The following is a 57671-nucleotide window of genomic DNA, read 5'->3' as shown; positions in this document are numbered from 1 at the left end:
CGCCGTTTTTTCGGTTTGCAGCGAACGCCTTACTTATTAGTAGTAGGCGTTTTCTTTCTGCGTGTGGTCGGTGACGTCACGGACACCCTTGAGCTCGGGAATGCGTTCGAGCAGTGTGCGCTCGATGCCTTCGCGCAGGGTGACATCGGCCTGGCCGCAACCCTGGCAGCCGCCGCCGAATTTCAGCACGGCGATACCGTCTTCAACCACCTCGATCAGGCTGACCTGACCACCGTGGCTGGCCAGCCCCGGGTTGATTTCGGTTTGCAGGTAATAGTTGATGCGCTCGTTGATCGGGCTGTCAGCGTTGACCATCGGTACTTTGGCGTTTGGCGCCTTGATGGTCAACTGGCCACCCATGCGATCGGTGGCGTAATCAACCACGGCATCGTCGAGGAAGGCTTCGCTGAAGGCATCGATATAAGCGGTGAAGCTTTTGAGCCCCAGCGCGGTATCTTCCGGTTTTTCCTCGCCCGGCTTGCAGTAGGCAATGCAGGTTTCGGCGTACTGGGTGCCCGGCTGGGTGATAAAGACGCGGATGCCAATCCCCGGGGTGTTCTGCTTGGACAGCAGATCAGCCAGATAATCGTGGGCGGCGTCGGTAATGGTTATGGCGGTCATGGAAACTCCTCGCAGGCTTGGGCGCAGTTTACGCCAATCATCGCGCCGGACAAAGTCCTAGTATTTAGGTCGGGAAAGAACCGGTGGCCCCGAGGACTACCGGTCAACCGGTTACAGATTCTCATAGCGATTCATGTCCAGCACCCCCGCCTCCACCGGTTCGGTCTCGTGGATGTGCTGGCTCAGGTCATGGAAGTACTGCCAGAACTGCGGATGACTGCGACGAATCCCCCAACGCTCGACGATTTTCTCGAGCCCGTCAGCGTCCCTGGCCTGCTCCATCCGTGCCACAAAATCAGGTACCTGCCCGGCCGGAATGTTGAAGATGAAGTTCGGATAGCTGCTCAGTATCCCCGGATAAATCGTCAGGGTATCCAGCCCCGGCTGATAACGCAGCGATTCGCCAAGCATGAACGCCACGTTGCTGTGGGCGCGATTGCGCAGCAGGCTATAGACCTCGCGTTTGCCGCTTTGAGTCTCGATACGCAGCACCACGGCTTCCGGTAGCTGGTCGACCACCCTGAGCCCGGCGGCCGGGCGCGAAGCCAGACGGCTCAAGGTCTGTTCCGCTTCCTGCAGCGCCGGATCGATGTTCGGCCGAGAGCAATAGGCCCCGCCACAGCGGTTTATCGGATCAGGCCTGGCGTTCAGATCGCCGTAGCGAACCAGCAACTGGTTGACAAAGTCCCGCTTCGGATCCTGTTCGTCCAGATTCAATGCCGTGGGCTGGTCGTTGTCGATGGACTCGTAGTCCAGCCACATCTTGAACTTGCCGCTGTTCTGATACCAATCGTCGAGGTAGCCATTCCGGGAATCAGCCGGCATCAGGCGCAGGAAGTTCTGCTCGGCGCCGTTGCGAATCAGGTCGAAGTACAGGCGAGTCTGCGCCTGGTGGGAGACGTTGCCGAACACATCGAAGTTGACCGCCAACTGGTAGTAGGTGCGCTCCAGCAACGGATAATCGAACAGCCACAGGGTTTGCGGCACGTCACCGATCAGGCCTTTGCTCACCGAGGCGCTGTCGAAGTGCCGAAAAATGCTCAGCAGCGCGTTGTCATTGCCGGCCCACAGGGTCGACCAGCTCGGTGCCGGCGTATCGGCGTAGCTGTCCCGGCGCAAGGCCTCGTATGCGTTGCGTTTGTCGCGATAGCCGTGCCACAGGCTCAGGACGCTGCCGACGTCGTCGTTCTGCCCCGGCATCGCGAGCAAGGGCGTGGCCTGGCCACGGTAATTGGGGTCGGTAATGTACAGGTCATGCTCCGGCGCCTGGAACAGGGCCCAGAAGTGATCGCGAATGACGTCGGTGGCGATCTGCCCACGGCAGACCGGACCGCGGATAAAGGTCCGCACAAAGTATTCGGCGTTATCGAGCATGAACTGATAACGCGCCTGCGCCGGAATCGCCTGGAAGGTCTCGAATGGATTGGCCCTGCGTTCCGGCCCGTAGCCCGGCAAGGCACTGACCTGCCAGTTACCGCTATAGAACAGGGTCTTGATCCGCGCCATTTTCGCTGCGCTCAAGGGGTAGGTGATGTGAGTCTTGTGGACGATCACCCCTTGCACTGGCCATAGGCGGTAATAGACCTGAGTCCCCGGGTCTTCATTTGGGCGGCGGCTGGCGATCAGCTCGATCGGCTGCCCCGGCGGCGTACGCGAGCGCACCCATTGGAAGAAATGCCCCGGCTCGCCGTCCTTGAAGTAAATATGCGCGAGGAACCAGTGCTCGAACAGCCAGCGGCCGACCAGGCTTTCCCTGCTGCCTGGGGCATTGAGCAGGCGTTCCCACTGCACGATCTGCAACGCCTCCCTGGCGCTGGGGGCCAGGTCTTGCTCGTCGATCAGTGCCCCGGACGCCAGCCAGCGTTGCAGGGTCTGATACTGCTGATCGGTCAGACCGGTGACGGCCAGGGGCATGCCTTCTTTCGGGTGGGCGCTGGCATAGCCGTCGAACTCGCCCGGCTGCGGGCAGATGTTTTCCCGGTTCAAGCCCAGAACAATCTCGGTGGGCAGCTTGGCGTTGGGCTGCAAGGGTGCCTGGTGTCCCAGTTCGAGCATGCGCGACAGCAATGCCGCCTGATTGCCTTGAGCATCGAGGACCGAATAGAAGCCTTTGTGCTGCCAGGCCGCCTTGCCGAAAGCATCGTAGAACAGCCGAGTCGGTGCTGAAGCCCGGCTGCGTTCACCGTCATAGACCGGGATTTTGCTTGCGCCCCGCGCCGCGCCCTCCCCACTGCCCAGGTTGAGCTGACAGGCGGCGTCATTGCAGGCATGGCAGGCCACGCACTTTTCGGTGAAGATCGGTTGAATGTCGCGGCTGTAGGAAATCGCCGACGCCGGACCTTGCGCTGTGACGGCACCACTTAACAGCAGCAGAACACTGCTGATGACCACGCGATACGGCATATCCCTGTCCCGACGATAGAAACGACGCGGCGATTCTACCGGTCCGGCCCTGCCACCAACATGAGCGATATTCATGCAAAACCCTGCCATGCTCTAAAAGCGCACAGGTTTGCTATCATCGCGCCTCTTTGTATTGGCCTTACCAGGTAGTCCTATGTCCGATCGCAGCGCTCGCCTTCAAGCCCTTCATCAAGCTCTCAAAGAGCGCATCCTGATTCTCGATGGCGGTATGGGCACGATGATCCAGAGCTACAAGCTCGAGGAGCAGGACTACCGTGGCAAACGCTTCGCCGACTGGCCGAGCGACGTCAAAGGCAACAACGACCTGTTGATTCTCAGCCGCCCGGACGTGATCGGGGCGATCGAGAAGGCGTATCTGGATGCCGGGGCCGACATTCTCGAAACCAACACCTTTAACGCCACTCAGGTATCCCAGGCCGATTACGGCATGGAAGCACTGGTCTACGAACTCAACGTAGAAGGCGCACGCCTGGCGCGCAAGGTGGCCGACGCCAAGACCCTGGAAACCCCGGACAAGCCGCGCTTCGTCGCCGGGGTGCTCGGTCCTACAAGTCGGACCTGCTCGCTGTCGCCAGACGTGAACAACCCTGGCTACCGCAACGTGACCTTCGACGAGCTGGTAGAGAACTACAGCGAAGCCACCAAAGGCCTGATCGAAGGCGGCGCCGACCTGATCCTGATCGAAACCATCTTCGACACCTTGAATGCCAAGGCGGCGATCTTCGCCGTGCAAGGCGTGTTCGAAGAGTTGGGGATCGAACTGCCGATCATGATTTCCGGGACCATCACCGACGCCTCCGGCCGCACCCTCTCCGGCCAGACCACCGAAGCTTTCTGGAACTCCATCAGCCACGCCAAGCCGATTTCCGTCGGTCTGAACTGCGCCCTGGGTGCCAGCGAACTGCGACCGTATCTGGAAGAGCTGTCGGACAAGGCCAACACCTATGTGTCCGCGCACCCGAACGCCGGTCTGCCGAACGAGTTCGGTGAATACGATGAACTGCCGGCCGAGACCGCCAAGGTCATCGAAGAGTTCGCCCAAAGCGGCTTCCTGAATATCGTCGGCGGCTGCTGCGGTACCACCCCCGCGCACATCGAGGCCATCGCCAAGGCCGTGGCCAACTACGCGCCGCGGCCGATTCCGGACATTCCGAAGGCATGCCGCCTGTCGGGCCTGGAGCCGTTCACCATCAATCGCGACTCGTTGTTCGTCAACGTCGGCGAGCGGACCAACATCACCGGTTCCGCGCGCTTCGCCCGGCTGATCCGCGACGACAACTACACCGAAGCCCTGGAAGTCGCCCTGCAGCAGGTCGAGGCCGGCGCGCAGGTGATCGACATCAACATGGACGAGGGCATGCTCGATTCGAAGAAGGCCATGGTGACCTTCCTCAATTTGATCGCCGGCGAACCGGACATCTCCCGTGTGCCGATCATGATCGACTCCTCGAAGTGGGAAGTGATCGAAGCCGGCCTCAAGTGCATCCAGGGCAAGGGCATCGTCAACTCCATCAGCATGAAGGAAGGCGTCGAGCAGTTCATCCAGCACGCCAAACTGTGCAAGCGCTACGGCGCCGCAGTGGTGGTGATGGCCTTCGACGAGTCCGGTCAGGCCGATACCGAAGCGCGCAAGAAGGAAATCTGCAAACGCTCCTACGACATTCTGGTCAACGAAGTCGGCTTCCCACCGGAAGACATCATCTTCGACCCGAACATCTTCGCCATCGCCACCGGCATCGAAGAGCACAACAACTACGCCGTCGATTTCATCAATGCCTGCGCCTATATCCGTGACCACCTGCCCCATGCGCTGACCAGCGGTGGCGTGTCCAACGTGTCGTTCTCGTTCCGTGGCAACAACCCGGTGCGTGAAGCGATCCACTCGGTGTTCCTGCTGTATGCGATCCGCAACGGCCTGAGCATGGGTATCGTCAACGCCGGTCAATTGGAGATCTACGACCAGATCCCGGCCGAACTGCGCGACGCCGTCGAGGACGTGGTGCTCAACCGCACCCCGAACGGCACCGATGCGCTGCTGGCGATCGCCGACAAGTACAAGGGTGATGGCAGCGTCAAGGAAGCCGAAACCGGCGAGTGGCGCAACTGGGAGGTCAACAAACGTCTGGAGCATGCGCTGGTCAAAGGCATTACCACGCACATTGTTGAAGACACCGAAGAATCCCGGCTGTCGTTCGCCCGTCCGATCGAGGTGATCGAAGGCCCGCTGATGTCCGGCATGAACATCGTCGGCGACCTGTTCGGCGCGGGCAAAATGTTCCTGCCGCAGGTGGTGAAATCCGCCCGCGTGATGAAGCAGGCCGTGGCCCACCTGATCCCCTTCATCGAGCTGGAAAAAGGCGACAAACCGGAAGCCAAGGGCAAGATCCTCATGGCCACGGTCAAGGGCGACGTGCACGACATCGGCAAGAACATCGTCGGCGTGGTGCTGGGCTGTAACGGCTACGACATCGTCGACCTCGGCGTGATGGTGCCGGCCGAGAAAATCCTCCAGGTCGCCAAGGAACAGAAGTGCGACATCATCGGCCTCTCCGGCCTGATCACCCCGTCCCTCGATGAAATGGTCCACGTCGCCCGGGAAATGCAGCGTCAGGATTTCCATCTGCCGCTGATGATCGGCGGCGCGACCACCTCCAAGGCCCACACGGCGGTGAAGATCGAACCCAAGTACAGCAACGATGCGGTGATCTACGTCACCGACGCCTCGCGCGCCGTGGGCGTGGCGACTCAGCTGCTGTCCAGGGAACTGAAACCGGCCTTCGTCGAGAAGACCCGCCTGGAATATATCGAAGTCCGCGAGCGCACCGCCAACCGCAGCGCCCGCACCGAACGCCTGAGTTACCCGGTGGCGATCGCCAAGAAGCCACAGTTCGACTGGAGCAGCTACCAGCCGGTGAAGCCGACGTTCACTGGCGCCAAGGTCCTGGACAACATCGACCTCAAGGTGCTGGCCGAATACATCGACTGGACGCCGTTCTTCATCTCCTGGGACCTGGCCGGCAAATACCCGCGCATCCTCACCGATGAAGTGGTCGGTGAAGCCGCCACCTCGCTGTTCGCCGACGCCCAGGAAATGCTCGCCAAGCTGATCGACGAAAAACTCATCAGCGCCCGCGCGGTGTTCGGCTTCTGGCCAGCCAACCAGGTGCAGGACGATGACCTGGAAGTCTATGGTGACGATGGCAAGCCAATCGCTAAATTGCATCACCTGCGTCAGCAGATCATCAAGACCGACGGCAAGCCGAACTTCTCCCTGGCCGACTTCGTTGCGCCGAAAGACAGTGGTATCACCGACTATGTCGGAGGCTTTATCACCACCGCCGGGATCGGCGCCGAAGAAGTGGCCAAGGCTTATCAGGACGCTGGCGACGATTACAACTCGATCATGGTCAAGGCCCTCGCCGACCGTCTGGCCGAAGCCTGCGCCGAGTGGCTGCACCAGCAGGTGCGGAAAAACTACTGGGGTTACGCCAAGGACGAACAGCTCGACAACGAAGCGCTGATCAAAGAGCAATACACCGGCATCCGCCCTGCCCCCGGCTATCCGGCGTGCCCGGATCACACCGAGAAAGGCACCTTGTTCCAGCTGCTGGACCCAGAGGCCAGCGAACTCAAGGCCGGCCGCAGCGGCGTGTTCCTCACCGAACACTACGCGATGTTCCCGGCGGCGGCGGTCAGCGGCTGGTACTTCGCCCACCCGCAAGCGCAGTACTTCGCCGTGGGCAAGATCGACAAGGACCAGGTGCAGAGCTACACCGCCCGCAAAGGCCAGGACCTGAGCGTTACCGAGCGTTGGTTGTCGCCTAATCTGGGTTACGACAACTAAGGTCAAGATCAAAAGATCGCAGCCTGCGGCAGCTCCTACAGGGATTTGCGGATACACATCGCAGGTGTATGCGGTCGGGGGATTTGCGTATACACGCAACATCGCGCATGTACGCGGTCGGGGATTCGCGTATACACGCAACATCGCGCATGTACGCGGTCGGGGATTCGCGTATACACGCAACATCGCGCATGTACGCGGTCGGGGATTCGCGTATACACGCAACATCGCGCATGTACGCGGTCGGGGATTTGTGTACACCCGCAACATCGCGGGTGTATGCGGTCGGCGCGTAGGAGCTGCCGCAGGCTGCGATCTTTTTGCTATCCCCCGCGCGCCACAAATTAGCTATGCTCTGTACACACAACCTGTGAAGAGGGCTTTATGGACGACCCTGCCAACAACAAACCACCGACCCTGTGGCAGATGCTCCACAGCGTCGTGGCCGCTGCATTTGGTGTGCAGAGCGGGAAAAACCGCGCGCGGGATTTCTCCCACGGCAAACCCAGTCATTTCGTGGTGCTGGGCATTCTGTTCACGGCAGTCTTTGCGCTGGCCTTGTTTGGCATTGTGAAACTGGTCCTGCATTTGGCTGGCGTCTGAAGCGCGGGTCAGTGCACCAGCAGTCGCAGGCTGAACGGATAGCGGTATGAGGGCGAGTGGCCTTGCGCCGAAAGCGCGCGGAAGTCGACGTTGTAATCCTTGGCTTGTTTGAACCCCAACAAACGCTGCGCCTGCTGCCGATCGATCAATTGCAACAAGGGTACTTGTCGATCCCGCCCACCATTGCCGGCGATATCGATCCCCTGGGCGTGGTCATGCAACAGCACCATGGCCCAGCCGCCAATGGTGAAATGCCCGGCGACCAGCACACTCAGACGGCCATCGATACGCGCCTGCAACGCTTCTGGCGAACTGTTCAGGGCACTGAACAGCACTTCCCGGCCCGGCCGCCCGCCCGCCTCCTCCAGCGCGGTCATTGCCCCCAGCGCCATCTGGTCGTTCGCCGACCATATCAAGGCAGTCCGCGGATAGCGCTTGAGCAGTTGCCTGGCCTGCTCATAAGCTCGCCCACGGTTCCACTCGCCATACACCAACTGACGCAAGCGGACTTCAGGATGCTCGGCAAGGGCCCGCCGCAGGCCCTGTTCACGCAGTTGCGCAGCCGGGGTGATTTTCGCTCCGGAGAACGCCAGCAGATCGATGGTCTGGCCCGCAGCAACGGGTCTGTGCTGGCGGACAAGTTCCTTGAGCATCAAGTAACCGGCCTGATCATCATTGGCGACCATGCTGCCAATCCAGTCGGGGTATTTGTTCTCGCGCTCATTCAACAGTTTGAGCTGGTCGGGGGTCAGGGCGTTGTTGACGATAAACAGCTTCACCCCACTGCCCTGCGCCAGGCGCAGAATTTCCGGAGCGACGTATTGTTCGTTGACGAACACCAGGTAATCCGGGCGCTTTGGCCCTTGCAGGGCTTCACGGGCCTGCTTGAGATTGATCTCGGGCTGGCGCTCGGCATAGAGAATCCGCAGGTCCATGCCCAGGTCCCGGGCGGCTGCCTGCATGAATTGCGAATAATTGACCCAGAAAGTTTCCGTGCTGGCCCCGGGATTCAGGAACAGCACCGACGCGGCATGCGCACTCGGCCCGATAAACCCGCCAAGCACCAGAAATACACCGCAGAGAAACTTTAACATGGTCAATCCGAGCCCCGGAAATTAGCCGCGCATTATAGCTAGCTAAATGCCAGCAACCCCCCGCTTGATTACCGTTTTGTCCGACAATTGTCGGCTCAGGGCCCGGACAGGACTACTTATTGATGGCTGACCCAGTACACAGCGGTCGAGACCACCAGGATGATCAGAAACAAAATGGCCCACGCATCGACACTGCTGTCGCTTTTCGTTGCTTTGGTCGGGTTGTTCATTGCATCGCCTCTTGTCGGTTTTATCGGTGATTGCACGAAGACTCGAGCACAGTAAAGTCCAGTATTGCCCGCACCACAAATGTGGGTTTTACCGGCACGGTGTTCATTAGTCGTTTTAGTTCTTTGCATATACTCAAACATCACTTTTGCGCATAACCGCAAACTGGTATCGTGCCTCCGCTCCGTTGGGAGTGCGCGGCCGTGCGCGCGGATTTGCTGTGGCAAAGCAGCCTGAGAACAGGACCTATATGTACGTATACGACGAATACGATCAGCGGATCATCGAGGACCGCGTCAAGCAGTTCCGTGATCAGACCCGACGCTATCTGGCAGGTGAGCTGAGCGAAGAAGAATTCCGCCCCCTGCGCCTGCAAAATGGCCTTTATATCCAGCGTTTCGCCCCGATGCTGCGGGTTGCGGTGCCTTATGGCCAACTGACTTCGCGCCAGACGCGGATGATGGCCAAGGTCGCCCGCGACTACGACAAGGGCTATGCCCACATCAGTACCCGGCAGAACGTGCAGTTCAACTGGCCAGCGCTGGAAGACATCCCGGACATCCTGGCTGAACTGGCAACCGTGCAGATGCACGCCATTCAGACCAGCGGCAACTGCCTGCGCAACGTCACCACCGACCAGTTCGCCGGTGTCGCTGCCGACGAATTGATCGACCCGCGCCCCTGGTGCGAGATCGTTCGCCAATGGACGACTTTCCACCCGGAATTCGCCTACCTGCCGCGCAAGTTCAAGATCGCCATCAACGGTTCCACCGCGGATCGCGCAGCCATTGAAGTCCATGACATCGGCCTGGAGCCGGTGCATAACGCCGCTGGCGAGCTGGGCTTCCGGGTGCTGGTGGGCGGCGGTTTGGGCCGGACTCCGGTGGTCGGCGCCTTCATCCATGAGTTCCTGCCATGGCAGGACCTGTTGAGCTACCTCGACGCCATTTTGCGGGTGTACAACCGCTATGGCCGTCGCGACAACAAGTACAAGGCGCGGATCAAGATCCTGGTCAAGGCGCTCACTCCTGAAGTGTTCGCCGAGAAAGTCGACGCGGAAATGGTTCACCTTCGCGGTGGCCAGAGCACCTTGACCGACGCTGAAGTTCAGCGTGTCGCCAAGCATTTCGTCGATCCGCAGTACAAAGTCCTGGCCGACCAGGCTGCGGAGCTGGCCGAACTCGACAAGCAACACCCAGGTTTTGCCCGCTGGCGTACTCGCAATACCCTGGCGCACAAAAAGCCGGGCTATGTGGCCGTGACCCTGTCGCTGAAGCCGACCGGGGTGGCCCCGGGCGATGTGACCGACAAGCAACTCGACGGGATTGCCGACCTGGCCGACCGTTACAGCTTCGGCCAGCTGCGCACCTCCCACGAACAGAACATCATTCTCGCCGACGTCGAGCAGAGCCAGCTGTTTACTCTGTGGGGCGAGCTGCGCGAGCAAGGTTTCGCCACGCCGAACATCGGCCTGCTGACCGACATCATCTGCTGCCCGGGCGGTGACTTCTGCTCCCTGGCCAATGCCAAGTCGATCCCGATTGCCGAGTCGATCCAGCGTCGTTTCGAGGACATGGACTACCTGTTCGACATCGGCGAGCTGGACCTGAACATCTCCGGTTGCATGAATGCCTGCGGTCACCACCACGTGGGCCACATCGGCATTCTCGGAGTCGACAAGAAAGGCGAAGAGTTCTACCAGGTCTCCCTCGGTGGCAGCGGCAGCCGCGATGCCAGCCTGGGCAAGATCCTCGGTCCTTCCTTCGCCCAGGATGCAATGCCCGACGTGATCGAGAAGCTGATCGACGTGTACCTGGAACAGCGTACCGAAGACGAGCGCTTCATCGACACCTACCAACGTATCGGCATTGACCTCTTCAAGGAGCGCGTCTATGCAGCGAATAATTAAGAACAACGAGGTCATCGACGAAACCTGGCACTTGCTGCCCAAGGACGCGACCTTCGACGGTATCTCCAACTGCGACGACCTGATCGTCCCGCTGGCCTTGTGGCGTGATCACGCTCACGCCCTCAAGGCCCGCGATGGTGGCCTGGGTGTGTGGCTGGATGCCGATGAACAAGCCGAAGAGATCGGCGACGACATCGAATTCTTCCAGGTGATTGCCTTGAATTTCCCCGCCTTCACCGACGGGCGCAACTACTCCAACGCGCGCCTGCTGCGTGATCGTTATGGCTTCAAGGGTGAACTGCGGGCCATCGGCGACGTGCTGCGTGACCAGCTGTTCTATCTGCACCGTTGCGGCTTCGATGCCTACGCCCTGCGTGCAGACAAAGACCCGTACGAAGCCCTGGAAAGTCTCAGGGACTTTTCGGTGACCTATCAGGCCGCCGCTGACGAACCGCTGCCGCTGTTTCGTCGACGTTAAATGATCAAAAGCCTTGAACCCGGCCCCGGGCTCAAGGCTTGCTGCACCCATCAGTCCTGTTGCAGATCATCTATCGGAATGGGCCTGCCCATCTGTACCCAGTCTTTGTACAGCCTGACTCTGTTTTCCAGACGCGTGAAGCTCGCAAACGGATTTTCAGCATCCAGAGCCGATAACGCTACATCCCTGCTTAACAAGCCCCACAGCTCCTGCGAGGCATCCGCCTCCTCCAGCAAACGCCAGATCCGCGCCTGAAGCACCGGGTAGCTCACCTGGAAATCGGCGGTACGGCTCAGGCCCTCGAACACTCGTAAAAAACGTGTGGACCCTGGCCTCGCTTCCAGACGCTGCCACACCAGGCGCTTGAGTATCACGTGCTTTAGCGCAAGCCTTTGCAACCAGACGCCGGGCTGATTCAAATCCGCGACTGGCGCGCTCAACCAGAGGTTGATACCGGTTTGTTCTCGATGGGCAATAATGCGCCGCAGACTGTCCTCATCCGTCAGCGGATTCCCCCACAACTGAACATGGTCTCTGTCCACCGCCTGGGTCAGAACGGCCGCAGGTATCCGGGTGATCCGGTTATTGCTCAGGTCCAGGGACTCCAGATACGGTTGGTCGAGGATGCCTACCGGACAGGTCGTGATGCCCGAACCACTCAAGTTCAGCCTGCGCAACTCAGTCATCCCCAGGATCAGCGGAGGAGCACCCAGCGGGTTATCGCTCAAGTCCAATACTTGCAGGCGAACCAGGCCAGACAGCTGGCCTGCGGCTCGCTCGGTCAACACCAACCTGGTCGATTTGAGGTTCAGTGTGGTGAGATCGACCATACGAGCAATGGCTTGCGGCAAAACGCCTTGCCACACGCCCTGTTCATTCAACAGGCGCAGGTCGACACCTTCCATGTTCAGCGTTCGAAGATGGGGAAAACATTCCAGGAAATCGTTCAGTCCTTCAGGGCGGGTCAGCTGGAAGTTTTTCATGGACAGCTCAACGACCTCAGTGAACTTTGCGCCCAGTGCGGGCAGACAATGGAAGTCCTCGAAGTCCAGATCCAGTTTGTAACCAAGCAACTGCTCGCCCGCATAAACACAACTGCTTTCATGCCCCCGCCTTTGCCAGAATGCTGTCAACTCGGATGCCAGCTCCATCCTTGCCTGCCGTTCATAATGCATCGCCTCTTCGAGGCGCTCGATATTTTCTTCCTCGATTTGCGCAGCATCCATCCCCTGCGCCTCCTCGTCCTGCGCGGACAAAAGATCAACGTCCATGTCGTCAATATCCAGCGTTACCTGATCGATCCAGCCGCTCAGATCGATACTTAGCTGCTCGAACTGCGTGTGCAACCGGATCAGTTCTGTATGAGCTGCGGCGCCCATGCCTTGCAGAAACTCATCAGCCTGCGCGCGGGTGAACTCGGGGTATATCGACTGGACCTGAAGTATCACCACCTCGTGTGAAAACGCCTCACCCTGCGACGTAACCGGATAACCGCCGCCTCGAAGCCCTCCAGCGTCAAAAGACAGTCCCGAGTCCATCCTCCGAAGCCCAATGATGAGTTCGGAGCGCCGCAATGCTCGCTCACTGATTTTCAGCTTCAGGTCCCGCACTTCATCAAGCGGCTGCAACTGCAACGCTGAGCGCTCTGTTTCAGACAAGGTAGCGAGAACCGCATGATAGAAATCGTCTGTATCTTGCCGAACGAGCCCCTGAGCGTCATACCCCCGATATCGGTTGCCCACCTTGATCAGACTCCTGCGAACAGCTGCATCGATTGGACCGACGTGGTCCAGGACTCTACCGCCAGCGGTACTCTCGAGTACTTCGATCCGAACCGCCCTGGGCCATCCGGGCAATGCTTTTAGAGAGTGCAAGGCCAGTATGTCGGTCTCGGGATTTTCCATCGATTGAAGGTAAAGCCCTTCATACGCACGATTGAGCCGTACGTGTTGCTCATATTGGGTCGCTTTGCCATCCAGCTGCCGGAGCAGGCGCCTGGTTTCAACCGCTGTTGGCGAAACCTGAATATCCACTCCTGACCGGTCGAGCATTTGCTCTATGGCGCTTTTAGGCAAGCCTGGATATTCACGCTGAAACAGCCGAACCCATTCATGCGCGGAGGTCTGAAGCGCGTCATAACGACCCTGGAAGCGCTCAGCCCGAGAAATGGCGGCCTCTTGTCCGAGGCGCATCTGCGGGTCAAGCCCCCGGAGATCCTGATCAATCCTGAAGCGGCTGATCGTATCGGCCAGCAAGGGAGTGGGTGGGCGTCCGGCCTGCATCAAACGCAACATGTCGTCATCGACCGCACTGACTTTGCCTATTTGCTCCAGCACCTCATCGCTGAATGACGCAACGGAGGGGCCGATTCCTCGCATCAACTCCAGGCGCGTCCTGACGCTTGACGGCTGTTGTGTGGCAGGCGCCACTTCACTGGATGCGTCATCCTTGAATAAGGGTTCTTCAGTTGTGGGCCGGATGCCAGGCTCCGTCGGCTTTTCTCTTGAACGGGTCACATCCTCTACGAGCGCTTCGCCAGTACCTTCGCCTCTAAGTGCAGCGCCAGCGCCCAATAGCGGGAGCGCATTGAGCAAACCAAACACGCTACGTGTCACGCCTTCCGATCGATCGTCCGGACTCTTGCCGTTTACCGCCTGGTCCAGGCCATATCCGGCGTCGATGATCCCGGCCAACGCCAGCAAGCCTTCACCACCGGGCACAAACAAGGCCAAGGGACCGAACTTGTTGACCCACTGCACAATGGGTTCGATCACTGCGCTCAGGTTATCCCGATTGACCTGGGCATCATCGCGAATAGTCTCGATACTCGCTTTCGCCGCCTGTTTCATTGTCATGACCAGTTGCGCGAAGGGATCGGTGTCTCTGGATGCAAGCTTGAAATCGATATATTCGGCAGGATCCCAGTAACCATCGTTATTGAATAAACCATGACCCTTTTTCAGATGGTGTTGGCGGGGGTAATCCACCATCCCATCCAATGCAGTCAGCACACCCGCATGGAGTGGGCCGTCTTTTCGATCGTTTTCGGCAAAATGGGCGGCCAGCGCCTGTTTCTTGTCTGGATCCTTGCCTTGCTGCACAATCCAGTCGTGCAGCGCCTTGGCATCGGCAAAGTAATGTAAAGGCGAAGAATTGCCCGGAATGTACAACAGAATCCGTGAGCTGGAACGGTGACGGAAGCTCCAGATATCCCTGGCGGTATAGCGATAGAGCACCAGCCGGGCGACTTCGACCAGGTGGGGGGCGCGTGTCGGAGCGCGTAACTGCTCGATGGTCAGGTGCTCCCACTGCTGCTCGGGCGCCAACCCTGCCGCTCGCAGTGCCACTTCAAGACCGTCCTGGGTGAGGCTGTTCTCCTGCCGTTGCAAAAAAGCCGTCATGACAAACGCCGCTTTGACCGATGTCCGCAGCGCATAGGCTCCAGGCGCAACGATCACTTCGTCCGACGGCCAGGCCCGTTGAACGTAATCACTGAACTGGTCCTTGAACTCGAGTTCCCATACCCACTTTTTGAAATCGGCAGGCCTCAGCGCAATTTGCGTGAGCGGGCCATAGGTTTGCGGATCCGTCAGACGGTAGATGCCTTCATAGGTTTTATGGTTACCACTGCCAGGATAAGCAAACTCATCGACCTTATCGACTATCCGCACCTGCGGGCCGATGTCGGGGGGCGTGTAGAAACCGAAAGCCGTTTCCCCGAAGCGCCCATCGCCCACAGTCTGATAATTTGATAGCAACACTTGTGTCAGGTTTTGCGAGCTCGCTACCCGTCCCTGCTGGACTCCGTTTTGCACCGGGTGGCCGTTGTAGTTGTAATCGAGCGTTACCAGCTGTGCAGTCTGGGGCGCGATGTCTTTACCCCATTTTTCCTGGATAAGCTGCGCACCAAACTGACCAGGCGACAGGGGCAGCGCCGACTCAACGGTGGCCTGCAGATCTGCGCGCATCGGTGCAACGGGCAGTGGGTGTTTGTCAGAATCGAGGTTGTTCTTAGAGTCAATCATTGTGCAATTCCTTTGCAGTTGATTCAGGAGTGCCCAGATTAAACAGGCACAGCTGAAACAAATGCCGGAAATATCGTCAAGGATCCTAGGGAGACTCCGAACAAACCTGCCGAACCTCACCAAGCTGGCCGACGCCAAACCTCAGGTACAAAAAAGCCCGGAAATCCGGAGCCTCCAGATTTCAGGGCCTGTTCACGCCTTGTTCAGTATGATCAATTGAACTCTGGCACGCGCACCCCCAGACTGAAACCCCAATCCAGAAGTTTCGCCTCGCCATAATGATTCAAAGCATCCAGAGCAGCATCAACAGTATCAAAACGCACGTCACGAATTTCTATCGGAGCTCCGCTCTTGAACGACACACCACTGTCGATAACCGACAGTGAAAATGCACGCCCACCGGAACTGGAAGAATCATACTGAACCTGAAAACCATAAAGATCATCAAGCATAAACATATCGGTTTTGCTTAACTGTTCTTCCAGGGATCCGGGCAAGGGCAGTCCGGGAAACTTGACACGGTCCATCCGCCCGGGAACTTGCGACATACCTCGAAACATCAATGCCTGAACCAGGTCTTCAAGGCGTTTGAATCGCGCTGCATGAATGCCTGCCCAGTCTTCTCGATCGACATAAAGCGCGCCCTCTTCGGTTTTTATGGGCGTTTGAAGAATCTCTCCATCTACGGAGCGATGCAAGATCATCACATAGCTGAATTTTTCTTTTTCCCACAAGGTTCTTGAAGCTGAAACTTTGGCCCTATTTGAAACATACATTCTGCAATTTCCTTATTGCGTTTAGGTAAAACAAACTTAATTCAAACCACGCGCCAGAAATAGAAACAAAATAGCGCAGACGCCGTAGGAAATATCGACCGAAATTGCAGTACGTAAACTATCGAAAAACAAATGGCCGCGGGGACCCGCCAATACACTTGCATTCATGCTCGATGAATAACATGACGAATCGCAAGTCAGACTTCGAGTAAAGCCCCGAATCAAAAATCAACGCTTGAACCCAGGGCTCGATGATGACACCGGAACAACAAGGCCCTGTCACTGAAGATCAGTGACAGGGCCTTGTGCGGACAGACTTACCAGAAACGTTGCTGAGTCAACCGGCTCCACCAACTCAACAGCACACGATCGATCGAGCCACTCGCCGCCAGCCCGACCCGCTCTTGCAGGCTTTTACGCTCGGCGTAGTGCAGGTGGTAAAGCTCGGCACCCTTGGCCCGTTCGGCGAGGTATTCGTCGCTGGTTTTCAGTTCATCAACCAGTTGCTTGTCCAATGCCGCGATACCCAGCCAGACTTCACCAGTGGCCACTTCGTCGATGGCCAGTTGCGGGCGGTAGCGCGAGACGAAGTTCTTGAACAATTGATGAGTGATGTCCAGCTCTTCCTGGAATTTCTCCCGGCCCTTCTCGGTGTTCTCGCCAAACACGGTCAGGGTTCGCTTGTATTCGCCGGCGGTCAGCACCTCAAAGTCGATGTCGTGCTTTTTCAGCAAGCGATTGACGTTGGGTAATTGCGCCACCACGCCGATCGAGCCGAGGATGGCAAACGGCGCGCTGATGATCTTCTCGCCAATGCAAGCCATCATGTAGCCGCCACTGGCTGCCACCTTGTCGATGCAGATCGTCAGCGGTACTCCGGCTTGACGGATCCGCGCCAGTTGCGAAGAAGCCAGGCCGTAGCTGTGAACCATGCCGCCGCCGCTCTCCAGACGCAAAACCACTTCATCCTTGGGCGTCGCCAGGCTCAGCAGCGCGGTGATTTCGTGGCGCAGGTTTTCAGTGGCGGAGGCTCTGATGTCGCCATCGAAATCCAGCACGAATACCCGAGGCTTGGTCTCAGCCTGCTTCTTCTGCTTTTTCTCGAGCTTGCCCTGGGATTTGCGCAAGGCCTTGAGTTGATCCTTGCTGAGCAGGGCCTGCTCCAGACGCTCGCGCAGCTCTTTATAGAAATCATTGAGTTTGCTGACGTGCAACTGGCCTGCACCTTTGCGCCGGCCTTTGCTGCGCAATGCCGCGAAACTGGCCAGGACCACCAGGATAGCGATGACGAGGGTGATGGTTTTAGCCAAAAAACTTGCGTACTCGGCAAGAAACTCCACAGGGACTCCTTAAATACTGTGCGCCGCTGAACAACGGTCGCGGGATACCTCAAGCATACTCATGCGCCCGCCTCGCGGCCAGCCGTGAAACCTGCTGTTACCGGCCTCTAACGAACATTTCAAACAAGCGTATGTTTTTTTATTGACAGCCCACCGCCATCCTCATAACCTCGCAAAACTTACAACGCACCGGGATGACGCGCACGTGGGCAGCATCTACTTGATTCGACATGGCCAAGCCTCCTTTGGTGCAGACGACTATGACGTCCTGTCGCCGATCGGTGTGCGCCAAGCACAAGTGCTCGGCAGCCACCTGGCGGAACTGGGCCTGAGCTTCGATCGCTGCCTGTCTGGCGACTTGCGCCGGCAACAGCACACCGCCACCTGCGCGCTTGAGCAGTTCGGTGCCATCGGCATGCCGGTACCCTTGCTGGAAGTCGATTCGGCCTTCAACGAATTCGATGCCGACGCCATTATTCGCGCCCTGCTTCCCGGCCTGTTGCCGGACGAACCCGAAGCGCTGAACATCCTGCGCAATGCCACACAACATCGCGCAGAGTTCCAGCGCATCTTCGCCTTGATCATCGAGCGCTGGCTCAGTGGCACCTATGACACACCGGGGCTGGAAAGCTGGCTGGGGTTCGTCGGTCGTGTCCAGGCCGGTTTGCAGCGTATTCTCGAGCAAGCGGACAACACCCAGAAAATCGCCGTGTTCACTTCCGGCGGGACCATCACCGCCCTGCTCCATCTGATTACCCAAATGCCTGCCGCACAGGCCTTTGAACTGAACTGGCAAATCGTCAACACCTCGCTCAACCTGCTCAAGTTCCGCGGTCGCGAGGTCGCTCTGGCTTCCTTCAACAGTCATGTGCATCTGCAACTGCTGAAGACCCCGGAACTCATCACCTTCCGTTGAGCGCCGGCTAATTGTGACCCTTGTTGTAACAACCCCATAAAAAGGATCGAACCATGACCTCCGTAGCTGATGCCGTACAAGCAATGAAAGCCAAGTTCAACCCAGCCGCTGCTGCGGGCCTGGACCTGGTATTCGGTTTTCGCATCGACGAAGAAAAGAACTTCTCGCTGGTCGTTAAAGACGGTACGTGCGAGCTGAAAGAAGGCGTTAACCCTGACGCTGGCGTGACCCTGGTCATGGACGGCGAAACCCTGGAAGGCATCGTCGACGGCTCGACCGACGGCATGCAGGCGTTCATGGGCGGCAAACTGCGCGCTGAAGGCGACATGATGCTGGCGATGAAGCTGAGCGAGCTGTTCCCGGCCTAAGCACGCCGCTCCCGATTCTCGGGAGCAGGTCTGGCTGCAAGCGAATCCCGCCTTTATGGCGGGATTTGTGTTTTCTGCCTCAACGCTGACCAAAAATTATTGGCTGTCCACAGGCCCGGTCAGTCAAGAAATTTGTGGCTTCGCACATTCCCCCGTAGCAGCTGGCGAAGCCTGCGGCAGCTGCTACGGTTCGCATAACGTCTTAACTGATCGGCATTTGCCCACAGGCCCCCACTTGCGGCACCAGGCGGATATCGACACGACGGTTGGCCGCTCGCCCGGACTCGGTGTCATTGCTGGCGATCGGCTGACTGGCTGCGATGCCCTGGACAGCAAAGCAACTGTCGGGGATGTCGCTCATGCGCTGCATCCAGTCACGCACCGCCAAGGCGCGGGCGCGGGACAGCTGGAGGTTGTGATCGGCGTTGCCCGTGGCATCGGTATGCCCGGCGATGACGATCAGCCAGCCTGGCTGGGCCTTGATGTCGACCAAGGCATTGACCAGCACCTTGGTCGAGCCAGGCTTGAGCTCGGCGCTGCCTGCATCGAACAATGACAGACTGTCCAGACGCACCGGATCGGGCAGTAAACCATCACTGTCCGGAACTGCCAGCCAGTCCCTCCACCCAAACCAGCCGGCCAAGGCGATAGCAGCCGCCACTGCGAACAACCACAGGGCGATACGACGCCTCTTGGTTTTTGGGTGAGCGGCCGACACTTCGGGTTCATGGAGGGCCGGCAGAATGACCACAGGCATCACGAATGCCGGTTCAAGCATCCTCGTCGATTGCCGCACTGCCTCGCCCGAAGAGAGGTTTCGCTCCAAGCGTTGCATCAGGCTGCCGACCTGCTGGCGCAGAGCCTGCAGCGTGACCAGAGGGACCTGCACCTGGCCATCCAACCGCTTGTTCAAACGCGCAAGCTCGGTGTCCAGATGGACAAGCGCTGGCAGACTCTGTGCGTTGAGCTCGAGGCTGCGCAGCAACGGCTGCAGCTGACCGAACAACCAGGCCAGGATATCCAGGCGCACTGACGCCACTGTTGGCCACAAGCTCGGCCATTCGCAGACCAGCGTCTCTATCAGCGCCACCCCCTGCGCCATGCCATCCAGACCATGGCGTTGGCTGCGAGCCAGCGCGAAAGAGCTCACGGTTTGCAATTCCGCCCCATTCTTCTGGAATAGCGTCAGGCACAATTGCTCCACCTTGGCCCAGTCCACGTCCGGACACGCCGGATGGCTCAGTTTGGCCAGCTCATCACGCAACGCCATAAACTCGCCGAAGCCGCGTGGATCACCGCCTACTCGAATACGCATTTCAAACAACGCCGTCATCCAGCATCCTTTCCGTTAGAGGTTTCACGACTTCGACAGGTAGTTCTGCCGCTTCAGGTGGCGCACCAACACCTTGCCCTCGGGCGCCAGGGTCGTGCCGAAGGTCACCCGTTCGCCCCCTTTGAGTTGCAGGTCGAGGGCGTATTCCAGATGACCCGGCTGAGCCTGCGGCAGCAGTTCGATGCTCACCGTCGCCAGACGCGGCTCGTACTTGAGCAGGGTCTGGGCCATGGTGCCCATCAGCCCATGCGCCGTGGCGGGTAGTCCCTGCAGGATCAGGCCCATATCCGGCAGACCGTAGTCCGGCAGATGACTGAGCGTGCCAGCCCGGCTGTTGAGGATGCGCTGCAGGTTGTCCAGCACCGACAGGGTGTACTGGTCCTCTTCGCCGACTCGATACAGGTCCAGCTCGCCGGCGAAATTCTGCAGGAGCATTTCGTAGAGCGAAGGATTGAGCTCGGGCATTCCTCACTCCTTCGCCAACGGTCGCAGGGTCAGCCGGTCGTCCCCCAACTCGATCACCCGCGCCCGATCCGGCTCCAGGTCATCGCGGGCCAGGGTCAGGCGCCACGTATTCATCCGCGTATCCGGCTCGCGGAACAAGGCGACCACCGCGACGAACTGCGCGCCCCGGTCCATGGGCACGTTCAACTGCGCGCCCTCACCCGGTTTCACCACCAGTGCCCGCTCGTCCAGCAGATCGGCTCTGAGCACATTGTCGCCGTTGCTCAACACGCTGTCGTAGGTCGCTTTCTCCAGCGCCTTGCTATCGCGCAGCTGGTACACCCGCACCAGTGTCGGCACTGACAACGCGCTCATATCCGCCGCATCGGTGTTCATCGCCGCTCGACCGCTAAAGTCCAGGTGCAGGGTTTTTACCTGCTTGTAGAAAATCGCCCCAGCCGTGGAGGTGGTGCCATCTGTCACGGTCTGGGTCAGCCCGCAACCGCCGAGCAGTGCACCGGATGCTGCCAGCATCAATGCTTTAAAAAAGGTATGCGACATACTGTATCTCCCTGTCCCGGGGGTTGTTCTGCAGGCCTTGGTAGCGGCCCAGGTTGATGATGATCGTGTCGTATTCCGCGACTTGCCAGGCATCGCCCCCCAAGCCCAGTACAGCGGTCATGCCCAGCCGTATTGGCGCTCGCCCCAGCACCGGCTCCGGCAGGCTGCGCACCGGTAGCGACAACTGCAGCCTGGCGGTGCAACGCCAGCCCAGGTACACCCGCAACAGCACCAGCAGGTCGTTGTGCAACTGGCCATCCGGCAACCAGCCTCGGGCCTCGTCGGTGTCCTCGGTGAACAACGCCAGGTGCAACTGACTGTTGGCGTCGTGCCCGACACTGCCCAGCGGCGTGCCTTGGGACAAGCTCACCGGATGGTTCGAGGACAGACTGGCCGGCCGCGCCAAGGGGATTTTCTGCGGCCAGTGTGGCGTCACCCGTGTGTGAGTGTTGGGTGCCAACAGTTTGACCAGCGCGATGACGCCTTCAGCGTTACGGGTCGGCAAACGCATCACGCCGAGCAGCGCCAGGAAGCGCGATATTGGTGTGGCAATCTGCTTTTCGGTGCCGGGAATCCCCAGGCCGATCAGCCCCAGCAGGCACTGCGAGGTCGCATCGGTACCGCCAGCCTCAAACGTGGCCGGGTACGAGTACTTGCGCCAGATACGGTAAAACTGGGTGAAGATCCGGTGGTTGAACATGTCGAGGAAGGCTTCCAGTGCCTCATGCCCCTCCCGACGCTGGGCGATATCGTCCAGAAAAGCCGTCGGCAACGGCGAGTCGACACCGTACAGACCGAGCAGGCGGGTGCGCACCGTGGCCGGGGCTCCGGGTCAGCATCAAAGGTTTCGATAGCCTTCAGTTCGCCGCCAGGAAATCCCATCCCAGGGTCGGGCCGAAAGCGCACCGGGTCATCCGCCGGGTGCGTGGTGCTGCCAAGTGGCGGGTGATTCGGCAAGGCCTGTTCCAGCAACTGGCAGAAGCGATACAGATTGGCCTCAGCCACCCGCCCCTCCAGCGCCTCCAGTAAACCGCCGGCTTTCAGCCGGGAATACGCTGACTGTGGTTCTCGTTCCATCGCAGGCACTTTCCAGTAGGTTGCAGGATCAGCGTGAGCTGGTTGTATAAGTGAATGTCGGCGTACAGGCCAAAGAAGCGATTGAGCATCTCGCCGAACAGGCTGATGTCGCCTTCGCCGCAAAAGCCATTGGCATCCAGGGTGACTTCGATATCCACCCCGCGTAGCAGGAAGCCTTTCTCGAAGCGCTGGATCAAGTGGTGGCTAACCTCGACGATCGCTGCAAGGCGGCGTCGGTTCAGCTCGCTGCCCGTCCAGTCGTACAGCGCCAGGGTGCCTCGCAGCACCTCGGCGCTATCGAGCATCGGCAGGAAGTTCGACCCCAGGTGGCTGAGCACTCGCCAGTGAAAACGATCGCGGTTCGGCGGGTAGCACGGCAAGGTCGGTGCGCACAGGTTGCGCACCCGCAAGCCCGTCTGGGTGGATTGCACCAGGGTATCGAGCAAGGTGCTTTGCAGCGCCTTGCGCGGCAGCTGCCCATTGGTGCCGGTCAGATGCAGCGACAGGCTTTCGCTCTGGTGCAACTGATCCTTGTCGAAGCCCTCGCCTCCCAGGATCAGCCAGGTGTCATGCAAACCATTTGCGCCACGCTTCAAGCGCGTATGGAAGTAACGTTCGGGCGCATCAACGCGCAGCATGCCGCCCTTGTGGCGAAAGCTGGTGAACGGCACATATTCCTGGCGCTCGGCGTTCCTTGAGGCGGTGACTCGATCCACCGAATAAATCTCGGTATGACCGTCCTGCAAACGCATGGGTCGCAGCAGGTAGTCGGTTTGCAAGGGCGCCAGGGTCAGTGGGTCGGCCTCCAACGAGAACAGATTGATTACCGCAACGGCATGCAGGCGAAGGTGCTCTGCGCTCAGATTGAACTCGTGAGGCCACGGCTCGCTAAGCACCGCTTCGAGTTCGAACCAGGGCACACCTGGGGCGATGCTCAGGTGTTCCAGCCCACAGAGGGTCACGAACATGAATTTCTCGCGGAAGGTGAAATACTCCAGCAGCAACTGATAACCGCTGAAGGCGCTGTCGCCCTTGGGCCACAGGCGATCCTCATCGGCGAAACCCTTGGGCGCAAAATGGCCGTCCAGCGCATGGCGGTCCGTCTGCCCCGGCAGGCGCACGTACAACGCCTGAGTGTTCAGGGTCAGCGCCTGGTGCAATGCACTGGCCAGCGGGGCGTCGGCATTGAGGTACAGCGGCAGGCGGCTCAGGTTGATCTCACTCCAGTCCGTCAAATTACCGCAGGCAAAGCGCAGACGCAGCACCGAACGACCATCCGGCTCGTGGTCAAGTCGCAGAGACTCCAGGGCGAGTGGCTGCAGCAGCAGATCCTCGGTGGTGCTGTAGCGGCACCGGGTGCGCTGCGGCCCGATGGGCTGCGACAGCACTTCGAAGCCCTTGCCGATCGGCTCGCGGTGCTTCATCTGCTTGAGATCAGGCACCAGCTCGATGACCGAGAGCGAAGGAATAGTGCGCAGATAATGCGGCCACAACAGACTGACCAGGCCTTCGGTCAGTTCCGGCAGGTCATCGTCGAGCTTCTCGCGCAGTCGTCCCATCAAAAAGGCAAAGCCCTCGAACAGGCGTTCCACATAAGGGTCGCGCGCTCCCGGCTTGTCCAGGTTCAGCTGTGCCGCCCGGTCCGGGAAAGCTTCTGCGAATTCCTTGCCAGCCTCGCGCAGATAGCGCATCTCGGCGTCGAAGTAATGCAGTGTCAGATTGTCGATGCTCAATGAAAGAATCCTGATGAATGAGGTTTAACCGCAGAGCACTGCGGCGCGTACCGGGTCAATCGCTACCAGCGCCGCCAGCAGCGCCTCCATCTGTCGAGCCAGGGTCAGCTTGTCCGCACCGTTGCGTTGCGCTTTCAAGCGCAACAGCTTGAGCAGGCGTGCCTTGACCTCGAAATTCAACTCGGGCTCCCAATCCGTAAGCGCCTGGCGCTGGGCAGTGGCATCCAGTTCGCCCAGCAGGTGGATGGCCAGATCGCTCTTGCCGTATTGCTCGGCCACCCGCGCCATCAGCAGGCGCAGCAGCCAGCGCTGCCGCCCGGTCTGCACGCCAGGCCGCGCGGCCAGCCAGGCCAGCGCGGGTTCCACGCCATCGCTGTCGGCCTGCGCCAGGGCTTCGTCTTCCAGAGACAGGATCTCGGCATCCGCGGTTGCCGGTGCAACCGCCTGAGCAGGCTGCCACTGCTGGGGGCGATTGCCGCTGACGTGCTGGGTGATCCACTCGCGGGTGGTCTCGTCGGCGAAGGCTGTACCGTCGTTCCAGCACAGCACTTCCAGGCCCGGCAGACGCTCGAGGAACATGCCCAGATCACGCTTGACGATATCGGCCCAGCTTTCCTGTGGCGCGGGCTGTTTGCTCAGTGCCTGGTACAGGTACCAGTGCAGGTCCAGCCAGAAATGGTTCACCCCCTCGGCGTACACCCGCTCGACCTGATCGAGCAATTCATTCCAGCTCTGTTGCAGATACAGCCGCTTGAGTTGTGCCCGATAGTCGCCACGCGGCGGTGCCAGGCGAGTATTGCCGTTGGCGTCCTGGGGCGGGGCCTGGTGCACGGTGTCCCAGCGCAGGCTCTTCATCAACCGATGGGCCGCCAGCCAGCCCTGGGGCTGCTCGCGCAAGTAACCCGCCAGGGCCCGGCCGCTGTCCAGCAAATCGCGTCCGGATTTGATCGCCGTGGTGTTCGGTGCACCCGTTTGAGCGTTCAACTCGTGACTGGCACTGTTCTGCGGCACCAGCGCATCCACCCCGCCGGACTGCGCCAGCCGGGCGGACAACGCGGCATACAGTGCGCCCAGGGCTGGACGCTGGTCCTGCGGCCAGGCGCCAAGGCCACGCTCCAGCCAGGCCAGTGCCGCCACCGTGCGCTCAGCCTCGCTCTTCACCACCTCCGGATACAGCGACAGGCTGTCCAGCACCTTGTTGCTGGCCAGCCACTCCAGGGCCATCTTGCGGCTGTTGGGCCGCGCCGGCAGCACCTCGGCGGCGTAACCCTCCACCAGGGCAGCCAGCAGGTTTAGTCCGTCGGCCAGCCCCGCCTCACCGTCCTTGTGCAAGCGCGCCCACAGGTAGTAGGTGGCCACGCGCAGATCCTTGCAGGTCTGGGTCAGCAGCTTCTGCGCCAGTTGCACCACCCGTTCGGTGTCCGCTCCGGACAGTTTGTTGACCTCTTCGCGCATGCGCTGGAAGTCGTCGTCATAACCGGGGTCTTCCCCTACGGGCGAGTCCGCGCTGATGGGCTGCAACCAGGGCTGCCAGCGCTCAGCCTGTTCACGGGTAAGGGACAGCGCATCGCGCTTACCCAGGCAACTAGCGATCAAACTGTGCAGGCTCATTGAAAGCTCCCATTCTGCGCATAGGGCCCCGCCGCGCCGCCCTTGCCGAGAAATATCTGCGACGGCAACGTGAAGCCGCGCAGCTTGAGCAGGGCCATCGGCCCCGCGCCCAGTTCGGTACGCAGGTGCCAGGTCAGGCCCAGGCCATCGGGGGCCTTGAGGACCATGCGGTAGCGGCTGTCGCCGTCGTCCAGCGGGGTGATCCGGGCTTTTTCCAACAGCCGGATCAGGCCCCAGGTGCCCTGGAAGTCACCGAACAGGCGCTCGCCGGTGTGCACGCTGGTCCAGCTCAGGCTGGCGCCCGGATGGTCGCTGCGCCCCGGCCAGTTGAAGCGCTGCCAGCTTTCCTTCTGGTTGAAGTAGTGATGCTTCTCGCCATTGAGGATGAAGCTGGTTTGCACCACGTCGCGCACGGCTTTGCCCCGCAGTTCGAAACCCAGGCCCAGGCCGCCGTCGGTGTAGAGCACGTCGGCCAGGTGGCTGAGCTGGTTGATCGCCGCGAGGAACTGCGGGTTGAATTGCAAGCCCTGGCTATGCCGTGGATCGGCCACCCAGCGGCTGCCTTCCTTGCGCAACACCCCGCCCAGTTGGCGCTGCAGAAACTGCTCGATGCGCCCGGAGTCGGCGCGGATCATCTGCCCAAGCATTGGCAGGGAGGCGTCGCTGGCGGTGGCGGCAAACGGGTAGCGGCCGGCAAAGGCGCGGTGCCAGTCGCTGACAATCGCCCGCTGCCATTGGCTGTTGAGGCCGGCCGCCGAGGGTTGCAAAACCCGCTGCCAGGCCTGCTCCAGCGGCTGCACGAACAGCGTCTGGCCGACCCCGGCCCACTCCGCGCCGAGGCTGGCGGCAATCAGGCTGCCGTAGGACTGGGTGTCGGTCAGGTCGACGCTCTGGCCCTGGAACACCGTCTGCGCCAGGGCCTGAGTCATGGCCTGCGGGTCGGGGGCGTGGCTCACTTGCTGCAGTTTCAGGCGCACCCGCGTCACCCGGGTGAGAAACGCCTGCAGGCTCAGGGCGTCGTTGCCGGTCTGGCCCTCGGGATCCTTCTTGCCCAGCAGGGTCAGCAACGGGCCGAAGGTGGCGTCCAGTGGGCTGCTCGGTCGCTGCAGCTGCTGGTCGATCACCGGCACCGGGTCCTGGGCAATCAGCTTTTGCGCGGACTGCATCAACGAGTCGGCCAACGCCTGGTGGCGGGTGCCGGCCTGGCCCTGGTAGGCCAAGGTGTTCATCAGGGCGATCAGCGGCGACTGACGCACGTCACTCATCAGCGTCAGTTGGTCGATCACCTCGCTCAGGCTGGCGGCCTGCTGCCAGCGCAGGCGGTTGAGGAAGCCCAGCCAGGCGCTGCTGTAGTCCTGGAAGTAGCGCTCGGTGAGACGCTGCCGGAGCAGCTCCGGGCTCAGCTCGGCGGCGATATCGGCGGGTTGGTCGCTGAGCACCCAGTCGATTTCCTCGCGGCGCGCCTGGGCGATGGCGTCGATGGCCTGGCGCACCTGGCCCTCCCAGGCCTGGCGGGTGAACACGCCCGGGACGCTGGCCTGGCTGGCAAACAACGCCCCGGCATCGGTCTCGCCGACCAGCTGTGGCAGGCTCAACGCCGGGTAGTGATGAGCCGCCGCGTCGAGCACCTGCTGGTACAGGCTGGCTTCGGCGTTGCGCTGGCCCAACTGGCCGAGCAGCACCTGGCGGGCCTGCGCCACCAACTTCGGATCGGCCTCGATGCGCCAGGCCGGATGCGCCGCCAGCTGCTCGGCGTAGAACTGCCACAGGGTCGGCGCCAGGCCTTGCCAGAGGCCCGGCGAGACACCGGCGCGCGTCGGCTCGGCCTCGTTCAGGACCTTGACCAGAAAGCTCGCGTCGGCTTTTTCCGGACGCGCCAGCATCAGGTAGGCCTTGAGCTGGTCGTAGGCCAGCCGGGCCCGCTGGGCGCGTTCGGGACTGTCCGGCGGCAGCTGGACCAGGGCGCTGAGCTGCTGCTGCAGGTTGGCCGCGGCCGGGTCACGCAGCAGCCGCTGGTTGGCCTCGACGTAGCGCGGCCACAGGGCCTCGAGCAGGACGGGGTTCTGGTTCAGGCCGAAGCGCTGGTACCAGGGCACGCCGTGTTCGGCGCGGTAATCCAGGCGCGCCAGTTCGCGCACCAGGTCGTTCAGCGCCAGCAGGTGCGCGTCGCCGCCCCCCGACTGCTCGAGGGCCACCAGCGAGCTCTGCACCTGGGCGATCTGAGCGCGGTTAGTGGCGAACGACAGCAGCAGGCCGGCGCCCCACAGCGCGGCCAGGCTCAGTACCAGCGCGTAACCGACCCGCGGCGCGCTCCAGCCAAAACGGCGAGCACTGGGGGCCCGGTCGTCGAGCACACCATGCCAAACCGGGTCCGCCAGCCAATCATGTTTCAACAGTGCTGGCGCTCGCTTCAGCGGCAGGCTGAACCACAGCCCGCGCAATGGCACGCCACGGGTGAACTCGCCGAGCCAGGGCGCGAGCGCCTGACGCCAGCGGGCGATGCCCTCGGCCTGCAGATCGCGGGACAGGCGTAGCAGAAAGTCATGGCCCATCACCTCGTTCATCTGCGCCAGGCCTTGCTGGCGCAACGGCTGCAGCAAGCGCTCCAGACAGGTGTCCAACTCGACGGCGGTGAAACCTGAGGGCAACTGGCAACCGACCGGCTGGGAATGGCGTTTGTCCTGCGACCATTCACTGTCGCAGACCTGCCACAGGTGCAATGGCAATTGCCAGCCCAGCGTCCCGGCCCGGTCCCGCAGGCGGCGCACCCCGGTGCCCATCTGGGCCGCATCGGCACTCTGGCTGTTGTTCAACGCCCAGACCACCCCGTCCAGGCCGCGCCAACGGCTCAGTCGGCGCCATTGGCCGAGGTCGGCCTGATCGGCTTCGCCCTGCAGGCTGCCGCCCCACAGCAGCACGGTGTCCTGACCTTCCAGCCACGGCTGCTGCTCGGTCAGGCCCGGGGCAATGGCTTCGATCTGCGTTGGCTCGCCGACGACCAGCAGCAGGCGGACTTTGCGGCGCCAGAAGAGGCCGTAGCGCTCGCGCAAGTACGATTTAACGGCGTCGTTCGGCTGCGCCCGAGTGTCAAAAGATGCAGTGGCAGTGGGTTGCGCAGGCTGGACAACATCATCCGCGTCGAGCCGGTGATAGGCCGAATGCCCTAGCTGACGTCCCAGCAGGTGGTACCCTCCCAGGATCACCACGACGACCAAGGTCGTAGCCGATATCACCCAAAGCCAGATCATTTGCCGGTCACTGCCGGCCGCAAGACCCAGCGATTCAGGGGAGTGCCAAACCAGTACACCCAAGACCACACCGGTCAGCAACAGCAGGCCAACCCACACACCCATCCCTACAGAGCGTCGAAACTGCATTCGAGATTCCTATTTCGAAAGTGGTGACACAGGCATCAACACCGTGCCCCAGAGTCCGGCTGTGGCAGCGCCACCACCACTGAAAATGAATTGCGGCCCGGCGCCGCGCTCAATCGTCTGCGCCGCGGCAGCGATGGCCAGCCAAGGTGATGCTTTACCCGGATGCCCAAGCAACGCATCAAGGTTGCACAAACCCTGCGGCTGCTTGACCGGCATGGGGACGTCAACCAACACGGTCGCAATGGCGGCATGACGTTGTGGGTCGATACCCACCCGCCAGGCCTTCTCGATTGACTTCGCTTGAAGCGGCACCCAGTCGAGGGCTTGACGCGTGGCGTAGAGCAGATCCGCGTCGGTGGGCTTGCGCTCCTGCTCAGGACGGTGGAGGTAGGCGATCGGCGCCAAGCTGGTTTGCGTCAGACGATTGCCAAACAACAAGCCGACGGCGACTTCTGCCGTGCCCTCGAGCTTTTCCGGTGCAAGCTGCACTGCCAGCACCAACAGCAAGGCCTGATCGCCGATGTGCTGGTCGAGCCACTGATCCACCGCGGCCAGTCCACTGCCCTCGACGGGTACCGTCGATCGGCGGATGCCGGACTCTCGCCATATCTTTCGCCACGCAGGGCGCCACTGGTCCTCTGGTAACCTGCTGTCGACCTCCAGTAACAGGGCCAAAGGTTTATCGTCAGACAATTGCGCCAGGATCGGTGCCAGGTCAGCGAGCCTCTGCTCCAATACACTCAACAGTACCGCTTCCAGGTCTTCACCGGAGTCTTCAATTAAGCGGCTGTGACTCACCGTTGCACCGTCCATCCTGGCCGGTTGCGTCTTCAGCGCCTCGGTCCCGCTCAGCAAAGCTTCGAGTTGGGCGGTTGGCTCGTCCGCTAAATCTTGCAGGGCGGTGTACAAACTCACCCCCAACACTTGCTGCGACCGTCGTCCCTGACGAATCTTGCGGATCATGTCGTCTTCGCGGGCTTCATCCCAGCCATCGGCAGCAGACTGTTCGCCGATGTGAAACAGCACTCGCACGAAACCCAGCACACACCAGCCCAGGATCGGTAGGCCTAAGGCCAAGCCCCAGAAATCAACAGGCCTCTGGCGCAATGGCTCATCGCCGAACAATAACGTCCCTCCCACACCCAGCAATAAACACAGCAACAGCAACACGAGCCAAAGCCAGATGCGAGGTCGGGCAGGACGCAGCGCGAGAGCAGGTACTTTATCCAGTCTGACCGGCATGACTAACTCGCCCTCGCTTCAGACCATGAGGAAATCAATGCACCACCGCAGGCGCAGAGCTGACCGTCAAATGCAATCGGAATACCGTTGTTTTTAAATATTGGATGCCCTTCTGCGATAACCGTACGGTCATGGCCAGGAATCGAGCACAGCACAGGGTCCCCCTCACGAGCCACTGGGATACTTGCAAATTTCACTACAACCGAACCTGTGAAAACGGCGCGGCCGCTAGTTGTTATGTCACCAATACGAATGATGCCTTTCATGGTTATCCCTACCCTAAAAACCGAACCCCATGCTTAATCGCACAGACTCTTGCCATTACATATTCCAAACATAGAAGTCGCTACACAAATTAACCGCACCCGATACAAACTCCACAGAACCAACACCCTATAAACATTAATTAGCAACTAACGCTTTTCAAACCCACCCCCATTAACACCACATTAAATCTTCACGACCGAATACAACAAGAAACCAAAGGGGCAATTGCCATCCCCCCATGATTTCATACATTAACATCCATCGCACAATTCGAGTTCACTGTACTTCATCCACCCTTCAGTTGAGACGACCTCCGAAAACCTGATTTCAACCCAATCTTCACCATTGTCGTCTTTAAAAAAGTCGAGCAGCGCAACCTTGTCTCCTCGAATTAAGTATTTATTTGTTCGCCTCGAAATTTCTGGCAAACTAAAAATATCTGCTCGAAGAGAAGAAACCTTAGCAGTCAATGGTACTCTACGTTCAAAATCAATATCATCGGAAACCAGAAGCCGAGTAAACGAGCCATCCAAGTTATACATTTTCCGCTTAATCTCTCCGCACCCTACACAACTATCTGAAACTTCAACTTCCACTTCTCCATTTCTAATGCGATAGACATTTTCCGTCCAGACCGCACCATCCCTATAGGAACTAACAATATAGCCACGACGAACTTTAAAATTACACAAAAGCCCATCACCGAAGTCTAATTCAGCTAGGGAGCGATCAGCAATCTTGTAATGCAACACCTTCGAGCAAGCATTTACACCTCCCCCATCTAGACGAAAAACCACTTCCCCTATACCGTCATCATTTAAATCCTCAATGTAAACATCGTCATATACGCCTTCAACCTCCTTCAGAAAATCACTAGGCAGTAATAATGGGTACGTTTCCCCTTGAAAAAAAACAGACATTGCAAGAGGTGCACGACGATCTATCTGTAATTTTGGTAGCGACGACTCAGCGCTAACACCAAACGAAAAAAAACATAAAACAAATAGTAAGCCAGCTGCCGACACCAATCTAAATACATTCATTTACGTAAGCCCCCACTCTTTTCGTATTGCTTCGTATATTTTTATTCGCTCATGCAGTCCATTGTCACCCCCATTTACCGCTAACGTCACGAGATTGACATTGTTAGGTTCATTATCTATCAAAACGTTAATATCACCCTGCGCATTATATTTTCTGCTCACCGCCCCGCTGCGCCGCCAATACCAACACGAAACATCTATGGCATTAAACATACTCTCAGCAACTAAATTTGGAGCGCGCACAAAGTCAATTCCCGCATAGCTCGAGTAAGATGCATAATTATTTTTCCAAGTAAGCTGAATCAAACCCCTCCCTTTATATTTTGGACCATCACCGATCTCCGTATTCCCACTCGCTACAGCATTAACATGCCTACCAGGGTTGTACTGCTCCCCGGACGCAAACTCGATAGTTGTTTCAAAGGCAGCAGACTCGTGAAAACACTGAGAAACGAAATGTGCCTGCTGGTGTGGAGTTGTTATTTGGTATCTTTCAAGAGCATCATTCAAATGAGCAACAAACTCATACTTATCATATTTATATATTAATGGATAGTTTTCCTGAAAATCATCAACAAAGGTGCGCCCGCCCCCTCGCCCCGTAAACCAATTTCCAGTTTTCCCCGTAACCTTTTCTAAAAGCTCTACAGTAATTTTCCGATCACTAGTTTCGAACCACCCCTTCAACCCCACGGGATGAAAGTGATATGCCTTCCCCCACGATGGCAATCCCACCCCTTCCGCGACCGCCCCCCACCAACTCAGTTGCTCGATCCGCTGTTTCTCCGCCAACCAGTTCAAGTGTGGAGTCGACCCGCTATGGCCGAGCAACTCATCCAGCGCGTCCCACTTCTGCGCCTGGTGAAACCACTCACTTTCTTTGCGGATGATCAACTGCGAGATCGCTTGCGCGTGGGCCGGCAGGTGGAGGACTGCTTGCAGTTCTTCGGCGGTCATCTTGCCGTCGCGGTTGCGGTCGATGATGTCGTACAGCCGGCTCTTCATCGGCCCTTGGTCGTCTTTGTCGGCCAGGGGACGATAACGTTCGCGTTGCGCTTCACTGAAGTGGTCGACAGCACTGAGAAACGAGGCCATGGCGTGTTTGGGCGTGCTGTAGTCGAAAATAACGTCATAGCCCTCCCACGACCACGGACTGAGCCAAGGCGTGACGCCTACTTCTTCGCGCACCCAGCCGTCGAGCAGCTTGTTGTCCACGTCGTGCAGCAGCCCATCCAGGCGATACCAGTTGCAGGCTTTGCGGCTCTCGCTCGCGGTCACCTGGATTTTTCTGTCGGCCGGCAGACCATCAAGCAAACTTTTGGGGACTAACAAGTCGGCAGCACTGAGTGGGCTGGCGGCACTCAATATTTTCAGTTGTGCGGCAGTGGCATTTTCTGGATGAGTCACCACAGCGGTGCCTTGGGCGAGCTTCAGCCAGTTTTTGTCTTTATCCGGCAGGTGTAGGGCCCAGGCGCGACTGGCTTCGATGAATAAATCGATGTCATCGCCACTGAACACTTCCAGATGCAGCTTCTCTTCTGGCTGGTCCGCGCCGCCGTCCTGGTACCTACCAAGGTGACCGATCAGCGCTCCGGCCTTGATCGCGACGGGCGTTTCGAGCACCACCACCCGATCCGCTGCCAGCGGTTTCTGCGCGCCTTGCAGCGATTTGAAATGCACGTACTGGTTGACGCGTTCCAGCTTGCGGTACTCGCCTTCACCACTGACCGTGACGTGCGTGCCATCCGGCAGTTCCATGAGAACCTCGCTGGTAAAGCTCGGTTCGGCGTAGACATTGAGCGAGCCCCAGCGTGTCGCGACGTGATATTCGTCCCCGGCACTCTGTCTCAGCTGAGTGATGGAAACATAGCCGCGCAGCGATCCATCGGTGTTGATCAGCTTGGCCGGGCCAAGGGTGTTCTCCAGCTTGCGGTAATCACCCTCGCCGCTGACGGTCACCTCCGCCCCCCGTGGCAGGAGGTCGAGCACCTTGCCCCGCCAGGCGGCCTGGTTGCGCACGTTCAGGCCACGCTGCTCAAGATTTCCGGGGCGTACGTCATTCGCCGACTCCTTGACGCGTCGGGTCGGCGCCTCGGGCCAGAACGCCGGGCGAGCGATGGCGGAGTTCTCCTGGTACACCGCCCAGTCCTGCAGGTGCATGTACAGGCTGTAGAAGGTCAGGCTGGGCGGCGTATCCGGGCTGCCTTCGATTTTGGGTGGCTGCAACCGATGTCGAACCAGCACGAAATTGCGCGAGAAGGGTTTCTCGACGGTCAGCTTGTTGACGAAGTAGGCCGTGGTCGGCGAATGCGTGTCGATGCGATAAGCCACCACTTCACCGTCGGCCAGGCACTGCACGCTGGATTGATCCAGGCCGTCGGCGGTGCCACTGTCGAAATGCACGCCACCGTGCCACAGGCCGTTGCGTCCCAGGGGGTAGTAACCCGCCGTCGCCTTGGCCAGGTGGGTCAACTGCAGCAGCGGGTTGCGCGGGTCCTTGAACGGATGGCTCCAGTTTTTCAGCGGTGGCAGGGCGTCGGTACTGGGTTCTGGAGACAATGGGACGGGATGGGTGTCGGGCGTCGGCAAGACCGGCGCAGCCGGCCGATCAACCCGCGAGTCCCTGCGGTTGTCGTGAAATCCAAAAAAACGGGAAAGCAAACTGGCCATGTGAAATGTCGCTCCTTGTTGTGCAAAAAGATGTCAGCCGGAGAAATCCGTACGCCCCGGGGACTCGCTTGCATGCTCGGTCAAGCGAGCTAGCGGCGGCATTTGAAGCACCTGACTCGCTGGGCCTCGGGCCTCGAAATGCGCCGCCTTGACGGTGTAGTCACCCGCCGTGCCCGATTCGATGCAGCACGCATCCAGGGTGATGTAGCTGCCACCGGCGTTGAGGGTGATTTTCTTCTTGGCGGTGATGCGGATCTCGTCTTCGGTGCTGGTGATGTCCAGCTCATGGCGAGCCATCAGCTCGATTTTGTCGTTCTGCGCTTGCACGCTCACCGGTCCCTGGTTGGCGATCAGCTTGATACCCAGCTTGCGCACGAACAGGCTCAGCCCCTGCCCCACGCCGATGAACAGGCGTTTGACCACGCTGATGTCGGCCTCGCCTCCGGCGTTGAGCATCAGGTTGTTTTGCGCCGCCAACTGCAGGTGCTTGCCGCTGGTCAGGGCGATGCCCTGGGGCGCGCTGAGCAGCAGCACCGATGACTTGAGCTGCGCCAGGTCTTGCTTGAGCAGGTTCAGTTGCGCCTGCACATCGGCCGGGTCGGTCTGGCTGGCCTGGGCGTCGACGGAGAGGTTTTGCAGTTGGTCGCCGGCCTGTTGCAAGCGCTCCATCGCGGCGCTCATGTCGAGCACCGGGCCCTGCGCCTTGGCCTGCCCCTCGGCACTGATGAACAGGCCTTTCCCTGCACGAATGGCGCCCCAGTCATCGGTCCGCAGTTCAAACCCTTCCCCGCGCTTCTGCTTCTCGGCATCGACCACATGCCCCAGATTCAACTGACTCTTGCCGCCATACTCGGTACTGAGCTTGATGTGCTCCTGCCCGCGCGTATCGTCCATTCGCAGTTTGTTGTTGGCCGGGGTGCGCAGCACGTTGCGCTTGTAGTTTTGCAGGGTGACGGGATCGGGGTGGCGGTTGTCGTGCAGGGCATGGGCGATGTAGGGGCGGTCCGGGTCGCCCTGTTCGAAGGCCACCGCCACTTCGGTGCCGGCGAGCAGGGGCAGGTGCAGGCCGTGGGTGTCGCCGGCGTAGGGCCGGGCCAGGCGCAGCCAGGCGCTTTCCTGGCCGATGGGCCATTGATCGCGGTCGAACAGGAAGTTCACTTTGTAGCGCCCTTGCAGGTCGATATGAGCGTAGGGGTCGTTTTGCCGCGAGCTGGTGACGCGGGCCGGCACCGTGCCGGCGATTTGCGGCTTGGCCGGCAACGGCGGGCGGAAGCAGACGTTTTCCGCGTAGGGCATCGCCTCGAAACGGGCTTCGAAGCTGGCATCGCGCGCGGCGTGGGTGCTCAGCCGGGTGATCACCGCGCCGGGGGCGAAGGCCTGCGGCGCGCCGCCGGAGATCTTCAGCACCTGGCCGGGGGCCAGGCTGGCGCTGCTGCTGACGCCGCTGAGGTGGGTCTGGGCATTGAGGTAGCGCTCGTGGCGCAGGCGTGCGTAGAAGTAGCCGCTTTCGCTGGGCAGGTCTTCGTAGTGTTGGTAGCGGTCGCCGAGCACGCGGTAGGGCTCGGCGTAGTGGTAGGCCTCGCCGTAGGTGGTTTTTGCGCCCCGGCTGTGGTCGATGTCGCCGTCGAGGTGGGCGCTGGCGTCAAGGTCGTGATAGGCGCGGATGTTGACGTGCTGTTCCACCACCTGGTGGTGGGTCTGCAGGTGCCATACGCCGTCCTGGCCGCTGCTGTTCAGCCCGCCGGGCGGGCGGTATGGCAGCTCGACGTCGAACTGATAGGCGCGCTGGTCGTCGTGGAACTCGACGACGTCGATGCGCAGGCGTTCGTCGCTGGTGAAGCGGTACCAGATGCCGACCTCGGCCAATAGCCGGTCGATGAAGGCCAGGTCGCTTTCGCCGTACTGCATGACCTGTTCGCGCTTAGGGTATTCGCGGTGCAGGTCGAAGAAAAAATCCTGCCCGCGGAAGTCGTGGCGGCTGCGCAAGATCTGCTCGACGATCTCCGGCACCGACTGGTGCTGGTAGAGGCGAAACTGTTGGCCACGGCCGAGCAGCGCCAGGCGCGGCTGCAGGGTGATTGCGTAGCGGGCTTCGTCGTGGGAGCCGGACAGGCGCTGGAAGCCGGTTATCACCCCGTGCAGCGTGCGCAGCGGTTTGACCGGGGGCGCGCTCAGGCCGAGGAACGGCAGTTTTTGCGGCGCGCCATGCAGGCTGAAACTGGCCTCCTGGTTGAGCAACTGGTCGGCGGCCAGGTCCTGCTGGGGGCAGGTGAATTCCACGCCGTAGCTGAACGGCTGGCTCAGGCGTTCTTCGCCGTGGAAGGCCAGGACGTCGAGCCGTGCCTCGACATTGCGGACGCGGAGTTGGTGGCGGCTGTGGTCGAAGAAGGTGCGCAGTGGGCTGGTCATGTCAGGCCTCCATGGCGACGGGTTGTGCCGCGTCCGGTGCGTCGGTGAAGTGCAGCGTGATGCCTTCATCGTCGCTGTAGCCCAGGGTCACGCCGTGGGTTTTCTGCCGGGCCGCCTGGCGTTGCAGCAGCTGTTGGCTGAGCACCGGCAGGATCTGCTGGTTGAGCAGGCTGTCGATGTTGCGCGCGCCGGAGTCGGGCAGCAGGCAGGCGGCAACCAGGGCATCGTTGAGGGGGTCTTCGATCTGGCAGTCCAGGCCGTAGTGGCGCTGCAGGCGCCTGGCGACCTGGGCGAGTTTGAGGGCGACGATGCGCTTGAGTGCGTCGGCTTGCAGTGGGCGGTAGATCAGGGTCTGAAAGCGTGCCAGCAAGGCCGGCTGGAAGTGCTCGCGCAGGATCGGCCGCAGCAGTTCCTGCAGGGCGTTGTCAGGCGTGTCGGGCTGCTCCTGCAGACAGGCTTGCAGTGGGTCGCTGCCGAGGTTGGAGGTCATGAGAATGACGGTGTTGCGAAAGTCGATTTCGCGCCCTTCGCCATCGCGCATGAAGCCGCGATCGAAGACCTGGTAAAACAGATTGAGTACGTCGCGATGGGCTTTCTCGACTTCGTCGAGCAGTACAACGCTGTAGGGCCGTTGCCGCACCGCTTCGGTGAGCACACCCCCTTGGCCGTAGCCGACGTAGCCAGGGGGCGAGCCTTTGAGTTGGCTGACGGTGTGGGCTTCCTGGTACTCGGAGAGGTTGAGGGTGATCAGCGACTTCTCGCCACCGAACAGGCTGTCGGCCAGCGCCAGGGCGGTTTCGGTCTTGCCGACGCCACTGGTGCCCACCAGCAGGAAGACGCCCAGTGGCGCTTTTTCTTCGGTCAGGCCGGTCTTGGCCGCCCGCAGACGCTGGGCCAGAGCGCTCAGGGCAGGGTCCTGACCAATGACACGCTCAGCCAATTGCTGTTCCAGCGCCAGCAGGTTGGCGTGTTCGTCCTTGAGCAGGCTGCCCAGCGGCACTCCGGTCCAGTCGGCGATCACTTCGGCCACGCTGCGGGCGGTGACGTCGAGGCAAAGCAACGGTTGGTTGCCTTGGGCCGTGGTCAGTTGTCGTTGCAGCTCCGCGCAGGCGTCCATCCGGGGTGGTTCCGCCTGGCGTGCGGCGAGCAGTTGCTGTGTCAGCTCGAGTTGGTAGCGGTATTGCTGCTCCAGCTCGATCTGCTGGCGGTGCAGCTCGGCCTGTTGCGCAGCGATCAGCGTCAGACGCTCACTGGCGCTGCTGCCGCTGAGTTGCCGATCCTCTTCCAGAGCCTGGCGCTCCAGCTCCAGAGCGGCCTGACGGGCCTTGAGTCGGACCAGCGCCTGCGGTTCGCAGTCGAGGCTCATGCGCACTCGCGCGCTGGCGGTGTCGAGCAGGTCGACGGCTTTGTCCGGCAGTTGGCGGCCGGTCAGGTAGCGCCGCGACAGGCTGACCGCGGCCTGTACCGCCGCATCCTGGATGTGCACGCCATGGTGGCTGGCGTAGCGTGCCTTGAGGCCACGCAACATGAGGCTGGCATTGGCGTCGTCCGGCTCGTCGACCTTGACCCTCTGGAAGCGCCGCTCCAGGGCGGCGTCGCGCTCGAAGTACTGTTTGTATTCGCTCCAGGTGGTGGCGGCGATGGTGCGCAACTCTCCACGGGCCAAGGCGGGCTTGAGCAGATTCGCCGCGTCGGCACCGCCGGCCTGGTTGCCGGCGCCGATCAGGGTATGGGCTTCGTCGATAAATAGCAGCACCGGGTTTTCTGACTGCTGCACGGCCTCGATGACGTTTTTCAGGCGTTGTTCGAATTCGCCTTTGACGCCGGCGCCCGCTTGCAACAGACCCAGGTCGAGGGTGCGCACACTGACCGCCTTGAGGCTGTCCGGGACATTGCCCTGGGCGATGCGCAAGGCCAGGCCTTCGACCAGGGCGGTCTTGCCCACCCCGGGTTCGCCGACCAGGATCGGGTTGTTCTTGCGGCGGCGACTGAGGATGTCGATAACCTGACGGATTTCATCGTCGCGGCCGAACACCGGGTCGATCCGCCCGTCCCGGGCCTTGGCGGTGAGGTCCTGGGTGAATTTGTCCAGCACGGCCTGCAAGGCATCGTGCCTGGCGGCGCTGGATGGGGTAGTAGCGAGCAGGTTTGGCGACGCTTCTATTTGGCCCAGGGCAGTTTCTTGCTGCACCTGTGGACGCTCTTCGGAATGTTGATCAAGTAATGGAAGCACATGCTGCAACTGAGTATCGCTGAGGCTGAGCAGCGGCCAGGCAGCCTCGCAAGCCAGCAGGCCGGGAGTCTCCAGCAGCGCACCGAGCAGGTGTACTGAACGCAGGTAATCATTGTTCTCGTCGTCCAGCGATGCACGAAGCCAAGCGTTCTTGATCAGTAGCTGCAACTTGCCACACAACTGCGGCTTGCTCTGCACACTGCGCGGCAGGCTGTCCAGATGGTCGAGCAACCCGCGCCAGAGCGCGTCCATATCCCATTCGTAGCGGCGCGCGATGAGGGTCAAATCACCCTCGCCTTGCTCCAGCAGCTTGAGCAACCAGTGCTCGATGCTGATCTGCCCATGGGCACGACTTTGGCACAGCGAAGCCGCCGCACTCAGCGCCTGGACGCAGTAGGGATTGAGGCGACGAAGCAAACGGGTGGAAGGGTGTGCCATGGGGGTGCGTCCTTGTTCTGGATTCTCGGCGCGTAGTCGGTTGTGCAAGCGGCGGGTCGATGTGTCTGGTTGAACGCCCGCGAACGGACGCTCAACCCGGCACACCGGGACCAGCAGACAGAGGCCCGTCTGCTGGCTCTCTCACGTCAAGCGCTCTGGCGTTCGTTCCATGAATCGGAGTGGGTGATGTTGCCGTCCTTGTAGGTCCAGGTGACCTTCTCGTAGCGCAGTTCAACTTGCTCGAGGTGGTTGTGCTTCTCCTTGGTCGGGTCCTTGACGTCGTGCATTTTCGACGCGACTTTCACCACTTTGACGTTTTCCAGCGTGGTGACGAAGTACTCGACTTCCTGGCCTGCGTGGTCGATGCGGTACCACTTGAATTCGGCGAACTTGAGGGTCTGCCCGGTGGCCGCCGCCTTGTACAGATAGGGGCTGGAGGCATCGATTTCCTTGATGAACTGGAATGGCGTGTGAATACGGGTGCCTGTCAGCTTGCCAGTGTTGTTGTCGGTGGGGATGTACAGGCTATGGTCCTGGGCTAGCACCTCGATGCTACCCTCGCGTCCTTGCACATCCACCGAACCTGCGATCTCCTGGCCGGCGTCATCTACTGCCAGCCACAGGTAAATCGGAATTGCCATGTGAAGCTCCTTTTCTCAAAAATGAATGCCGCTGATTGCGACAGGGGGTTGTCTGTCCGGCCCCGCAGTGGGGAGCACACAGGCCCCCACTTCCGGCACCAGACGGATATCGACGCGACGGTTGGCCGTGCGCCCGGCCTCGGTGTCATTGCTGGCGATCGGCTGGCTGGCGCCAAAGCCCTGGACAGCGAAGCAGTTGTCGGGGATATCGCTCATGCGTTGCATCCAGTCATGCACCGCGGCGGCTCGGGCGCGAGACAGCTTGAGATTCAGATCGGCGTTGCCCGTGGCATCGGTATGCCCGGTAATGACGATCAGCCAGCCTGACTGGGCCTTGATGTCGACCAGGGCATTGATCAGCACTTTGGTCGAGTCAGGCTTGAGCTGGGCGCTGCCCGTACTGAACAGTGACAGGCTGTCCAGCCGCACCGGATGGGAAACCCCTGCTGGCATTGGCGCCGCCGACGGCTGACGGTGACTGGCAATCACCGCCAGCAGCAGCGCCCGCAGGCGTTCGCCGCGATACAGGCCCAGGCCTAACGACAGGGGTGCGCCCTGTCGGTAGTAGCTGTCCAGACGTGTGGCGTCCTCGTGGAGCACCGCCACTGCCTTTTCGCGCAAGGCGAACTCGGGCCGGTCACGATGTTGCGATGGGGAAATAGACGTATAACGACGCAGGTCATCACTGACCTGACGTACCAGCAGGGTGTTCTGCCAGGCCGAGCTGGCCAGGGCAACGATGCCGGCAACCGTGAACAGCCACAGAGCGATCAGAACCGCGCTGTGTATCGGGGGGCGCTGGACGTGAGTGGGTAGCAGGTGTAGCAAGGGATCGGGAAACGGCAATGATGTGTCCGGCCCGGGGGAAATCTGCCTGGTATCAACCAGCGCAATCTTATCGCGCAGCCATTGCTGCCACAGATTGCCCGTCAGCGTCCGGGGAAGCGCCGGTACCAGGGCGATGGCGCAGGCCACCGGCGGACTGACGAGGTTGCGGGCTTCGCGGGTCGTCAGGTGTGGCAGCACCGCTTCACTCAGCCAGGCCGCAGCGCTGTTCAGTTGTACGCAACCTTGCAACCGTGCGGCCTGCGTTGTGGAGTCAGCCGCCTGCCGTTGCCAATCGGCCAGGCTGACGCACGCACCCGCCTCGCGCACGCTGGGGCTGGGCTGTCCTGCCTCCCAACTGAACCAGGGCCCTTCGCCTCGCGAGGCTTGCAGGTAGCTCACCAGCAGTAGCGGCAACGCTATGCCGCGTTGGCGAGTCAGGCTTACCTGGTAGCCGAAGGCGCGGACCTGGCCGGCCAGTACGGCGGCGTCGGTGTGCTCACCCGGGTTGGCGATGAACATGACGCTGAGCTGCCCACCCCAGTCCGGGCGCAAGGCCACCAGGCTAGCGGCCACCACCGGTAGCTGCTCCAGATCGGGTACCGGCAGATAGCAACCTTGCTCGGTCACGCGCAGGGCCAGTTGTTCAGCGGGAATCGCGCCAAACAGCCCGGCTAGACCATCACCACAAACCAATACCACGGGTTGGCGGTAGGCAGCAGGTGGCAAGGAAGTGCTGTCGGCCAGGACCAATGACTCGCACAGCTGCGCTGCACGCCGCCCCGCCCGGATCCAGGCCACGGCAACGAAGACCACAGTGGTTAGAACAGCCATCGCCCGCATCCCGGCTGCAAGCGGAATGATAGCCAGCAGCGCCAGAACTAGCGCACCGGCCCACAGCCAAAGGCCTCGTGTCAGCTTGAGCGTCATCAACGCCCCCTCACGCCTGGCCTGGCAAGAGCGTGGCGATCACACCGCCCAACAAATGATCCAGCCCCCACCAGACACCGACGAGCAACAGGCCCACCGCCAAAACATGGGCTCGTGGTGATCGCAACCCGCGCAGGCTGCTGATTTGATGGCCGACACGCGCTTGTGTGGTTAACCCATGGCTGAGTTCCAGTGGCGCGACTTGCGTATTGAGGGCTGCCAGCAATTGCTCACGTTCGGGGTCGTTCACATCGCGGTAACGGCCGCGAAACCCCAGCATCAACACCCGCTGGAATGCCGTCAGCACATGCCGATCCGGTGCGGGCTCGCGCAACACTTCGCGCATGTCTTCATACAGGAACTCACCGGCTTGGTGACGATTGAAGAACTTGGCCTGCATAGGCTCGCGGACCCAGGCGGCATGGGCCTCGCCTTTGGCACCGGTGAGCAAGGTTTCATCCAGCAAGGCGCATTGAGCGTGGCTGATATGGTCGATGCTGCGCTGGCTCAGGCCGGCATGCTCGAGCAGTCGGCGAACGTGCTCAATCTGCTTCGCGCAGCGCTCCCACAGATCCAGGCTGTTTTGCGCCGAGGCGCCCTGCCGCAGCTCTACTACCAGCAGGTAGCTGTCCTGCAACAGCGAGTCGATATCCACCGCAGCGGCGGTGTGTGTTTTGAGGGCGATCAGGTTCATGTGCGCAGCACCGCGAACAGTTCAAGTTTCACCTCGGCCAACGTGCTCGGAACGTAGAAGGCACAGACCCCTGCAGCCAGCATGGCCTGCCCCTTGGCTTGACTGAGATCGAGGGCGAAGTACTGGTTTTCGAGACGTAGCGGAATGGCCGCCGGCACATGGCTGAGCGACTGCAAAGGCACACCGTCAAGCGCGGCGTTGATCAGTTGATCGACATCATCCGGTGTACCGACCTTGCACAGACGTGGGAACTGGCTCTGCAACTGCACGGCCGGCAGGCGGCAACGCACCGACAGATAGAAGTCGGCGCCGTCAGGCTCACGCAGGCGTAGATCGTTGAGGGTGACCTGCCAGCGGTTGGCAGCGCTTTCCTCCAGCTTCAGCGCAATGACCCGCGACGGCAGGCTCGCCTCGAGCAAGGAGGAGATAGTGCCCATCAACGGCGCAAATACACTTTCCAGGTGCTCGTGCCGATAGGCTGGAATCTTGTCGATATCGTGTTCCAGTGAAAAGGTCAGCAGGCTGCCGGCCAGCTTGACCAGATCCAGATACACCTGCTCGGGGTGACGCGCGGGATGAGCCTGGAGATCAGCCAATACCGGCTGGTAGGTGTTCAAGGCATTGAGTAACCAGAACAACGAGACATCGGCCACGGCGAAGTCAGCCATGCGTTGGTTGCTCTCGCGACGCATGCCCATCAGCCGTTGACGCTTGGCGGATAACTGGGTCAGCAGATTATCAAGCTGTGTCAGCAGCCCGGGATGAGCCGCGAAGCTGAGCAGCGGTGGCACGTAGGCTGGATCGAGACTCCAGGCACCCTGCCCGTCTCGCACCAGACGCGCGACCGGGCAGGTCAGGTAATCGGCGTTCTCGTCGTTATCCAGGCGCAGGCTCAGCGCGTGTTCCAGCACTGCAATGGACTGCACCTCGTCTGCGTAGACGTCCTGCACCTGACGCCAATCCTGGCGATAGCGCGTCGGCCGATCGGCCCTGGCATCCTCGAACAAACAGTTGTTGCCATTGCCCTGCTCCAGCGGCAAGGCAAGCAGCAACGTCGCGGCCTGGATGTCATCGGACAGCAGTCGGGCCAACTCCAGGGCGGGGGGCAGCCGATCCGCGTGATCGCTATCGACCAAGGTGCCATCGGGCATGCGCACGCGCACTTGGGTTGCCTTGAGTTTCCCCAGGCGCAGGGCTTGCGGGTCAAACGCCAGCGCCTGCACCCCCCAAGGGTGTACCAGGGACAGATGGGCGAGACTCTCGTTGGTCCAGGCTTCCCAGCGTGCCTGTTGCTGGAATTGCTGCGGGCACAACAGAGCCCCCGCGGCCCACAGGGGGCGGTCGATCTTCATGATGTCGTTTCCCTACGCAGTGGCTTAGGTTTGAAGTGGCTTAGGCCTTCGCCTTGGGCATCTGCGAAACCAGCGACAGATTGACGTCCATGCCTTCCACCTGGAAGTGCGGCACGGCATACAACTTGACGCGGAAGAAGCCCGGGTTGTCCTCGATGTCTTCTACGGTCACCTTCGCATCGCGCAGCGGGTGTGAAGCTTGCAGAGCGTCGCCCGGATCGGTCATTTCGGTGACTAGCCCACCGATCCATTTATTCAGTTCCAGCTCCAGCAAGCGCCGGTCCTTGGTGGTTCCGATGTTCTCGCGCTGGATCAGTTTCAGGTAATGGGCGATGCGCGACAGCAGGAAGATATACGGCAAGCGTGCATTGATCCGGCTGTTGGCGGTGGCATCGGCGGTGTCATACAGCGCCGGCTTCTGGGTGGAGTTAGCCGAGAAGAAACACGCGTAGTCGCGGTTCTTGTAATACGACAGAGGGATGAAGCCAAGGTTGGCGAATTCGAATTCGCGAGTCTCCGGAATCATCACTTCCGAAGGAATCTTCACCTGGTTGCCCGTGCCCAGATCGTACAAGTGAATCGGTAGCTCGGTGACCGCGCCGCCTGACTGTGGCCCACGAATCTGCACGCACCAGCCGTTAGTGATGAAGCTCTTGACCATGTTTGCAGCGAAGGCGAACGAGGCGTTGGTCCATAGATACTTGTGGTGATCCGGGCCCTTGACGCTTTCGATGTAATTGAAGCTGCGTACCGGAACGGTGTCCGGGCCATAGGGCAAGCGACCCAGCACGCGCGGCATGGTCAAGCCGATGTAACGGGCATCGTCACTGTCGCGGAACGCCTTCCATTTGATGTATTCGGCACGGTCGAAGTAGTTGCCGATATCCTTGATGGCGGCCACCTCCTCCATCGACTCCTTGCCAAAAAACGCCGGGCCAACGGAGCCAATGAAAGGCATGTGCGCTGCCGCCGCCACTTTGGAAATATTGCGCAGCAAGGCAATATCCTGCGGACTGCGGTCGAACTCGTAGTTGGAAACGGCCGCGGCGATCGGCTCCCCCCCCGGAGTGTCGTACTCCTGGGTGTAGGTATGCATATACAGGCCGCTCTGGGCGATCTCCGGTGCGTCTTCGAAATCTTGTACCAGGTGATCCTTACTGATATCCAACAGTTCTATACGTACGTTCTGGCGAAAATCGGTTTGATCGATCAGCGATTTCACGCCGCGCCAGGTCGACTCGACGCGCTGGAAATCAGGGTGGTGCATCACGGCATCAAGTTGACGACTGATCTGCGCATCCAACGACGCAATGTGCTCATCGAGCAGCGTCTTATCCAGACGCTCGACTTTCTGCGACGATTGCTTGAGCAAATTCAGGAACACGCTGACGGCGGCGGTCACCCGTTCATCGGCAGAAGCCTCGGACAATGCCTCAGTGCTCTGAAAAATTTCGATACCACCCAGTTCTACAACCGGGCTGAGATTGATCTTGCTGAACAGCGCGCCATATACGCCTTGGTTTTCTTCAGTCAATACAGCAGCGTCGCGCGAGTGTGCGCCAGAATGTTCTACGGACATTATGGAAACTTCCTTTTAAACCAACCGAGGTGGATTAACGATTTTCTTGGGCAGCCAGGGCGGCCAATTCGGCTCGCAGCTCGTCACTCAGCGCATCGTCCTTGAGGATGCGTTCCAGTTCGTGACGGAAGGTGGCGTTGTCCAACAGGTTCGACTTGAGGTCGCGCAGCAGGTTGCGCATGGCCAACAGGGCACGTAGTTGCGGAATTTGCCGCGCCACCTGCTGCGGTTCAAAATCCTTCATGGCCTGGAAACTCAACTCGACAGAAGAGTCGGAGTCGTCATTGACCAAGGTATTTTCCACCGCCAGTTTCAGACCCGGAGAATACTCGGCCAACACGCTGTCGAAGTTGCTTTTGTCAATGTCGATCTTGCTTCTTTCGGATAATGGACGCTGCTCTCTGCCGTTACTGTAATCCCCCATCACCATCAACTTCAGTGGCAACTCGACTTTTTTCTGCGCACCGCCGGTGTGTAAATCGAGCTTGATGTTGACCCGAGCCTTGGGCACTTCATTTTGAAAACTGCTTGAAGCCATAATTCCTCCAGACACCTGCGCGACAACTAACGCCATCACGAAAACCAATAAGACTGGAATTCACAACTTTAGCCGGCCCACTACAAATAATTGCCAGCCACAGCACATAAATTCCTTTTTATATACGGATAAACAACCTACGCGAGATGCACTAGATCTCTTCCCTACAACAATGAATCATCTCCAACGGCTATTCCACCCCTCCGGAGCATCACCAAGTAACTTCCGGCGCACTTTCGGAAACAGCCTACAATCGGTTTCTCGAAATCTTCTGCAAACCAACTGTTTCAGTTCTTGACACACTGAAAGCCCTTTCGATCACCTGCCTCAAACAATCCAAAACGCATGGGTGTTTTCCGGATACAGGTATTTGCTCTCCCCGTTCGTCCTACGGACCATGGGGTGTGGATTTTCGGTCTATATTTCTCTGCGGTGCTTCCAGGCCCCTGTCACGCGGAGAACCCCAGCATGAGTCCAGCTGATGACCACGACGGCTTCAATCGCCGTCGCGTCCTGCAAGGCCTTTCAGCAGGTGCTATTGGCGCCTGGATCAGTCCACTCATCGCAGGGAGCAGTACCCTGTCCAACGCCCCGGCCGATCTGATTCTGTACAACGGTCGCCTGCACACCGTCGACCGTGACAAACCGCAGGCCACTGCCGTCGCGATCAAGGACGGTTTGTTCATTGCCGTCGGCAGCGATGCCGAGGCCATGGCCCTGCGCGGCGCCACCACCCAGGTCGTCGACCTGCAACGGCGCACAGTGATTCCCGGGCTCAACGATTCACACCTGCACCTGATCCGCGGCGGTCTCAACTACAATCTGGAACTGCGCTGGGAAGGCGTGCCGTCATTGGTCGATGCCTTGCGCATGCTCAAGGACCAGGCCGAGCGCACACCGGCGCCGCAATGGGTCCGGGTGGTCGGTGGCTGGAACGAATTCCAGTTTGCCGAACGGCGACTGCCGACCCTTGAAGAACTGAACAAAGCCGCGCCGGACACTCCGGTCTTCGTCCTCCACCTCTACGACCGCGCCCTGCTCAACCGCGCGGCGTTGAAGGTGGTCGGCTACACCCGCGACACCCCGAACCCGCCGGGCGGCGAAATTCAGCGCGATGCCAAGGGCGAGCCCACCGGCATGCTGATTGCGCGCCCCAACGCGATGATCCTCTACTCGACCCTGGCCAAAGGGCCGAAGCTGCCGCTGGAATATCAGGTCAACTCGACCCGCCAGTTCATGCGCGAACTCAACCGCCTCGGCGTGACCAGCGCCATCGATGCCGGCGGTGGGTATCAGAATTACCCCGACGACTACCAGGTCATCCAGCAACTGGCACGCGACCAGCAACTCACCGTGCGTATTGCCTACAACCTGTTCACCCAGAAGCCCAAGGAAGAGCTGAGCGACTTCAAGAGCTGGACCAGTACCTCGAAGTACGGCCAGGGCGATGACTTCCTGCGGCACAACGGTGCCGGGGAAATGCTGGTGTTTTCGGCGTCCGACTTCGAAGACTTCCTCGAACCGCGCCCGGACCTGCCACAGACCATGGAGCAGGAACTGGAGCCGGTGGTCCGGCACCTGGTCGAGCAACGCTGGCCATTCCGCCTGCACGCCACTTACAACGAATCGATCACGCGGATGCTCGACGTGTTCGAGAAGGTCAACCGCGACATTCCGTTCAACGGTCTGCCGTGGTTTTTCGACCATGCCGAAACCATCACGCCCCAGAACATCGAGCGGGTCCGCGCCCTCGGTGGCGGCATTGCGATTCAGGATCGCATGGCCTTCCAGGGTGAATACTTCGTCGAGCGCTACGGTGCCAAAACGGCCGAGCACACGCCGCCGATCCAGCGCATGCTTGCCGAAGGCCTCCCGGTCGGTGCCGGCACCGATGCCACCCGGGTGTCCAGCTACAACCCCTGGACCTCGCTCTACTGGCTGGTCAGCGGGCGTACCGTCGGCGGCCTGGAGCTGTACCCACAGGGCTTGAGCCGCGACACCGCACTGGAGTTGTTCACCCACGGCAGCGCCTGGTTTTCCTCCGAGCAAGGCAAAAAAGGCCAGATCAAGGCCGGCCAGCTGGCGGACCTGGTCGCGCTCTCGGCCGACTACTTCAACGTCGACGACGAGGCCATCAAATGGATCGAATCGGTGCTGACCGTGGTCGACGGCAAGGTGGTACACGGCACCCTGGAGTTCGACAAGCTTGCTCCACCCGCCGTGCCGGTGATGCCGGACTGGTCGCCGGTGGTCAAGGTGCCGGGTCACTGGAAGCCGACTGCGCCGCTGATGGCGCAGGTTCACCACTGCGTCGGTCCTTGCGCGGTGCACGCCCACAGTCATGAGCGCGCGCGGTTATCGTCAGTGCCAACCAGCGACTTCCAGGGGTTCTGGGGCGCGTTTGGCTGTTCGTGTTTTGCCTTTTGATGTGAGTTGCGGCGTTGACTGTTTCAGGCCACCAGACCCATCGAAATGGGTCGGGTCGCCTGCGCTTGCTTTACACTGCAAGCCACTTTCAATACCGGGATGCCCATGGACATCGATCTAGCCCGCACCTTCCTGGAGATCGTTCGCCACGGAAGCCTGGCCTCGGCGGCCGAGAAGCTGCACGTCACCCAGACCGCCATCACCGCACGAGTGCAAAAACTCGAGAGCCAACTCTCCAGCACCTTGTTCGTGCGCAATCGCGCCGGTGCCCGGTTGACCCCGGATGGCGAAGCGTTCGTGGTCTACGCCAACCAACTGGTGCAGACCTGGGAAGCAGCCCGTCGCGATCTGCCACTGCCGGACGGTTACCGTAACGTGCTGCATATTGGCGGTGAGGTCAGCCTCTGTAACCCGCTGATGCTCAGCTGGGCTCGCGAGTTGCGCGAGAAGATTCCCAGCCATGCCTTGCGCACGGAAATTCGCGATGGCGAAAGCCTATTGCGCCAGCTTGAACTGGGGGTGCTGGATGCGGCGCTGGTCTATCAACCGGAATATTGGCCGCGCCTGCAAGTCGAACAATTGCTGGAAGAGAAACTGATTCAGGTGCGCCTGGTCGCCAACCCCGAGCCCTATATCTATATCGATTGGGGCAAAGACTTTCGCCGGCAACACGACGCAGCGTTGCCGGACAAGGCAAAGGCCGCCCTCAGCTTCAACCTCGGGCCACTGGCGTTGCAATACATCCTCGAAAACGGCGGCTCGGGTTATTTCCGAACCCGAGTGGTGCAAAGCTACCTGAACAGCGGCGTACTGGAACGGGTGCCCAAAGCGCCGGAGTTCAGTTACCCGACTTACCTGGTGTATTCACGGGATCGCGATTCGACCACCTTGCAGCTGGCGTTCGAGCTGCTCAGAGAAGTGGTCAAGGCCGACGGTGACTGGTCGCAACGCTGGGATCCGCTGATTTGATCTGTAAGGCCTGATCAGCGAAACACCTTCAGCGCGACCCACATCGCCAAGATCGCAGCCTGCGGCAGCTCCTACACTGGGATTGATATACACCCGTAAAATAGCGCATGGATGAGGTCGGCGTAGGAGCTGCCGCAGGCTGCGATCTTTTGATCTTCGCGCACACATGCACCCAGACAATCAGGCCATTACCGCAATCGGCGCCGAGACCACTCGTTCCCCTGCCCTCACCGTGCGCCAGGTGTTGTACGCCATCAGCAGCATGCCGCTGGCGAATGTCGCGCCACCGATCAGGCGCACGATGTAACCCGGATGACTGGCTTGCAGCGCTTCGACGAAGGAATAGGTCAGTGTGCCGTCGTCGTTGATCGCTCGCCACATCAACCCTTGGGTAATGCCGTTGACCCACATCGAGGCGATGTACAACACCGTGCCGATGGTCGCCAGCCAGAAGTGCACATTGATCAGGCCGATGCTGTGCATCTGCTCGCGGCCATAGAGTTTCGGGATCATGTGGTAGAGCGTACCGATACTGATCATCGCCACCCAGCCCAGGGCACCGGCATGCACATGGCCAATGGTCCAGTCGGTGTAGTGCGACAGTGCGTTGACCGTCTTGATCGCCATCATCGGCCCTTCGAAAGTCGACATGCCGTAGAACGCCAGCGACACCACGAGGAACCTGAGGATCGGGTCGGTGCGCAATTTATGCCAGGCACCGGACAGGGTCATCATGCCGTTGATCATCCCGCCCCAGCTCGGCGCCAGCAGGATCATCGACATCGCCATGCCGAGCGACTGCGCCCAGTCCGGCAATGCGGTGTAGTGCAAATGGTGCGGGCCGGCCCAGATGTACAGGGTGATGATCGCCCAGAAGTGGATGATCGACAGGCGATAGGAGTAAATCGGCCGCTCGGCCTGTTTCGGCACGAAGTAGTACATCATCCCCAGAAAACCCACCGAGAGAATGAAGCCCACCACACTGTGGCCATACCACCACTGAATCATTGCGTCAGTGGCCCCGGAATAGCTCGAGTAGGACTTCATCAGGCTGACGGGAATCGAGATGTGGTTGATCACATGAACCATGCCCGTGACCACGATAAACGCACCGTAAAACCAGTTACCGACATAGATGTGCTTGACCGTGCGCCGGGCGATGGTGCCGAAGAACAGGTAGGCGTAGGCCACCCAGATCACCGTCACCGCCAGGGCGATCGGCCATTCCATTTCGGCGTATTCCTTGGACGTGGTGTAGCCCAGCGGATAGCTGACTACCAGCGCCACGATAATCGCCTGCCAACCCCAGAACACGAAGTTGGCCAGGCGCTCGGAGATCAGCCGCACGCGACTGGTACGTTGCACCACATAAAACGATGTGGCGAATAACGCACCGCCACCGAAGGCGAAGATCACCAGGTTGGTATGGACCGGTCGCAAGCGGCCAAAGGTGGTCCAGGACAGTCCGAAGTTCAGCTGCGGCCAAACCAGTTGGGCGGCCAGAAACACCCCCATGCCCATGCCCACGATGCCCCAGAAAAGCGTCATCAACGTGAAGCGTCTGACGATCTCATAGTTGTAGGTGGTGTTGCTGTCGGAAAGTATTGCACTGGCCATAATCATTCCATTACACAAGAAGTCGCTGACAGGTCCGTGCAGCAGAATTCCGCTCTCCAGTTAAATGGATAAGCAAGCGTCAGATACCGATAAAGGAGGTCGGTCAGTAAGACTGGGCAAGTGCTGCAGGACGAAGCAGAACCAGTGTGCGGCGTCAGACAACTCACCACAACTTGATAATAATGCTGCTTAAGTTCATTAATATTGCACTCAAGTAAGAATCAGAAGCGCTTTTCAAGTAAGGCGCAAAGCGGCCAACGCTGCAGTGACAGGTCTCAAAAGCCCTACTAAGCTTCAGCGCTGTGGCAATTCAGTGAGCATCTCTCGCGTTGCCAGTGAACAACAACATCCCCAGGAGCCCCCATGCGCACACTTCTTCTGATCTCCCTTCTGGCAATCAGCCCGCTGACTCTGGCCGCCACTGAATGCACCAAGACCGACAAGGCTCAATGGCAGGACCCGGCCAAGTTCCAGGAAGACCTCAAGGCTCAGGGTTATGACATCAAGAAGTTCAAGGTCACCTCCGGCAACTGCTATGAAATCTATGGCTGGAACAAAGCCAAGCAAAAAGTCGAGATCTACTTCGACCCGGTCTCTGGCAAGGCTGTGAAGGAAGAGATCGAAAAGGAATGACATGAACACTCAAACCCTGCGCCTCTGGGACCCGCTGGTTCGTTTTTGCCACTGGTCCCTGGTAGTCGCCTTCATTGGCGACTACTTCCTCAATGAGGAAGGTGACGGCTGGCATCGCTGGCTGGGCTATTACGCAGTGGTTGTGGTGCTGGTACGCGTGGTCTGGGGTTTTATCGGCTCGCCGGCGGCGCGCTGGTCAGACTTCTGGCCGACCCCTGCGCGCCTCGTTTGGCATACCCGCGCATTGCTGGGCGGCAAGGACTATCACCGCATGGGGCATTCACCTATCGGTGCGCTGGTGATGGTCCTGATGCTGCTGTTGATGGTCGGCCTCGGCGTCACCGGATTCCTGATGGAAGAAGTGGATTATTTCTGGGGTGAGGACTTGCCCCGGGATATCCATGAGCTGATGGCCAACGCCCTGCTCACCCTGGTCTGCGTGCATATTGCCGCCGCCGTGGTCGAGAGTGTGCGTTTGCGGGAAAACCTGCCGCTGTCGATGATCACCGGTAACCGGCGCAAGCGGTAGGATCCCGCTTAACAACGGCTGGAGATGAACCCCTGTGGCGAGGGAGCTTGCTCCCGCTCGGCTGCGCAGCAGTCGTAAAACCTGCTGATGCGTTCTGTCTGAGAAACCGTGATTTCCGAATTTAGGGCCGCTGCGCGCCCCAGCGGGAGCAAGCTCCCTCGCCACAAGGGGTTCTGCATTCACAGAGCTCTCGGCCTCAATCAAACTCCCCCGCATAACACACCGGCGAACTCGAATCCCCGCTCCGATCCAGTTCGTCTTCCAGCCACTGTGCCAGCACCTGGGCATTGTTATGTTGCTCGTCCTTTGCCGAGTAAATCAGCGTCAGCGTGCCCGTCCGTGCCTTCTCCAGCAGCTTCCACCAATGCTCGGGCCGGGCAGTCAGTTCCTGCCGATAGCGGCTGCGAAAGGTCTCGAAGTCCACCTGCGCCTGTTTGAACGCTCGCCGCAGTTCGGTTGACGGCGCCACCTCGCGCAGCCATTCATCCAGCGGTAGCTGGTCCTTGCGACAGTTACGTGGCCACAGGCGATCGACCAGTACCCGGTAACCGTCGTCAGGGTCTGCCGGGCTGTAGGCGCGCTTGCATTGAATCATCGGACTGAATCTCGGGTAGCTGCCAGTTCCAACAGACTAGCCGCTATATCTGTTTACGACGCTTTTCCGCTGAAAGCGACCCCGCCAGCGTGCCAGCGGTTGACGTGTCCGGCCAAGCCCTATTAAGTGCTATTAATCCGCATTAATAGGATAAATAGAACACATGCTCAGTCGCCCGCTCCGCCGCAAACGCCAGAAGCTTTCCGATGTGATTGTCGAGTCGGTCAAGCGTTCCATCGTCACCGACGCGCTACGCCCGGGCGACCGTTTGCCAACCGAGCGCGAGCTGATGGAAAGCTTTCAGTGCTCCAAGGGCTCGGCGCGTGAAGCGCTCAAGGCCCTTGAGGTCGAGGGTCTGGTCAACACCCGCACCGGCCCCAGCGGCGGCGCCTATCTGAATGAAGCCGGCACCGAACCAGCCAGCCGCGCCTTGCGTAACTACCTGCACTTCCAGCACCTGGACGGCGAGCAGGTGTACCAACTGCGCAAGGTCATCGAAGTCGAACTGGCCGTGTCGGTGATCGGCCGCCTCAGCGAGGCTGACTTCAAGACCCTGCAGGACAACGTCGACTTTTGCAGCGCGCCGGAAGACAGCGAAGCCGGCCAGCGCGAACAGCGCCTGGCGGAGCTGGAGTTCCACAACCTGCTGGCCCGTGCCTGCCCCAACCCGCTGCTGGGGTTCATGGCGCAATTTCTCAATGATCTGCTGCGCGATCTGGTGGTGCTGAAGAAAGCCTACAAACCCAAGCGCAAGCAGTTCGACGCGGCCAACCTCGACTACCACAAGCGCTTGCTCAACGCCCTCCAAGCCGAAGACGAAAACAGCGTGCGACAGTTGATGCATGAACACATGTGCGATGCCGAGCACCACATGAGCGCTCTGGAAGGCGAAGTCACCCGCCACTTTTTGCTGGAGTTCGATCACAGTCACTGACACCCGTTGCGACCTCCAATAAAAGGCCTGCCCACAGGCCGTGATGCGCCGTTTTGCCATTGCCACTCCTGCCAATAATTAAACCAGGGAGTTACCCCATGCAGCGTCGTACGTTGTTGAAAGCCAGTCTGACCGTCGCCGGTGCCCTCAGCCTCCCGCTGGGTGTGCGCCACGCTTTTGCCGCCGAGCCATTTACCTTTTATGGGCTCAAGTCTATGTCGGGGGCCTTTGCCAGTTATGGCAAGTTCGCCGACATGGGCTCGCGCCTGGCGATCGAGCAGCATCCGACCTTGCTCGGTCGGCCGTTGAACTACAAGGTGATCGACACTGAAGGCAACGCCGGCAAGGCGGTGCGCAAAGTGCAGGAGGCGATTGCGCAGGACGGGGCACGGTTCTTCCAGGGCTGCACCTTGTCGTCCTCGGCACTGGCGGTGGCCAAGGAAGTGGGCAAGGTCGGCGGGGTGTTCATGACCCCGGTGGGCGCTGACGAAATCACCGGCAAGGACTGTAATGCGGCGACCTTTCGCTGGTCGGTGCCCACCTATGGGGCGATCCGCGAAACCCTGGTGCCGCTGATCAAGCTGCTGCCCGAGGCCAAGCGCTGGTACACCATCACCCCACAATACGTGTTTGGCGAAGCACTGCTCGAAGGCGCGAAAAAAGTCTGCGCCGAGCATGGCGTCGAACACATCGGCAACAGCTATCACTCCCTCCAGGAGCAGGAATTCTCCGGTTACCTGACCAACGCCATCGCCGCCAAACCGGACGTGCTGGTGCTGCTGAACTTCGGCAGCCAGTCCTCCAACACCCTGCGCCAGGCGGTGAACTTCGGCATCAAGGAACGCATGAAAGTGCTGCTGGTCTGGTCCGCCGGACTCGATCAGTTCCAGGAATTGGGCAGCGATGTCCTCGAAGGTGTGTACCTCGGCGCGCAGTACTGGCACCAGATCGATACGCCGCTCAATCGCGAGCTGGTGAAGATCACCCAGGCCAAATACGGCATCAATCCCACCTATCCGCTGGCGGCCGATTACATCGGCACCAAGATCATGCTCGACAGCATCATCGCCACTGGCAGCTTCGACGGCCCGACCGTGGCCAAGGCCATGCAGGGCTTGAGTTACGAAGGGCCGACCGGCCAGGAATCGATCCGTGCCGGCGATCACCAGGTGATCAAGGATTACTACCTGCTGGTGGGCAAGGCCGCGGCCGACATGCGCGACAAGGATGACCTGGCGCAGGTGGTCAGCTCGGGACGTTCGTTCCCGCCGGCAGACGCGACCGGCTGCGTACTGGGCTAACCCGAGAAACCTTTCTACCGCTTGCCACAGGCAGCGGGCCGAGTGACCTGTTGGTCGATCGGCCCCCTGCAGAGGGTACCTGCATGCTCAATCTTTACCTGTTCCAGATTCTCAATGGCCTTGGCCTGGGGATGATCTACTTCCTGATCGCGGTCGGCCTGACGATCATTTTCGGCTTGCTGAACTTCGTCAACTTTGCCCACGGCGCGTTCTTCCTGCTCGGCGCCTACATCTGCTACACCGTCGTCGGCCTGAGCGGAAGTTTCTGGCTGGCACTGCTCGTCGCGCCGCTGGTGGTGGCTGCCCTGGCCTGGGCCATCGAGCGATTATTGATCCAGCGGATCTACCACTTGCCGCACACCTTCCAGATTCTGGTGACCCTGGGGATCGCGCTGATTATCCAGGAGGCCAGCGTGTTGATCTGGGGCCCGGTGGGCAAGAGTGTGGCGGTGCCGGAACTGCTGCGCGGCGTATTGATCATCGGCGACTTCGTGTATCCCTACTACCGCTTGTTCCTGATCGTCTTTTCCGGGCTGGTCGGCCTGGCGCTGTGGTTGCTGCTGGAGCGCACGCGCTTCGGCGCGCTGGTGCGGGCCGGCAGTGAAAGCACTGAAACGGTGTCGCTGCTGGGCACCAACATCTTCCGGCTGTTCTCCATGACCTTCGCCCTCGGCGTGGCCCTGGCGGGTGTGGCCGGGGTGCTGTTTGCGCCCTTGCGCGGTGCCCAACCCTTCGTCGGCCCGGAGATTCTCGGGGTGGCGTTCGTGGTGGTGGTGATCGGCGGCATGGGCTCCTTCAGCGGCGCACTGGTCGGCGGTCTGCTGGTCGGGGTGGTGCAAAGCCTGATGACCACAATCTGGCCCCAGGGCGCGAGCCTGATGATCTACGGCGCCATGGCGCTGGTGATCCTGGTGCGTCCTTACGGCCTGTTCGGGAGAGCATGACATGACTGAGAAAAACCCCCTGCCGTTCGCCAAGACCCAGTCGCGCTACATGCTGCTGTTGGTGATCGGCGTGCTGATCGGCCTGCCGCTGGTGTTGCCGTCGGCGACCCTGGCCACGGAGATCCTGATTTTCGCCATGGCCGCCCTCGCCTGTAACCTGCTGCTGGGTTACACCGGGCTGCTGTCCTTCGGTCAGGGCATCTTCTTCGGTGCCGGCGCCTACTGCGCGGCGCTGCTGATGATCCATCTGCAACTGGGCCTGTTCAGCGCACTGTTGGGCGCAGCGGCGGCCGGCGGCTTCCTGGCGTTTCTGGTGGGTGCCCTGGCGATTCGCCGCACCGGCATCTACTTCGTCATGCTGACCCTGGCCTTCAGCCAGATGGCCTACTTCATTGCCTACACCCTGAGCGACTGGACCGGTGGCGATAACGGCCTGCTCAGCGTGCCGCGTCCGGAAATCCGCATCGGCGAAACAGTACTGCTGTCGCTCACCGACTCGCGGTCCTTCTACGGTTTCGTCGCGGTGCTGTTCCTGCTGATCTTCATCGCCGCCCGCCGGGTCATCGCCTCGCCGTTCGGCAGCACCTTGATGGCGATCCGCGAAAACGAAACCCGCGCCGCCGCCATCGGCTACGACACCCGGCACTTCAAGATCCTGGTGTTCGTCCTGTCCGGCGCGGTGACCGGCATCGCCGGGGCGCTGTACGCCATGCTGCTGCACTTCGTGCCGCTGTCGAACATCGACCTGGCGATGTCCGAGAACATCCTGATCATGACCATCGTCGGCGGCACCGGATCGCTGTTCGGCTCCTTGCTCGGCGCCGGCTCCATCGTGCTGCTCGGCGACTTTCTCTCCGACCTCTGGCCGCGCTGGCTGATGCTGCTGGGGATCATCCTGATCCTGGTGGTGGTGTTCATGCGCGGCGGTTTGTGGGGCGGCTTGTCGTCACTGGTGGAACGTTTTCGCGGCAATCGCAAAGCGGCCCTGCAGGCCAAGGAGAAACTGTTATGAGCAGCGCTGAACACTACCTGCTGGAAACCCGCAACCTGGAGCTGGCCTACGGCGCGTTCCATGCGGTCAACGGCGTCAACCTGAAGGTGCGGGCCGGGACCATCCACACCATTATCGGCCCCAACGGCGCCGGCAAGACCAGCCTGTTCCACTGCCTGACCGGCGAGCGTCAGGCCACCGCCGGAGCCATTCACTTCGACGGCAAGAACATCGTGCGCAAGCCGACCCACGGCCGGGTCGGCCTCGGCATGGCCCGTTCATTTCAACTGACCAGCCTGTTCCAGAACCTCAGCGTGCGGGAAAACCTGCGCCTGGCCGCCCAGGGCCGTGACGGCCTCGGTGCGCTGAATTTCTGGAGCCGGGTGGAAAGCCGTCGCCAGCACCTGGAAATGGCCGATGAGGTGTTGGAACGCCTGAAGCTCACGCAACGGGCCGACACCCTCGCCGGCGAACTGTCCCACGGCCAGCAGCGAGTGCTGGAGGTCGGCATGTCGATCTGCTCGCGGCCCAAACTGCTGATGCTCGATGAGCCGACCTCGGGCATGGGCATCGATGACATTCCGATCATGACCCAGCTGATCAGCGACCTGGGCCGTGACCATACGGTGCTGTTGATCGAACACAACATGAGCATCGTCATGTCCATCAGCCAACGCATCACCGTCATGAGCCACGGCCAGATCCTGGTCGAGGGCACACCGGAATTCGTCCGCGCCGATGAGCGCGTGCGTGCCGCCTATCTGGGAGAAGCCGCCTGATGCTGATCGTCGAGAATATCCACTCCTACTACGACAAGAGCCACGTCCTCGAAGGCGTGTCGCTGACCGTCAACCCCGGCGAACTGGTGACCTTGCTCGGGCGTAACGGCGCCGGCAAGACCACCACCCTGCGCAGCATCCTCGGGATCATTTGTCCGCGCCAGGGCCAGATCCATTTCAACGGCAAGGCCCTGGTCGGCCAGAAAATCTTCGAAATTGCCCGCCAGGGCCTGGCGCTGGTCCCGGAACATCGCGGCATTTTCCGCTTGCTGACCGTCGAGGAGAACCTGCGCATCGCCGTGCGCAAGACCAGCCGCTGGCAGCTGGAA

General features: G+C 60.4%; 42 protein-coding genes and 1 pseudogene (1 of these 43 cut by a window edge). 16 read left to right on the top strand and 27 right to left on the bottom strand.

The features are described 5' to 3' along the window. Positions 1–36 precede the first annotated feature (36 nt). Both nfuA and F8N85_RS00505 read right to left on the bottom strand, forming a co-directional pair. Entirely contained in the window at positions 37–621 is a 585-nt protein-coding gene (gene nfuA / locus F8N85_RS00510; RefSeq protein ID WP_150642850.1) for a Fe-S biogenesis protein NfuA, read from the bottom strand. Positions 622–732: 111 nt separating this feature from the next. Then, positions 733–3024 carry a fatty acid cis/trans isomerase gene (locus F8N85_RS00505; RefSeq protein WP_150801919.1) on the bottom strand — a complete coding sequence of 764 codons (2292 nt, stop codon included), beginning with the start codon at positions 3022–3024 and terminating at the stop codon, positions 733–735. A 154-nt stretch (positions 3025–3178) separates the two neighbouring features. On the opposite strand from F8N85_RS00505, the gene metH reads away from it, so the two are divergent. Continuing rightward, a complete protein-coding gene (gene metH, locus F8N85_RS00500) occupies positions 3179–6889 on the top strand; it encodes a methionine synthase (RefSeq protein WP_150801745.1) in 3711 nt (1236 codons plus the stop codon). Positions 6890–7273: 384 nt separating this feature from the next. Then, on the top strand, positions 7274–7492 hold the full coding sequence (locus F8N85_RS00495) for a DUF2970 domain-containing protein (protein WP_150801744.1): 219 nt from the start codon (positions 7274–7276) through the stop codon (positions 7490–7492). Positions 7493–7500: 8 nt separating this feature from the next. Here the strand turns inward: F8N85_RS00495 and F8N85_RS00490 are convergent, their stop codons facing one another. Continuing rightward, entirely contained in the window at positions 7501–8586 is a 1086-nt protein-coding gene (locus F8N85_RS00490; protein ID WP_150801743.1) for an ABC transporter substrate-binding protein, read from the bottom strand. A gap of 478 nt (positions 8587–9064) precedes the next feature. Here F8N85_RS00490 and F8N85_RS00480 point away from each other — a divergent pair, with 478 nt between their 5' ends. Both F8N85_RS00480 and F8N85_RS00475 read left to right on the top strand, forming a co-directional pair. Beyond that, the gene (locus F8N85_RS00480; protein ID WP_150801741.1) at positions 9065–10723 is read left to right on the top strand and encodes a nitrite/sulfite reductase; all 1659 of its coding nucleotides are present in this window, start codon (positions 9065–9067) and stop codon (positions 10721–10723) included. Next, a complete protein-coding gene (locus F8N85_RS00475; RefSeq protein ID WP_150801740.1) occupies positions 10707–11201 on the top strand; it encodes a DUF934 domain-containing protein in 495 nt (164 codons plus the stop codon). Before F8N85_RS00480 ends, F8N85_RS00475 begins: the two co-directional genes overlap by 17 nt. A 50-nt stretch (positions 11202–11251) precedes the next feature. On the opposite strand, the gene F8N85_RS00470 is transcribed toward F8N85_RS00475, so the two are convergent. The 3 genes from F8N85_RS00470 to sohB all read right to left on the bottom strand — a co-directional run bounded on the left by F8N85_RS00470 (position 11252) and on the right by sohB (position 17342). Next, positions 11252–15226 carry a dermonecrotic toxin domain-containing protein gene (locus F8N85_RS00470; protein WP_150801739.1) on the bottom strand — a complete coding sequence of 1325 codons (3975 nt, stop codon included), beginning with the start codon at positions 15224–15226 and terminating at the stop codon, positions 11252–11254. 212 nt (positions 15227–15438) lie between these two features. After that, a complete protein-coding gene (locus F8N85_RS00465) occupies positions 15439–16002 on the bottom strand; it encodes a hypothetical protein (protein WP_150801738.1) in 564 nt (187 codons plus the stop codon). A gap of 317 nt (positions 16003–16319) precedes the next feature. After that, positions 16320–17342 carry a protease SohB gene (gene sohB, locus F8N85_RS00460; RefSeq protein ID WP_150801737.1) on the bottom strand — a complete coding sequence of 341 codons (1023 nt, stop codon included), beginning with the start codon at positions 17340–17342 and terminating at the stop codon, positions 16320–16322. A gap of 205 nt (positions 17343–17547) precedes the next feature. Between sohB and F8N85_RS00455 the strand changes: the two genes are divergently transcribed. Beyond that, positions 17548–18258, top strand: coding sequence for a histidine phosphatase family protein (locus tag F8N85_RS00455; protein WP_150801736.1), 711 nt, complete (start codon positions 17548–17550; stop codon positions 18256–18258). A 53-nt stretch (positions 18259–18311) separates the two neighbouring features. Continuing rightward, the gene (locus F8N85_RS00450; RefSeq protein WP_150801735.1) at positions 18312–18626 is read left to right on the top strand and encodes an SCP2 sterol-binding domain-containing protein; all 315 of its coding nucleotides are present in this window, start codon (positions 18312–18314) and stop codon (positions 18624–18626) included. 202 nt (positions 18627–18828) lie between these two features. Here the strand turns inward: F8N85_RS00450 and F8N85_RS00445 are convergent, their stop codons facing one another. The 19 genes and pseudogenes from F8N85_RS00445 to tssB all read right to left on the bottom strand — a co-directional run bounded on the left by F8N85_RS00445 (position 18829) and on the right by tssB (position 45623). Next, complete coding sequence (locus tag F8N85_RS00445; protein WP_150801734.1) at positions 18829–19959, bottom strand: OmpA family protein; 1131 nt, start codon at positions 19957–19959, stop codon at positions 18829–18831. Positions 19960–19983: 24 nt separating this feature from the next. After that, positions 19984–20424: a type VI secretion system baseplate subunit TssE gene (gene tssE / locus F8N85_RS00440; RefSeq protein ID WP_150801733.1), complete on the bottom strand. Its 441-nt coding sequence runs from the start codon at positions 20422–20424 to the stop codon at positions 19984–19986. A gap of 3 nt (positions 20425–20427) precedes the next feature. Continuing rightward, positions 20428–20964, bottom strand: a complete 537-nt coding sequence (gene tssJ / locus F8N85_RS00435; protein WP_150801732.1) for a type VI secretion system lipoprotein TssJ — start codon at positions 20962–20964, stop codon at positions 20428–20430. Further along, a pseudogene (tssG, locus tag F8N85_RS00430) lies at positions 20945–22041 on the bottom strand (type VI secretion system baseplate subunit TssG). The gene tssJ and the pseudogene tssG overlap by 20 nt, the downstream one beginning before the upstream one ends. Next, the gene (gene tssF / locus F8N85_RS00425) at positions 22005–23774 is read right to left on the bottom strand and encodes a type VI secretion system baseplate subunit TssF (RefSeq protein ID WP_150801731.1); all 1770 of its coding nucleotides are present in this window, start codon (positions 23772–23774) and stop codon (positions 22005–22007) included. Before tssF ends, tssG begins: the two are co-directional and overlap by 37 nt. A 24-nt stretch (positions 23775–23798) precedes the next feature. After that, positions 23799–25385, bottom strand: coding sequence for a type VI secretion system protein TssA (tssA, locus tag F8N85_RS00420; protein WP_150801730.1), 1587 nt, complete (start codon positions 25383–25385; stop codon positions 23799–23801). Further along, positions 25382–28762 (bottom strand): ImcF-related family protein, encoded by a 3381-nt coding sequence (locus tag F8N85_RS00415; protein WP_150801729.1) that lies wholly within the window; start codon positions 28760–28762, stop codon positions 25382–25384. The genes tssA and F8N85_RS00415 overlap by 4 nt, the downstream gene beginning before the upstream one ends. A gap of 9 nt (positions 28763–28771) precedes the next feature. Further along, positions 28772–30004 carry a hypothetical protein gene (locus tag F8N85_RS00410; protein WP_150801728.1) on the bottom strand — a complete coding sequence of 411 codons (1233 nt, stop codon included), beginning with the start codon at positions 30002–30004 and terminating at the stop codon, positions 28772–28774. 2 nt (positions 30005–30006) lie between these two features. Further along, positions 30007–30270, bottom strand: a complete 264-nt coding sequence (locus tag F8N85_RS00405) for a PAAR domain-containing protein (protein ID WP_150801727.1) — start codon at positions 30268–30270, stop codon at positions 30007–30009. Between the two features lie 252 nt (positions 30271–30522). Next, a complete protein-coding gene (locus F8N85_RS00400) occupies positions 30523–31314 on the bottom strand; it encodes a hypothetical protein (protein ID WP_150801726.1) in 792 nt (263 codons plus the stop codon). Next, positions 31315–33984, bottom strand: a complete 2670-nt coding sequence (locus F8N85_RS00395) for a glycoside hydrolase family 19 protein (protein ID WP_150801725.1) — start codon at positions 33982–33984, stop codon at positions 31315–31317. It lies immediately after the preceding gene. A gap of 33 nt (positions 33985–34017) precedes the next feature. Then, a complete protein-coding gene (locus F8N85_RS00390) occupies positions 34018–36393 on the bottom strand; it encodes a type VI secretion system Vgr family protein (RefSeq protein WP_150801724.1) in 2376 nt (791 codons plus the stop codon). 1 nt (position 36394) lies between these two features. Next, positions 36395–39064, bottom strand: coding sequence for a type VI secretion system ATPase TssH (gene tssH / locus F8N85_RS00385; protein WP_150801723.1), 2670 nt, complete (start codon positions 39062–39064; stop codon positions 36395–36397). 146 nt (positions 39065–39210) lie between these two features. Then, positions 39211–39705: an Hcp family type VI secretion system effector gene (locus F8N85_RS00380; RefSeq protein ID WP_150801722.1), complete on the bottom strand. Its 495-nt coding sequence runs from the start codon at positions 39703–39705 to the stop codon at positions 39211–39213. A gap of 15 nt (positions 39706–39720) precedes the next feature. Further along, on the bottom strand, positions 39721–41364 hold the full coding sequence (locus F8N85_RS00375) for an OmpA family protein (RefSeq protein ID WP_318183201.1): 1644 nt from the start codon (positions 41362–41364) through the stop codon (positions 39721–39723). 106 nt (positions 41365–41470) lie between these two features. Then, on the bottom strand, positions 41471–42154 hold the full coding sequence (tssL, locus tag F8N85_RS00370; protein WP_150801720.1) for a type VI secretion system protein TssL, short form: 684 nt from the start codon (positions 42152–42154) through the stop codon (positions 41471–41473). Beyond that, complete coding sequence (gene tssK, locus F8N85_RS00365) at positions 42151–43506, bottom strand: type VI secretion system baseplate subunit TssK (protein ID WP_150801719.1); 1356 nt, start codon at positions 43504–43506, stop codon at positions 42151–42153. Before tssK ends, tssL begins: the two co-directional genes overlap by 4 nt. 40 nt (positions 43507–43546) lie before the next feature. Further along, the gene (gene tssC, locus F8N85_RS00360; RefSeq protein WP_150801718.1) at positions 43547–45085 is read right to left on the bottom strand and encodes a type VI secretion system contractile sheath large subunit; all 1539 of its coding nucleotides are present in this window, start codon (positions 45083–45085) and stop codon (positions 43547–43549) included. Between the two features lie 34 nt (positions 45086–45119). Further along, positions 45120–45623, bottom strand: coding sequence for a type VI secretion system contractile sheath small subunit (gene tssB / locus F8N85_RS00355; protein WP_150801717.1), 504 nt, complete (start codon positions 45621–45623; stop codon positions 45120–45122). Between the two features lie 468 nt (positions 45624–46091). Between tssB and F8N85_RS00350 the strand changes: the two genes are divergently transcribed. After that, complete coding sequence (locus tag F8N85_RS00350; protein WP_224795603.1) at positions 46092–48050, top strand: amidohydrolase; 1959 nt, start codon at positions 46092–46094, stop codon at positions 48048–48050. 105 nt (positions 48051–48155) lie between these two features. Then, positions 48156–49019, top strand: a complete 864-nt coding sequence (locus tag F8N85_RS00345) for a LysR family transcriptional regulator (RefSeq protein WP_150801716.1) — start codon at positions 48156–48158, stop codon at positions 49017–49019. A 180-nt stretch (positions 49020–49199) separates the two neighbouring features. Here F8N85_RS00345 and ccoN read toward each other — a convergent pair whose 3' ends face one another. Continuing rightward, positions 49200–50636: a cytochrome-c oxidase, cbb3-type subunit I gene (gene ccoN / locus F8N85_RS00340; protein ID WP_150801715.1), complete on the bottom strand. Its 1437-nt coding sequence runs from the start codon at positions 50634–50636 to the stop codon at positions 49200–49202. Positions 50637–50999: 363 nt separating this feature from the next. Between ccoN and F8N85_RS00335 the strand changes: the two genes are divergently transcribed. Together F8N85_RS00335 and F8N85_RS00330 are read left to right on the top strand one after the other, a co-directional pair. Beyond that, positions 51000–51269 (top strand): PepSY domain-containing protein, encoded by a 270-nt coding sequence (locus F8N85_RS00335; protein WP_150801714.1) that lies wholly within the window; start codon positions 51000–51002, stop codon positions 51267–51269. Between the two features lies 1 nt (position 51270). After that, the gene (locus F8N85_RS00330) at positions 51271–51798 is read left to right on the top strand and encodes a cytochrome b/b6 domain-containing protein (RefSeq protein ID WP_150801713.1); all 528 of its coding nucleotides are present in this window, start codon (positions 51271–51273) and stop codon (positions 51796–51798) included. A 196-nt stretch (positions 51799–51994) separates the two neighbouring features. On the opposite strand, the gene F8N85_RS00325 is transcribed toward F8N85_RS00330, so the two are convergent. Further along, a complete protein-coding gene (locus F8N85_RS00325) occupies positions 51995–52393 on the bottom strand; it encodes a DUF488 domain-containing protein (RefSeq protein WP_150801712.1) in 399 nt (132 codons plus the stop codon). A 163-nt stretch (positions 52394–52556) separates the two neighbouring features. Here F8N85_RS00325 and F8N85_RS00320 point away from each other — a divergent pair, with 163 nt between their 5' ends. The 6 genes from F8N85_RS00320 to F8N85_RS00295 all read left to right on the top strand — a co-directional run. Next, a complete protein-coding gene (locus tag F8N85_RS00320) occupies positions 52557–53327 on the top strand; it encodes a FadR/GntR family transcriptional regulator (protein ID WP_150801711.1) in 771 nt (256 codons plus the stop codon). A gap of 98 nt (positions 53328–53425) precedes the next feature. After that, positions 53426–54628 carry an ABC transporter substrate-binding protein gene (locus F8N85_RS00315; RefSeq protein ID WP_150801710.1) on the top strand — a complete coding sequence of 401 codons (1203 nt, stop codon included), beginning with the start codon at positions 53426–53428 and terminating at the stop codon, positions 54626–54628. A gap of 83 nt (positions 54629–54711) precedes the next feature. Continuing rightward, positions 54712–55572 carry a branched-chain amino acid ABC transporter permease gene (locus F8N85_RS00310; protein ID WP_150801709.1) on the top strand — a complete coding sequence of 287 codons (861 nt, stop codon included), beginning with the start codon at positions 54712–54714 and terminating at the stop codon, positions 55570–55572. A gap of 1 nt (position 55573) precedes the next feature. Then, complete coding sequence (locus F8N85_RS00305; RefSeq protein WP_150801708.1) at positions 55574–56584, top strand: branched-chain amino acid ABC transporter permease; 1011 nt, start codon at positions 55574–55576, stop codon at positions 56582–56584. Continuing rightward, complete coding sequence (locus F8N85_RS00300) at positions 56581–57342, top strand: ABC transporter ATP-binding protein (protein WP_150801707.1); 762 nt, start codon at positions 56581–56583, stop codon at positions 57340–57342. Before F8N85_RS00305 ends, F8N85_RS00300 begins: the two co-directional genes overlap by 4 nt. After that, positions 57342–57671: the 5' portion of an ABC transporter ATP-binding protein gene (locus F8N85_RS00295; RefSeq protein WP_150801706.1), read on the top strand. 366 nt of this gene lie beyond the right edge of the window; only the first 330 of its 696 coding nucleotides appear in the window; its start codon is at positions 57342–57344; the stop codon falls past the right edge of the window. The genes F8N85_RS00300 and F8N85_RS00295 overlap by 1 nt, the downstream gene beginning before the upstream one ends.

The organism is Pseudomonas fluorescens (assembly GCF_902497875.1).
Classification (GTDB): domain Bacteria; phylum Pseudomonadota; class Gammaproteobacteria; order Pseudomonadales; family Pseudomonadaceae; genus Aquipseudomonas; species Aquipseudomonas fluorescens_BR.
This window is presented reverse-complemented; position numbering and strand designations above follow the sequence as displayed.

What these genes read in the sequence shown, in the direction of transcription:
- nfuA (WP_150642850.1), bottom strand. Translation starts at nt 621, where the DNA reads ATGACCGCCATAACCATTACCGACGCCGCCCACGATTATCTGGCTGAT.
- F8N85_RS00505 (WP_150801919.1), bottom strand. Translation starts at nt 3,024, where the DNA reads ATGCCGTATCGCGTGGTCATCAGCAGTGTTCTGCTGCTGTTAAGTGGT.
- metH (WP_150801745.1), top strand. Translation starts at nt 3,179, where the DNA reads ATGTCCGATCGCAGCGCTCGCCTTCAAGCCCTTCATCAAGCTCTCAAA.
- F8N85_RS00495 (WP_150801744.1), top strand. Translation starts at nt 7,274, where the DNA reads ATGGACGACCCTGCCAACAACAAACCACCGACCCTGTGGCAGATGCTC.
- F8N85_RS00490 (WP_150801743.1), bottom strand. Translation starts at nt 8,586, where the DNA reads ATGTTAAAGTTTCTCTGCGGTGTATTTCTGGTGCTTGGCGGGTTTATC.
- F8N85_RS00480 (WP_150801741.1), top strand. Translation starts at nt 9,065, where the DNA reads ATGTACGTATACGACGAATACGATCAGCGGATCATCGAGGACCGCGTC.
- F8N85_RS00475 (WP_150801740.1), top strand. Translation starts at nt 10,707, where the DNA reads ATGCAGCGAATAATTAAGAACAACGAGGTCATCGACGAAACCTGGCAC.
- F8N85_RS00470 (WP_150801739.1), bottom strand. Translation starts at nt 15,226, where the DNA reads ATGATTGACTCTAAGAACAACCTCGATTCTGACAAACACCCACTGCCC.
- F8N85_RS00465 (WP_150801738.1), bottom strand. Translation starts at nt 16,002, where the DNA reads ATGTATGTTTCAAATAGGGCCAAAGTTTCAGCTTCAAGAACCTTGTGG.
- F8N85_RS00450 (WP_150801735.1), top strand. Translation starts at nt 18,312, where the DNA reads ATGACCTCCGTAGCTGATGCCGTACAAGCAATGAAAGCCAAGTTCAAC.
- F8N85_RS00445 (WP_150801734.1), bottom strand. Translation starts at nt 19,959, where the DNA reads ATGACGGCGTTGTTTGAAATGCGTATTCGAGTAGGCGGTGATCCACGC.
- tssE (WP_150801733.1), bottom strand. Translation starts at nt 20,424, where the DNA reads ATGCCCGAGCTCAATCCTTCGCTCTACGAAATGCTCCTGCAGAATTTC.
- tssJ (WP_150801732.1), bottom strand. Translation starts at nt 20,964, where the DNA reads ATGTCGCATACCTTTTTTAAAGCATTGATGCTGGCAGCATCCGGTGCA.
- tssA (WP_150801730.1), bottom strand. Translation starts at nt 25,385, where the DNA reads ATGAGCCTGCACAGTTTGATCGCTAGTTGCCTGGGTAAGCGCGATGCG.
- F8N85_RS00415 (WP_150801729.1), bottom strand. Translation starts at nt 28,762, where the DNA reads ATGCAGTTTCGACGCTCTGTAGGGATGGGTGTGTGGGTTGGCCTGCTG.
- F8N85_RS00410 (WP_150801728.1), bottom strand. Translation starts at nt 30,004, where the DNA reads ATGCCGGTCAGACTGGATAAAGTACCTGCTCTCGCGCTGCGTCCTGCC.
- F8N85_RS00405 (WP_150801727.1), bottom strand. Translation starts at nt 30,270, where the DNA reads ATGAAAGGCATCATTCGTATTGGTGACATAACAACTAGCGGCCGCGCC.
- F8N85_RS00400 (WP_150801726.1), bottom strand. Translation starts at nt 31,314, where the DNA reads ATGAATGTATTTAGATTGGTGTCGGCAGCTGGCTTACTATTTGTTTTA.
- F8N85_RS00395 (WP_150801725.1), bottom strand. Translation starts at nt 33,984, where the DNA reads ATGGCCAGTTTGCTTTCCCGTTTTTTTGGATTTCACGACAACCGCAGG.
- F8N85_RS00390 (WP_150801724.1), bottom strand. Translation starts at nt 36,393, where the DNA reads ATGACCAGCCCACTGCGCACCTTCTTCGACCACAGCCGCCACCAACTC.
- tssH (WP_150801723.1), bottom strand. Translation starts at nt 39,064, where the DNA reads ATGGCACACCCTTCCACCCGTTTGCTTCGTCGCCTCAATCCCTACTGC.
- F8N85_RS00380 (WP_150801722.1), bottom strand. Translation starts at nt 39,705, where the DNA reads ATGGCAATTCCGATTTACCTGTGGCTGGCAGTAGATGACGCCGGCCAG.
- F8N85_RS00375 (WP_318183201.1), bottom strand. Translation starts at nt 41,364, where the DNA reads ATGGCTGTTCTAACCACTGTGGTCTTCGTTGCCGTGGCCTGGATCCGG.
- tssL (WP_150801720.1), bottom strand. Translation starts at nt 42,154, where the DNA reads ATGAACCTGATCGCCCTCAAAACACACACCGCCGCTGCGGTGGATATC.
- tssK (WP_150801719.1), bottom strand. Translation starts at nt 43,506, where the DNA reads ATGAAGATCGACCGCCCCCTGTGGGCCGCGGGGGCTCTGTTGTGCCCG.
- tssC (WP_150801718.1), bottom strand. Translation starts at nt 45,085, where the DNA reads ATGTCCGTAGAACATTCTGGCGCACACTCGCGCGACGCTGCTGTATTG.
- tssB (WP_150801717.1), bottom strand. Translation starts at nt 45,623, where the DNA reads ATGGCTTCAAGCAGTTTTCAAAATGAAGTGCCCAAGGCTCGGGTCAAC.
- F8N85_RS00350 (WP_224795603.1), top strand. Translation starts at nt 46,092, where the DNA reads ATGAGTCCAGCTGATGACCACGACGGCTTCAATCGCCGTCGCGTCCTG.
- F8N85_RS00345 (WP_150801716.1), top strand. Translation starts at nt 48,156, where the DNA reads ATGGACATCGATCTAGCCCGCACCTTCCTGGAGATCGTTCGCCACGGA.
- ccoN (WP_150801715.1), bottom strand. Translation starts at nt 50,636, where the DNA reads ATGGCCAGTGCAATACTTTCCGACAGCAACACCACCTACAACTATGAG.
- F8N85_RS00335 (WP_150801714.1), top strand. Translation starts at nt 51,000, where the DNA reads ATGCGCACACTTCTTCTGATCTCCCTTCTGGCAATCAGCCCGCTGACT.
- F8N85_RS00330 (WP_150801713.1), top strand. Translation starts at nt 51,271, where the DNA reads ATGAACACTCAAACCCTGCGCCTCTGGGACCCGCTGGTTCGTTTTTGC.
- F8N85_RS00325 (WP_150801712.1), bottom strand. Translation starts at nt 52,393, where the DNA reads ATGATTCAATGCAAGCGCGCCTACAGCCCGGCAGACCCTGACGACGGT.
- F8N85_RS00320 (WP_150801711.1), top strand. Translation starts at nt 52,557, where the DNA reads ATGCTCAGTCGCCCGCTCCGCCGCAAACGCCAGAAGCTTTCCGATGTG.
- F8N85_RS00315 (WP_150801710.1), top strand. Translation starts at nt 53,426, where the DNA reads ATGCAGCGTCGTACGTTGTTGAAAGCCAGTCTGACCGTCGCCGGTGCC.
- F8N85_RS00310 (WP_150801709.1), top strand. Translation starts at nt 54,712, where the DNA reads ATGCTCAATCTTTACCTGTTCCAGATTCTCAATGGCCTTGGCCTGGGG.
- F8N85_RS00305 (WP_150801708.1), top strand. Translation starts at nt 55,574, where the DNA reads ATGACTGAGAAAAACCCCCTGCCGTTCGCCAAGACCCAGTCGCGCTAC.
- F8N85_RS00300 (WP_150801707.1), top strand. Translation starts at nt 56,581, where the DNA reads ATGAGCAGCGCTGAACACTACCTGCTGGAAACCCGCAACCTGGAGCTG.